The sequence below is a fragment of the Bacillus sp. FSL K6-1560 genome, assembly GCF_038592935.1.
GTDB lineage: Bacteria > Bacillota > Bacilli > Bacillales > Bacillaceae > Bacillus > Bacillus subtilis.
In genome coordinates this window covers 2,047,838-2,102,523 of the sequence record NZ_CP151946.1, presented here as the reverse complement: position 1 = coordinate 2,102,523, position 54,686 = coordinate 2,047,838, and the positions used below count along the sequence as shown (strand labels likewise).

At 40.6% G+C, this 54,686-nt stretch carries 70 protein-coding genes and 5 pseudogenes (2 of these 75 running past the window's edge); 18 read left to right on the top strand and 57 right to left on the bottom strand.

The window, feature by feature from the left end:
• The 6 genes from NYE22_RS11760 to cdaS all read right to left on the bottom strand — a co-directional run.
• Positions 1–1,261, bottom strand: the 5' portion of a protein-coding gene (locus NYE22_RS11760) for a nitric oxide reductase activation protein NorD (protein WP_128473988.1). It extends 656 nt beyond the left edge of the window; the window shows 1,261 of its 1,917 coding nt (coding positions 1–1,261); it begins with the start codon at positions 1,259–1,261; the stop codon falls past the left edge of the window.
• 10 nt (positions 1,262–1,271) lie between these two features.
• On the bottom strand, positions 1,272–2,186 hold the full coding sequence (locus NYE22_RS11755; RefSeq protein WP_010886530.1) for a MoxR family ATPase: 915 nt from the start codon (positions 2,184–2,186) through the stop codon (positions 1,272–1,274).
• A 63-nt stretch (positions 2,187–2,249) separates the two neighbouring features.
• Positions 2,250–2,840 carry a superoxide dismutase family protein gene (locus NYE22_RS11750; protein WP_342412712.1) on the bottom strand — a complete coding sequence of 197 codons (591 nt, stop codon included), beginning with the start codon at positions 2,838–2,840 and terminating at the stop codon, positions 2,250–2,252.
• Between the two features lie 92 nt (positions 2,841–2,932).
• Positions 2,933–4,177: a D-gamma-glutamyl-meso-diaminopimelic acid endopeptidase CwlS gene (cwlS, locus tag NYE22_RS11745; protein ID WP_161986064.1), complete on the bottom strand. Its 1,245-nt coding sequence runs from the start codon at positions 4,175–4,177 to the stop codon at positions 2,933–2,935.
• 382 nt (positions 4,178–4,559) lie between these two features.
• Positions 4,560–5,777, bottom strand: coding sequence for a macrolide family glycosyltransferase (locus NYE22_RS11740; protein WP_004399256.1), 1,218 nt, complete (start codon positions 5,775–5,777; stop codon positions 4,560–4,562).
• Between the two features lie 235 nt (positions 5,778–6,012).
• Positions 6,013–6,636, bottom strand: coding sequence for a cyclic di-AMP synthase CdaS (gene cdaS, locus NYE22_RS11735; RefSeq protein WP_015251893.1), 624 nt, complete (start codon positions 6,634–6,636; stop codon positions 6,013–6,015).
• A 265-nt stretch (positions 6,637–6,901) separates the two neighbouring features.
• Between cdaS and NYE22_RS11730 the strand changes: the two genes are divergently transcribed.
• On the top strand, positions 6,902–8,260 hold the full coding sequence (locus NYE22_RS11730) for an MATE family efflux transporter (protein WP_021481475.1): 1,359 nt from the start codon (positions 6,902–6,904) through the stop codon (positions 8,258–8,260).
• A 15-nt stretch (positions 8,261–8,275) separates the two neighbouring features.
• Complete coding sequence (rsbRC, locus tag NYE22_RS11725; protein ID WP_070547459.1) at positions 8,276–9,124, top strand: RsbT co-antagonist RsbRC; 849 nt, start codon at positions 8,276–8,278, stop codon at positions 9,122–9,124.
• A gap of 25 nt (positions 9,125–9,149) precedes the next feature.
• Here rsbRC and bshB2 read toward each other — a convergent pair whose 3' ends face one another.
• The 4 genes from bshB2 to rarD all read right to left on the bottom strand — a co-directional run bounded on the left by bshB2 (position 9,150) and on the right by rarD (position 11,431).
• Entirely contained in the window at positions 9,150–9,815 is a 666-nt protein-coding gene (bshB2, locus tag NYE22_RS11720; RefSeq protein ID WP_161986065.1) for a bacillithiol biosynthesis deacetylase BshB2, read from the bottom strand.
• Between the two features lie 18 nt (positions 9,816–9,833).
• On the bottom strand, positions 9,834–10,184 hold the full coding sequence (locus NYE22_RS11715; protein WP_003231213.1) for a YojF family protein: 351 nt from the start codon (positions 10,182–10,184) through the stop codon (positions 9,834–9,836).
• Entirely contained in the window at positions 10,181–10,459 is a 279-nt protein-coding gene (locus NYE22_RS11710) for a hypothetical protein (protein ID WP_134991226.1), read from the bottom strand. Before NYE22_RS11710 ends, NYE22_RS11715 begins: the two co-directional genes overlap by 4 nt.
• Before the next feature lie 75 nt (positions 10,460–10,534).
• Entirely contained in the window at positions 10,535–11,431 is an 897-nt protein-coding gene (gene rarD, locus NYE22_RS11705; RefSeq protein ID WP_014480033.1) for an EamA family transporter RarD, read from the bottom strand.
• Positions 11,432–11,529: 98 nt separating this feature from the next.
• On the opposite strand from rarD, the gene gerT reads away from it, so the two are divergent.
• Positions 11,530–11,991: a spore germination protein GerT gene (gerT, locus tag NYE22_RS11700; protein WP_021481480.1), complete on the top strand. Its 462-nt coding sequence runs from the start codon at positions 11,530–11,532 to the stop codon at positions 11,989–11,991.
• Between the two features lie 33 nt (positions 11,992–12,024).
• Here gerT and NYE22_RS11695 read toward each other — a convergent pair whose 3' ends face one another.
• Both NYE22_RS11695 and NYE22_RS11690 read right to left on the bottom strand, forming a co-directional pair.
• On the bottom strand, positions 12,025–12,261 hold the full coding sequence (locus tag NYE22_RS11695; protein ID WP_014480034.1) for a hypothetical protein: 237 nt from the start codon (positions 12,259–12,261) through the stop codon (positions 12,025–12,027).
• Positions 12,262–12,345: 84 nt separating this feature from the next.
• Positions 12,346–13,606 (bottom strand): annotated as a pseudogene (locus NYE22_RS11690) (gluconate:H+ symporter).
• Between the two features lie 363 nt (positions 13,607–13,969).
• On the opposite strand from NYE22_RS11690, the gene NYE22_RS11685 reads away from it, so the two are divergent.
• Positions 13,970–14,359, top strand: coding sequence for a tautomerase family protein (locus tag NYE22_RS11685; protein ID WP_021481482.1), 390 nt, complete (start codon positions 13,970–13,972; stop codon positions 14,357–14,359).
• Positions 14,360–14,766: 407 nt separating this feature from the next.
• Here the strand turns inward: NYE22_RS11685 and yodB are convergent, their stop codons facing one another.
• Entirely contained in the window at positions 14,767–15,105 is a 339-nt protein-coding gene (gene yodB / locus NYE22_RS11680; RefSeq protein WP_004399427.1) for a transcriptional regulator YodB, read from the bottom strand.
• A 129-nt stretch (positions 15,106–15,234) separates the two neighbouring features.
• Here yodB and NYE22_RS11675 point away from each other — a divergent pair, with 129 nt between their 5' ends.
• Positions 15,235–15,843, top strand: coding sequence for a nitroreductase family protein (locus tag NYE22_RS11675; protein WP_014477092.1), 609 nt, complete (start codon positions 15,235–15,237; stop codon positions 15,841–15,843).
• A 42-nt stretch (positions 15,844–15,885) separates the two neighbouring features.
• Here NYE22_RS11675 and NYE22_RS11670 read toward each other — a convergent pair whose 3' ends face one another.
• Together NYE22_RS11670 and NYE22_RS11665 are read right to left on the bottom strand one after the other, a co-directional pair.
• On the bottom strand, positions 15,886–16,488 hold the full coding sequence (locus NYE22_RS11670; protein ID WP_003231194.1) for an alpha/beta hydrolase: 603 nt from the start codon (positions 16,486–16,488) through the stop codon (positions 15,886–15,888).
• A gap of 15 nt (positions 16,489–16,503) precedes the next feature.
• Positions 16,504–17,415 (bottom strand): ring-cleaving dioxygenase, encoded by a 912-nt coding sequence (locus tag NYE22_RS11665; protein WP_095252367.1) that lies wholly within the window; start codon positions 17,413–17,415, stop codon positions 16,504–16,506.
• 183 nt (positions 17,416–17,598) lie between these two features.
• Between NYE22_RS11665 and NYE22_RS11660 the strand changes: the two genes are divergently transcribed.
• Together NYE22_RS11660 and NYE22_RS11655 are read left to right on the top strand one after the other, a co-directional pair.
• A complete protein-coding gene (locus NYE22_RS11660) occupies positions 17,599–17,799 on the top strand; it encodes a DUF3311 domain-containing protein (RefSeq protein WP_095252368.1) in 201 nt (66 codons plus the stop codon).
• Complete coding sequence (locus NYE22_RS11655; RefSeq protein ID WP_095252369.1) at positions 17,799–19,289, top strand: sodium:solute symporter; 1,491 nt, start codon at positions 17,799–17,801, stop codon at positions 19,287–19,289. Before NYE22_RS11660 ends, NYE22_RS11655 begins: the two co-directional genes overlap by 1 nt.
• Positions 19,290–19,322: 33 nt before the next feature.
• Here NYE22_RS11655 and ctpA read toward each other — a convergent pair whose 3' ends face one another.
• On the bottom strand, positions 19,323–20,723 hold the full coding sequence (ctpA, locus tag NYE22_RS11650) for a carboxy-terminal processing protease CtpA (protein WP_014480043.1): 1,401 nt from the start codon (positions 20,721–20,723) through the stop codon (positions 19,323–19,325).
• A 152-nt stretch (positions 20,724–20,875) separates the two neighbouring features.
• On the opposite strand from ctpA, the gene NYE22_RS11645 reads away from it, so the two are divergent.
• The gene (locus NYE22_RS11645; RefSeq protein ID WP_032725993.1) at positions 20,876–21,577 is read left to right on the top strand and encodes a class I SAM-dependent methyltransferase; all 702 of its coding nucleotides are present in this window, start codon (positions 20,876–20,878) and stop codon (positions 21,575–21,577) included.
• A gap of 87 nt (positions 21,578–21,664) precedes the next feature.
• Positions 21,665–21,916: a hypothetical protein gene (locus NYE22_RS11640; protein WP_014477099.1), complete on the top strand. Its 252-nt coding sequence runs from the start codon at positions 21,665–21,667 to the stop codon at positions 21,914–21,916.
• A 70-nt stretch (positions 21,917–21,986) separates the two neighbouring features.
• On the opposite strand, the gene ldcB is transcribed toward NYE22_RS11640, so the two are convergent.
• Positions 21,987–22,808, bottom strand: coding sequence for an LD-carboxypeptidase LdcB (gene ldcB / locus NYE22_RS11635; RefSeq protein WP_014480046.1), 822 nt, complete (start codon positions 22,806–22,808; stop codon positions 21,987–21,989).
• A gap of 82 nt (positions 22,809–22,890) precedes the next feature.
• Positions 22,891–23,592: a purine-nucleoside phosphorylase gene (gene deoD / locus NYE22_RS11630; RefSeq protein ID WP_003241589.1), complete on the bottom strand. Its 702-nt coding sequence runs from the start codon at positions 23,590–23,592 to the stop codon at positions 22,891–22,893.
• A gap of 201 nt (positions 23,593–23,793) precedes the next feature.
• Between deoD and NYE22_RS11625 the strand changes: the two genes are divergently transcribed.
• Positions 23,794–23,919 carry a hypothetical protein gene (locus NYE22_RS11625; protein ID WP_003231174.1) on the top strand — a complete coding sequence of 42 codons (126 nt, stop codon included), beginning with the start codon at positions 23,794–23,796 and terminating at the stop codon, positions 23,917–23,919.
• A 39-nt stretch (positions 23,920–23,958) separates the two neighbouring features.
• Here the strand turns inward: NYE22_RS11625 and yodL are convergent, their stop codons facing one another.
• The 3 genes from yodL to NYE22_RS11610 all read right to left on the bottom strand — a co-directional run bounded on the left by yodL (position 23,959) and on the right by NYE22_RS11610 (position 25,198).
• Positions 23,959–24,273 carry a shape determination protein YodL gene (gene yodL / locus NYE22_RS11620; protein WP_004399431.1) on the bottom strand — a complete coding sequence of 105 codons (315 nt, stop codon included), beginning with the start codon at positions 24,271–24,273 and terminating at the stop codon, positions 23,959–23,961.
• 60 nt (positions 24,274–24,333) lie between these two features.
• The gene (pgpB, locus tag NYE22_RS11615) at positions 24,334–24,945 is read right to left on the bottom strand and encodes a phosphatidylglycerophosphatase PgpB (RefSeq protein WP_004399336.1); all 612 of its coding nucleotides are present in this window, start codon (positions 24,943–24,945) and stop codon (positions 24,334–24,336) included.
• Between the two features lie 76 nt (positions 24,946–25,021).
• Positions 25,022–25,198, bottom strand: coding sequence for a YozD family protein (locus NYE22_RS11610; RefSeq protein WP_003231166.1), 177 nt, complete (start codon positions 25,196–25,198; stop codon positions 25,022–25,024).
• 118 nt (positions 25,199–25,316) lie between these two features.
• On the opposite strand from NYE22_RS11610, the gene NYE22_RS11605 reads away from it, so the two are divergent.
• Complete coding sequence (locus NYE22_RS11605; RefSeq protein WP_003231164.1) at positions 25,317–25,460, top strand: hypothetical protein; 144 nt, start codon at positions 25,317–25,319, stop codon at positions 25,458–25,460.
• Here the strand turns inward: NYE22_RS11605 and NYE22_RS11600 are convergent.
• The 14 genes from NYE22_RS11600 to cgeC all read right to left on the bottom strand — a co-directional run bounded on the left by NYE22_RS11600 (position 25,457) and on the right by cgeC (position 35,888).
• Positions 25,457–26,137: a hypothetical protein gene (locus NYE22_RS11600; RefSeq protein ID WP_014480050.1), complete on the bottom strand. Its 681-nt coding sequence runs from the start codon at positions 26,135–26,137 to the stop codon at positions 25,457–25,459. The two genes, NYE22_RS11605 and NYE22_RS11600, sit on opposite strands and share 4 nt — an antisense overlap.
• A 147-nt stretch (positions 26,138–26,284) precedes the next feature.
• On the bottom strand, positions 26,285–26,509 hold the full coding sequence (locus NYE22_RS11595; protein WP_003231160.1) for a YozE family protein: 225 nt from the start codon (positions 26,507–26,509) through the stop codon (positions 26,285–26,287).
• 86 nt (positions 26,510–26,595) lie between these two features.
• Positions 26,596–26,874, bottom strand: coding sequence for a YokU family protein (locus NYE22_RS11590; RefSeq protein WP_004399539.1), 279 nt, complete (start codon positions 26,872–26,874; stop codon positions 26,596–26,598).
• Positions 26,871–28,286: a lysine 2,3-aminomutase gene (gene ablA / locus NYE22_RS11585; RefSeq protein ID WP_004399420.1), complete on the bottom strand. Its 1,416-nt coding sequence runs from the start codon at positions 28,284–28,286 to the stop codon at positions 26,871–26,873. The genes NYE22_RS11590 and ablA overlap by 4 nt, the downstream gene beginning before the upstream one ends.
• A 28-nt stretch (positions 28,287–28,314) precedes the next feature.
• On the bottom strand, positions 28,315–29,142 hold the full coding sequence (gene ablB, locus NYE22_RS11580; protein ID WP_342412701.1) for a putative beta-lysine N-acetyltransferase: 828 nt from the start codon (positions 29,140–29,142) through the stop codon (positions 28,315–28,317).
• Positions 29,120–30,430, bottom strand: a complete 1,311-nt coding sequence (locus NYE22_RS11575) for a peptidase (protein ID WP_010886532.1) — start codon at positions 30,428–30,430, stop codon at positions 29,120–29,122. Before NYE22_RS11575 ends, ablB begins: the two co-directional genes overlap by 23 nt.
• Positions 30,431–30,438: 8 nt before the next feature.
• Positions 30,439–31,092: a 3-oxoacid CoA-transferase subunit B gene (locus NYE22_RS11570; protein ID WP_004399417.1), complete on the bottom strand. Its 654-nt coding sequence runs from the start codon at positions 31,090–31,092 to the stop codon at positions 30,439–30,441.
• Positions 31,077–31,766 (bottom strand): CoA transferase subunit A, encoded by a 690-nt coding sequence (locus tag NYE22_RS11565; RefSeq protein ID WP_032725995.1) that lies wholly within the window; start codon positions 31,764–31,766, stop codon positions 31,077–31,079. Before NYE22_RS11565 ends, NYE22_RS11570 begins: the two co-directional genes overlap by 16 nt.
• Positions 31,767–31,772: 6 nt before the next feature.
• Positions 31,773–33,107: an aspartate aminotransferase family protein gene (locus NYE22_RS11560; protein ID WP_161986067.1), complete on the bottom strand. Its 1,335-nt coding sequence runs from the start codon at positions 33,105–33,107 to the stop codon at positions 31,773–31,775.
• The gene (locus NYE22_RS11555) at positions 33,088–33,243 is read right to left on the bottom strand and encodes a hypothetical protein (protein WP_003230835.1); all 156 of its coding nucleotides are present in this window, start codon (positions 33,241–33,243) and stop codon (positions 33,088–33,090) included. The genes NYE22_RS11560 and NYE22_RS11555 overlap by 20 nt, the downstream gene beginning before the upstream one ends.
• Positions 33,237–33,350 carry a YhzE/YjcZ family sporulation protein YoyG gene (gene yoyG / locus NYE22_RS11550; RefSeq protein ID WP_003218179.1) on the bottom strand — a complete coding sequence of 38 codons (114 nt, stop codon included), beginning with the start codon at positions 33,348–33,350 and terminating at the stop codon, positions 33,237–33,239. Before yoyG ends, NYE22_RS11555 begins: the two co-directional genes overlap by 7 nt.
• Before the next feature lie 79 nt (positions 33,351–33,429).
• On the bottom strand, positions 33,430–34,209 hold the full coding sequence (gene cgeE, locus NYE22_RS11545; protein WP_342412700.1) for a spore maturation N-acetyltransferase CgeE: 780 nt from the start codon (positions 34,207–34,209) through the stop codon (positions 33,430–33,432).
• 28 nt (positions 34,210–34,237) lie between these two features.
• Positions 34,238–35,518, bottom strand: coding sequence for a spore maturation glycosyltransferase CgeD (gene cgeD, locus NYE22_RS11540; protein WP_342412699.1), 1,281 nt, complete (start codon positions 35,516–35,518; stop codon positions 34,238–34,240).
• A 64-nt stretch (positions 35,519–35,582) separates the two neighbouring features.
• The gene (gene cgeC / locus NYE22_RS11535) at positions 35,583–35,888 is read right to left on the bottom strand and encodes a spore maturation protein CgeC (RefSeq protein WP_101502371.1); all 306 of its coding nucleotides are present in this window, start codon (positions 35,886–35,888) and stop codon (positions 35,583–35,585) included.
• 204 nt (positions 35,889–36,092) lie between these two features.
• Between cgeC and cgeA the strand changes: the two genes are divergently transcribed.
• Positions 36,093–36,494, top strand: a complete 402-nt coding sequence (gene cgeA, locus NYE22_RS11530; protein WP_032726000.1) for a spore crust protein CgeA — start codon at positions 36,093–36,095, stop codon at positions 36,492–36,494.
• A 6-nt stretch (positions 36,495–36,500) separates the two neighbouring features.
• Entirely contained in the window at positions 36,501–37,454 is a 954-nt protein-coding gene (gene cgeB / locus NYE22_RS11525; RefSeq protein WP_342412697.1) for a spore maturation protein CgeB, read from the top strand.
• Between the two features lie 70 nt (positions 37,455–37,524).
• Here the strand turns inward: cgeB and NYE22_RS11520 are convergent, their stop codons facing one another.
• Positions 37,525–38,673, bottom strand: a complete 1,149-nt coding sequence (locus NYE22_RS11520; protein WP_041849939.1) for a phytase — start codon at positions 38,671–38,673, stop codon at positions 37,525–37,527.
• A 370-nt stretch (positions 38,674–39,043) separates the two neighbouring features.
• On the opposite strand from NYE22_RS11520, the gene NYE22_RS11515 reads away from it, so the two are divergent.
• Positions 39,044–39,469 (top strand): SDR family NAD(P)-dependent oxidoreductase, encoded by a 426-nt coding sequence (locus tag NYE22_RS11515; protein WP_120028184.1) that lies wholly within the window; start codon positions 39,044–39,046, stop codon positions 39,467–39,469.
• A gap of 34 nt (positions 39,470–39,503) precedes the next feature.
• On the opposite strand, the gene sprB is transcribed toward NYE22_RS11515, so the two are convergent.
• Both sprB and NYE22_RS11505 read right to left on the bottom strand, forming a co-directional pair.
• Complete coding sequence (sprB, locus tag NYE22_RS11510) at positions 39,504–39,680, bottom strand: recombination directionality factor SprB (protein WP_004399451.1); 177 nt, start codon at positions 39,678–39,680, stop codon at positions 39,504–39,506.
• Positions 39,681–39,682: 2 nt separating this feature from the next.
• Complete coding sequence (locus NYE22_RS11505; protein WP_120028185.1) at positions 39,683–40,270, bottom strand: hypothetical protein; 588 nt, start codon at positions 40,268–40,270, stop codon at positions 39,683–39,685.
• Between the two features lie 657 nt (positions 40,271–40,927).
• Here NYE22_RS11505 and NYE22_RS11500 point away from each other — a divergent pair.
• Complete coding sequence (locus NYE22_RS11500; RefSeq protein ID WP_342412691.1) at positions 40,928–42,004, top strand: hypothetical protein; 1,077 nt, start codon at positions 40,928–40,930, stop codon at positions 42,002–42,004.
• A gap of 103 nt (positions 42,005–42,107) precedes the next feature.
• On the opposite strand, the gene NYE22_RS11495 is transcribed toward NYE22_RS11500, so the two are convergent.
• Positions 42,108–42,650, bottom strand: a complete 543-nt coding sequence (locus NYE22_RS11495) for a hypothetical protein (RefSeq protein ID WP_342412690.1) — start codon at positions 42,648–42,650, stop codon at positions 42,108–42,110.
• A gap of 153 nt (positions 42,651–42,803) precedes the next feature.
• Entirely contained in the window at positions 42,804–43,631 is an 828-nt protein-coding gene (locus NYE22_RS11490) for a metallophosphoesterase (protein ID WP_342412687.1), read from the bottom strand.
• 121 nt (positions 43,632–43,752) lie between these two features.
• Here NYE22_RS11490 and sspC point away from each other — a divergent pair, with 121 nt between their 5' ends.
• Entirely contained in the window at positions 43,753–43,971 is a 219-nt protein-coding gene (sspC, locus tag NYE22_RS11485; RefSeq protein ID WP_009967454.1) for an acid-soluble spore protein SspC, read from the top strand.
• Between the two features lie 107 nt (positions 43,972–44,078).
• Here sspC and NYE22_RS11480 read toward each other — a convergent pair whose 3' ends face one another.
• From NYE22_RS11480 to NYE22_RS11460, 5 genes are all read right to left on the bottom strand, one after another.
• Positions 44,079–44,285, bottom strand: coding sequence for a hypothetical protein (locus NYE22_RS11480; protein ID WP_342412685.1), 207 nt, complete (start codon positions 44,283–44,285; stop codon positions 44,079–44,081).
• A gap of 223 nt (positions 44,286–44,508) precedes the next feature.
• Complete coding sequence (locus NYE22_RS11475) at positions 44,509–44,817, bottom strand: hypothetical protein (protein WP_306644808.1); 309 nt, start codon at positions 44,815–44,817, stop codon at positions 44,509–44,511.
• Positions 44,814–45,017: a hypothetical protein gene (locus NYE22_RS11470; RefSeq protein ID WP_306644809.1), complete on the bottom strand. Its 204-nt coding sequence runs from the start codon at positions 45,015–45,017 to the stop codon at positions 44,814–44,816. Before NYE22_RS11470 ends, NYE22_RS11475 begins: the two co-directional genes overlap by 4 nt.
• A gap of 203 nt (positions 45,018–45,220) precedes the next feature.
• Positions 45,221–45,574, bottom strand: a complete 354-nt coding sequence (locus NYE22_RS11465; protein ID WP_342412682.1) for a hypothetical protein — start codon at positions 45,572–45,574, stop codon at positions 45,221–45,223.
• Between the two features lie 486 nt (positions 45,575–46,060).
• Positions 46,061–46,900: a thymidylate synthase gene (locus NYE22_RS11460; RefSeq protein WP_342412681.1), complete on the bottom strand. Its 840-nt coding sequence runs from the start codon at positions 46,898–46,900 to the stop codon at positions 46,061–46,063.
• 75 nt (positions 46,901–46,975) lie between these two features.
• Between NYE22_RS11460 and NYE22_RS11455 the strand changes: the two genes are divergently transcribed.
• Positions 46,976–47,581 (top strand): DUF1643 domain-containing protein, encoded by a 606-nt coding sequence (locus NYE22_RS11455; RefSeq protein ID WP_003231129.1) that lies wholly within the window; start codon positions 46,976–46,978, stop codon positions 47,579–47,581.
• An 8-nt stretch (positions 47,582–47,589) separates the two neighbouring features.
• On the opposite strand, the gene NYE22_RS11450 is transcribed toward NYE22_RS11455, so the two are convergent.
• From NYE22_RS11450 to NYE22_RS11440, 3 genes are all read right to left on the bottom strand, one after another.
• Positions 47,590–47,931, bottom strand: a complete 342-nt coding sequence (locus NYE22_RS11450) for a hypothetical protein (RefSeq protein WP_080010577.1) — start codon at positions 47,929–47,931, stop codon at positions 47,590–47,592.
• Between the two features lie 146 nt (positions 47,932–48,077).
• Entirely contained in the window at positions 48,078–48,368 is a 291-nt protein-coding gene (locus NYE22_RS11445) for a hypothetical protein (protein ID WP_342412678.1), read from the bottom strand.
• Positions 48,369–48,536, bottom strand: coding sequence for a hypothetical protein (locus NYE22_RS11440; protein ID WP_342412677.1), 168 nt, complete (start codon positions 48,534–48,536; stop codon positions 48,369–48,371).
• 138 nt (positions 48,537–48,674) lie between these two features.
• Here NYE22_RS11440 and NYE22_RS11435 point away from each other — a divergent pair, with 138 nt between their 5' ends.
• On the top strand, positions 48,675–48,920 hold the full coding sequence (locus NYE22_RS11435) for a hypothetical protein (RefSeq protein ID WP_181219391.1): 246 nt from the start codon (positions 48,675–48,677) through the stop codon (positions 48,918–48,920).
• A 38-nt stretch (positions 48,921–48,958) separates the two neighbouring features.
• Here NYE22_RS11435 and NYE22_RS11430 read toward each other — a convergent pair whose 3' ends face one another.
• From NYE22_RS11430 to NYE22_RS11390, 9 genes and pseudogenes are all read right to left on the bottom strand, one after another.
• On the bottom strand, positions 48,959–49,408 hold the full coding sequence (locus tag NYE22_RS11430) for a GyrI-like domain-containing protein (protein WP_041352001.1): 450 nt from the start codon (positions 49,406–49,408) through the stop codon (positions 48,959–48,961).
• A 74-nt stretch (positions 49,409–49,482) separates the two neighbouring features.
• Positions 49,483–49,911 carry a dUTP diphosphatase gene (locus NYE22_RS11425; RefSeq protein WP_041352003.1) on the bottom strand — a complete coding sequence of 143 codons (429 nt, stop codon included), beginning with the start codon at positions 49,909–49,911 and terminating at the stop codon, positions 49,483–49,485.
• Between the two features lie 71 nt (positions 49,912–49,982).
• Positions 49,983–50,345, bottom strand: coding sequence for a hypothetical protein (locus NYE22_RS11420; RefSeq protein ID WP_151262254.1), 363 nt, complete (start codon positions 50,343–50,345; stop codon positions 49,983–49,985).
• 42 nt (positions 50,346–50,387) lie between these two features.
• Positions 50,388–50,630 carry a thioredoxin domain-containing protein gene (locus tag NYE22_RS11415; RefSeq protein WP_342412671.1) on the bottom strand — a complete coding sequence of 81 codons (243 nt, stop codon included), beginning with the start codon at positions 50,628–50,630 and terminating at the stop codon, positions 50,388–50,390.
• A pseudogene (locus tag NYE22_RS11410) lies at positions 50,627–51,034 on the bottom strand (ribonucleotide-diphosphate reductase subunit beta); the annotation flags it as partial. The gene NYE22_RS11415 and the pseudogene NYE22_RS11410, both read right to left, overlap by 4 nt.
• 176 nt (positions 51,035–51,210) lie before the next feature.
• Positions 51,211–51,732, bottom strand: coding sequence for an HNH endonuclease signature motif containing protein (locus NYE22_RS11405; RefSeq protein ID WP_041052703.1), 522 nt, complete (start codon positions 51,730–51,732; stop codon positions 51,211–51,213).
• A gap of 107 nt (positions 51,733–51,839) precedes the next feature.
• Positions 51,840–52,424, bottom strand: a pseudogene (locus NYE22_RS11400) (ribonucleotide-diphosphate reductase subunit beta); the annotation flags it as partial.
• Between the two features lie 266 nt (positions 52,425–52,690).
• Positions 52,691–54,070 (bottom strand): annotated as a pseudogene (locus NYE22_RS11395) (ribonucleoside-diphosphate reductase subunit alpha); the annotation flags it as partial.
• A 252-nt stretch (positions 54,071–54,322) separates the two neighbouring features.
• A pseudogene (locus NYE22_RS11390) lies at positions 54,323–54,686 on the bottom strand (ribonucleotide reductase N-terminal alpha domain-containing protein); its annotated part runs 356 nt beyond the window's last position; the annotation flags it as partial.

Here is a 54,686-nt window from a genome sequence, read left to right as displayed (position 1 = left end):
GAAGAAGCTTATTGTTCAGTCTCCCAGCATGAAGGTCTGTTCTCGGCAATGTTTTTTTATGCTCAAGCGTTTTTTGAATCATTTGTTTCAAACGCTTTTGATACGATTCAATCGTTTTTGCCTGCTGTTTATAAGAATGCTCTTCTTCACTGGTTGCCGGCTGCGGTTCTTTATAAATTGGAAATGCATATTTATTTTCTTTGCCGTCAGCCATACCCGCTCCGTTCGGCTGGTCTTTTTGGGACTCCAGCGCTTCCAGCTTGGAATAGTCTTTCCGTTTCGTTTGTCTGGCTGATCCTTGAACAGAGCCAAGGGCCTGATCTCCATCGTCGCCTTCCCTTGAAGCATCTTTTCCTAAATCTGATTTTGCGCCGTGTTCAATATCAAATTGAAGGAAGCTTTTAGACGGTGCTTCTGTTTCCCTGTGCCATGTCGGCATTTCTTCTTCATGGATATCCTCATCACCGTCTGACTGTTTTGGAAGCGTGACGTCATCACTCAGCTTCGGTGCTTTTTTCTCTTCTTCAAATAACGGCTGTTCTGCAGCTTTTGCGTAGTCAAGCTCAGGCAAGAAGAAGTAGGTGTTCAACATGTCTTTATCGAGCACCTCTTCAAGCCCATCCATGAGGTCCTCAACAATTTTCAGAACCTGCCGTGTCGAATCTGCTTCATACACACGCAAGAGCTGTTGCTCAATAAACGGGCGCATCAAATCGATATCTTCACGCATGGACGGAAGGGTCTCAAGCGGCGATTCCGCTGTGAGCTTGACATAGATCGCGCAAAAGAGCGCATCGGTAAAAATGCTTCGTTCCAAATTTAAGGTCAGCTGGGTTGAGAAATGTTTTCTGTACATGTCTTTTCGCTTCGCAAATACATGTTTCGTACCCGGGCGCTCACGTTTGATGCATTCTTCGATCCTAATGTCTTCAAGCAGCATAAAGAGCTGCTTGGCAAAACTTTTAAACGTAAGATGGCGATGGATATCATTCAAAAAGTTCGCAAACTCATGCAGCGAGCTATATCTTGTTCCGACTGAACGCAGGTAGACGTCGCTTTTCAGACCCGCTTCCATGTCTTCAGCTGCCCTGTCTTTCCAAAAGTGGCTCATATAGATTTTCTTTTCGAATGGATTGTAATAGGACTGAACGCCATACTCCACTTCTACCGCTTCACTCTTGGTGAGTGTTTTGGCCAAATCTGTCAGCATCATAAATAAAAATGAATCAATCGTGCTGTCGTTAAATTTGATAAATTTCATCGCAGCCCCCTCATTCAAACAGAGTTTCTGCAATATTTCGGACGGCCGCTTTTTCCCGATCATCATCAAGCTTTTCTACAATTCCCCGCTCAATGGCACGACGCGGCGGAATATAAGCAGCTAAATCACATGTATCGATTAAAGCTCTGATGGATGCCGCTTCTTCAGACACCTGTCCGTTATTGGCCTGAACGATCAAGTCAGAGGAAAGCGTGATAAATCTGTCAATCAATTTCTCGTCTTTCAAGGCTGACTGAGACATGAGCACTTGTTTCAGCAGCTCGCCTTTAATATAAGGCACATCAATGATGACAAAACGGTTTTTCAACGCTTCATTCAGAGGAACAGTTCCGACATAGCCTTCATTGATGGCTGCAATGACTCCGAAACCGCTTTTAGCCCGTATGACCTCGCCTGTAAACGGATTTGTCATCATTTTTCTGTAATCTAATACACCGTTTAAAATAGGCAGTGTTTCCGGCTTCGCCATATTGATTTCATCTATATAAAGAAAATGGCCTTCCTTCATTGCCTTTGTAACAGGTCCTGAAACAAACTCGATTGTCGCCTGACCAGATTGATTTTCAATCGTTTTATAACCGACCAATGCCTCAGCGTCCAAGTCGACTGAACAGTTGACGCTGTGCATCGGTTTATGAAAATAGCTGGACAATGTTTCTGCCAGCTTTGTTTTTCCTGAACCTGTAGGCCCTTTCAGCAGGACATTTTTCCCCATGGCTAATGCAATAATGGCGTCAAATAAAATGGCTTCATCCTCCGCCTCATAGCCTGATGTTCCTATAAGCGATTGAAACTCCGGGGAAATAGGCTGCTCTTTATATGATAAAAGCTTTTGTTGTATATCTTCCGGCAATGTTAAGTGCTGTAGTTGAGTTGTCATAGACAGATTCCCTTTCCTATTCATATTCCATTAACGAGTATACTAAAAAAGCCCCTGTATGCTCAATACAAAAGGGCTTGGATGATATTACTGCTTCTCGTTATTTCCCAAAAGGGCTCCGCAGACAATACGCGCACCGGAATTGCCGCTTGGGTTTGTCAGATAATCGTCCGCTTGTTCATGAATAATAAATGCACTTCCGTCCTCGTCGAGAATATTTAGTTTACTTCCTTTTTTCAGTGAAGTGTCAGGCGCATTCATTATGACATCTACCTTTCCATCAGCACCGACTTCAAGGTTCGGCAGATCTCCGGCGTGATGCCCCATCGGATTATTGAAGCCGTGTTCTTTGTTCAGCGGATTAAAGGGACCGCCCGCTGATTCAAAATCCGGCCTGACACAAGAACCTTTCTCATAAATATGAAAACCGAGAGAAGCACCTGGACGCAGGCTGTTTGCGGAAATATGAATATCGAGGCCTTCATCGTCTGATTCTTTGATCTCTATAAAACCGACTGCTCTCCCTTCACGATTGACCAGCTGGACATGATGACCAAACGCTGACGTTTCAACCACTTTTTTTTCCGGCACCCGGTTAGGAGAGTCTGGAGGTTTTTTTTGTCCGCATCCGGCAACTCCCAGTGCCGTCAGCATCATCAACAGCAAGAGACGGTGCATACTGTCTCCCCCTTGTTTTTTCTAACAGTGTGGTCAATCATTGTCTGGTATAAACAAAAAAGCCTATAAAAGGCTTTTTGTCATACTCATTTTTAAAAATAACTTCTTGCGCCCAAGTACCGCTGTTTCCAATAAGAATTGCTGAGATTGGAAATGTCGACGCCCGATGAGCTTGCATGAATAAAGTCACCGCCGCCTAGATAAATCCCCATGTGAGATGGGCCGGATTTATAAGTGGTAAAGAAGACAAAGTCTCCGACTGACGGCTGGCTGACCTTCTGCATGACATTCCAATATCCTGCCGTACTCAATCTTGATATAGATGATACGTTATTAATAAGGTAATAAATGAAGCCGCTGCAATCAAAACCGGCAGGCGTGTTTCCGCCCCATCGGTAAGGCACTCCGACATATTTTTTCGCTTCCGTTATCATTCTGTCAATCTTCGAGCCTATTTGAATGTTTGACCCTGAGTTATCTTTTGGCTTTGTTGGCTTTGTCGGATTTGAAGGATTAGATTTTGATGCTCCCGAAATAGTCAGAACCTGCCCGATTTGCAACACATCCGATGATAAATTGTTTTTATCACGGATGCTTTGGACAGTGACTCCGAGCCGATTTGCAATTTTCCACAGCGAATCGCCTGCTTTTACCTTGTACGTCGTTGTTTTTGAGGGATTGGAGTTTGACGGCTTTTTGGAACCGCTGTTTCCGTTCTTAGGTGAACTGCTTCCTTTTATTTTGAGCACCTGTTTAGGATAAAGTGTATCTGATGTTAAGCCATTTAAGGTTTTTAATTCGGCTACAGTCATATTTAAGCTGTTTGCGATTTTCCACAGTGAGTCACCAAGCTTGACCGTATATGTACTTTTTGAAGAACCTGAAGAATTGGAACCGCTGTTTTTCTTTGATCCATTTGATCCGCTTGAACTGCTTGTCCCTTTGATCTTAAGCTTTTGCCCCGGACGAATCAGGTCGCTGCTCAGGCTGTTTAAGCTTTTAAGTTCAGAAACACTCATTTTATGATTTTTAGCAATCATCCATAGGGAATCACCATATGCAACTGTGTATGTTGATGTTTTGCTTGAATTAGATGGGGATGTCGTGCTTTTTTTGCTGCTTTCAGGAACCTTAAGACTTTGTCCGACATAAAGCACCGTTGATTTCAATTTGTTTTCGGATTTCAGAGCTGATATTGTCGTATCATACTGGCGGGAAAGTTTCCAAAGAGAGTCACCGCTTTTTACTTTTATCGTTTTTGCTTCCGCGAGTGCTGCGGCCATCGACGACCCAACAACTGCAGAAACAGCCAAACCGGCTACAATCTTCTTTTTCATTCATTCAACCTCCTAAACTGTTTTTTTTTTGCAAAAACAGCTAGTATTTTGTTTCCAAAAATGGCACACAACTGTTTTATCGTCAATTTTTCAGTAAGTTAAACCCTTTTCAAACATTTGGCAGCATTTTCAGCATCGTTCGACCTTTAAACCTTCAAATAAACATCTAACATTTTACATAAGCACGATATGTTTTTCGAAAGTCTAAGGAACTATTTAAGTGAGGGTAAAAATGATGGTTTTCTATTGATGAACGAAGCAGTTTCTCCTCCTTTCTTGTCTATTTTTCTAATCAATTCTCTATCGGCGTGTCAAATCCCTTCCTCTGCATTCTTATGAAATGGCAAAAAGCCTGTTCTTTCGATAAGAACAGGCTTTTACACTATGCGTTTGCTGATTGAGTTTTTTGTTTTACAGCTTCAAGAATGCTATCGGCCGCTTTTTTAGAGCCGCCTGCCGCTTTCAGTGATTGTCCAATTTCTTTTGCCTTTTCAGCATACGAACGATTATTCATTACTTCTTGTATCGTCTCTTTCAGTAGGCTTTCAGACAATTCTTCCTTTTTAATTACTTTTCCTGCGCCGACTTTTTCTACCTGATCTGCGACAACAAATTGGTCGCCTCCCATCGGAATGACAACGAGCGGGGTTTCAAAATACAAACCTTCACTTGTGCTGTTCATTCCGCCGTGTGTCACAAATAAGCTGGCTCTTTTCAATATCTCAAGCTGAGGGACATACGGGCGTACAATGAAATTCTCCGGAATGTCGTTTAACTCACTTGTTTTAATATGCTTGCCGATGGAAAGCACAACTTTACCGTCAAAGTCCTTACACACTTCAAGGCATTGATTAAAAAACTGCTTTTGATTATTAAAAATGGTTCCCATTGAAATAAACAGCACGTTTTCATTGTCAATCTGATCAAATGGGAAATCATTGTTTCCGGCTCTTTCTGTAATGGAAGGACCGACAAATACATATCGCTCGCCAAATTGCTCAGCCAGTGGCTGAAATCCCCTTGATGTAAAGACAATTGTCAAGTCACCATCAGCTAAAAAAACATCAAATGGCTTCTTGATCTCTGCTTGAAAATCAGCATTTAAAGTTTCTGCAAGCTGCTGGTATGATTCATAATGAGGCGAATCTTCAAGTGATCCTTTCATGTACGCTCCCATCATTTCCTTCGCAAATTCCTCATTCATCGCAAAGGTTGTACACAATGAAAATCTTGGCAGCTTCAGCATGTTAGCAATGACTTTACCCGCGAGAAGATGGTGATCATATATGACATAATCATACGATTCATGTTTGACTTCCTCATAAATATGAGTCGCGATATCCTTACAGGCTTTCAAAAAAGCGCAGAGCATTTCTGTGAAATCTCTTTCTTCATCGCCGGTTGCGTTTTTCCCGAAGTAATCTCCTCTGAAATCATGATACTCACGAAACTCTATATCAAGAGCTGTGATTTTTTCTTTATATTCCTTCACTGCGTAGTACGTAATGTTTTCTCCCCGGGATTTCAGCTCCTTCATCACACCGATAGAGGGATTAATATGCCCTTCACCGGGGAAACCGATCATTAATACATTAGCCATGCGGCAGCACCCTTCCTTTGAGAATTTATGTAATATTTTATACGGTACTATAAATGCATAAACAGGTAAAGTATTTCACTTAATTAATATTCATCATATATAACTTTTCTACCAGTTTATATTCCCTGTCTTCAAGACAAAAAGCATTCAGCTTGAAGCGAATGCTTTAATAAAGATGCGAATTCAGTCATTTTGTCTCATGATAGGATTCTTAATCAGGCCCTTTTTATTATTTTTACGTTCTTGGTGAAATTAACGGATATAATACACCGTCTTTGGCAAACGACATCTTCCCTGTTTCCTCTGAAACCACGAGCACCAGTGCATCCGTATAGCCCGACATACCGAGAGCCGCCCGGTGCCGGGTTCCCAAATGGATATCCACTTCCTTCGTCGTCAGCGGGAGCACATTGGCTGCTGACACGAGTTTGTTTTCCCTCACTAACAAAGCGCCGTCATGAAGAGGGTTTCCGGGGAAAAAGATGCTTTCAATTAATGAAGAGCTGATCTCGGCGTGTAGGGAGGTGCCTTTTTGAATAAAATGTTCAACCGGGTCCGCTCTTTCAATCACAATTAAAGCTCCATGCTTATGTTCCGATAAGGCTTTAATCGCCTTGGCCAGCTCAATAAATGCCGGCGTAAATTCCTCAATGTATGATTGCAAATAAAAGGAGGATGCAATCCCCTGCATGTCCTGAAATATGTGCCCCAAATCATCTAATTCACAAAGAAGACACTGGTCTTTTTCGTGAAGCGTTTTCAAGATTAGAGATGCATCACCTAATATTTGCTCTAGGTACACCTGTATTTTCCCCTTGAACGCATTTTCTGATATCTGCTCATAGCGCATAATCTTCATCTCCTGTTCAAATTTCCAACTTTTCACGAATGCTTATCTTATTGATGCACATTCTATTGGTAAAGGAGGGATGTAAAGAATGGAAATCGAAAGAATCATTCAGTATATTTGCACCTTTTTAGGCGTGATTTCGCTTTCTTTTATTTATGCCCAAATGTTTAGAAAAACGAAACCGACAAAAAAAGAATAGGCCCGGCGTTCATTGCTTTTTATACATAAAATGTTATAATTTCTCTCGTTATGAAAAAGAAACGGAGATCAATGTATGAAAGAAACTCAAAATGCCCGGGAAAAAATCAAACAGCTCTTGCACATTTTAATACCGATATTCATTACCCAGGCGGGGCTTTCTCTTATGACTTTTCTAGATACGGTGATGTCAGGGAAAGTCAGCCCCGCTGATTTAGCGGGTGTCGCGATTGGCTCAAGCCTTTGGACCCCTGTTTACACAGGACTTGCAGGTATATTAATGGCGGTCACCCCGATTGTCGCTCAGCTATTAGGGGCAGAGAAAAAACAGAAGATCCCCTTTACTGTTTTACAGGCTGTATACGTGGCCGCGCTACTTAGCATCGCCGTTTTATTGATTGGATATGCTGCAGTTGACCTTATTCTTGGCCGATTGAACCTTGATATTCACGTGCATCAGATTGCTAAACACTTTTTAGGCTTTTTATCACTGGGAATTTTCCCTTTATTTGTTTACACCGTGTTGAGATCATTCATCGACTCATTAGGAAAAACGAGAGTCACCATGATGATTACACTCAGTTCTCTTCCGATCAATTTTGTATTGAATTATGTATTTATCTTCGGGAAGTTCGGAATGCCGGCACTTGGGGGTGTCGGCGCGGGGCTGGCATCCGCGTTAACTTATTGGTGTATCTGCATCATCAGTTTTTTCATTATTCATAAAAACGCACCGTTTTCTGAATACGGGATTTTCCTTACCATGTATAAGTTCTCTTGGAAAGCATGCAAAAATTTGCTCAAAATCGGGCTGCCTATTGGGTTCGCCGTGTTTTTTGAAACGAGCATTTTCGCAGCTGTCACGCTTCTAATGAGCCATTTTCATACAGTGACCATCGCGTCCCACCAGGCAGCCATGAATTTTGCGTCTCTTTTATATATGCTGCCGCTCAGCGTGTCCATGGCTCTAACAATTGTTGTCGGGTTTGAAGCGGGTGCAGCCCGTTTTAAGGATGCACGCTCATATAGCTTAATCGGCATCATGATGGCGATCGGCTTTTCTTTGTTCACTGCCGCCTGTATCCTTTTATTCAGAGAGCAAATTGCGGGCATGTACACTTCTGACCCCGATGTGCTCCGGCTGACACAGCACTTTTTAATTTATGCGCTATTTTTTCAGCTTTCCGATGCTGTTGCCGCACCGATCCAGGGAGCACTCAGAGGGTACAAAGATGTGAACTATACGCTTGCGGCCGCTTTTGTCTCTTACTGGGTCATTGGCCTTCCGGTCGGTTATATGGTCGGTACGTTTACAAGCCTCGGTGCATTCGGCTATTGGATTGGATTAATAGCAGGACTCGCCGCCGGAGCAGTTGGGCTGTTTTTCAGGCTGGCAAAACTGCAAAAACGTTATTCGCAAAAACAACACATTTAAAAGAGGTGATCAATCATGGCAAAAAACAAAAAATTATTCGAGTATCTTTCCCAGCATGCGGAAACCATCAGTTCAACGTGGTATGAAACAATCGAGGAGACTGACCCCAATTCCATTTATGCCTCAACAGACCCTGTTGTCATTCACAATTTAAAGAGCCAGAATCTTGCCTTTAACTATAAAATAAACCGTATTTTTATAGATGATGAGGACGTATACTTGCCTATACTGAAAGAATGGGCTTTTGAAGTCACACAGGATCAAGAGCATTTAAAAACTCCTATCCACTATATTATTCGGGAGTTTGTCAGAGTGAGAGATTTATATGTTTCCTATGTGAAAGAATTTGTCCATCTCAATCAGGATACTGTGAAAAACGAAGAAGCCGAAGACCTGTATCACGCCCTTATAAAAGCGTTTGATCTTGTGATTCATATTTTTATAGAAGAAATGTACAAAAACACAAGCCTTCAGCTTCAGGCCCAAAAAGATATGATTACTGAATTGAGCGCTCCGGTCATCGTGCTGTTTCACAGCGTCGGACTGCTGCCTTTAATCGGAGATATTGATACAGTCCGCGCCAAGCTGATTATGGAAAACACACTGCATCAATGTGCGAAAAAAAAGGTGACACAACTGTATATTGATTTGTCAGGAGTAGCTGTGATTGATACGATGGTTGCCCATCAGCTGTTCAGTCTGATTGAGGCGCTTCGTTTAATCGGTGTTTCTTCAACTTTGTCTGGAATCCGTCCGGAAATCGCGCAAACAGCGGTTCAGCTAGGTTTGTCTTTCGAAGGTATTTCCTTGAGATCCACTCTCGCTTCAGCAATTGCATCGGACTTAAAATTAAAAAAGGTATAAGGCTTAAGGCCTTATACCTTTTTGATTAATCATTCCATTGATACGTCCAATATATTTCTTCTTCAAACCATGTTGCCATAACAGGTTCATTATTTTTCAATTTCTCTTCAAGCTCTCTGAGCATGCCTTCTGTTTGTGTGCGGTGAGCTCTTAACGCATTCATTTTAATATCAGCTACTTCTTTGATATCAAGTACGACATCAGCTTCGCCGAGAACCTCTTCTCTGTTGCGGGTAATGGCCATGCAGAGCGTGCGCGGACGTTCTTCTTTCTTTTTGCGATATAATGCACGGATAACCGCTTCCCCGCATGCATCATGGTCAGGGTGCACACCGTGTCCGGGATAAAATGTGACAATTAAACTTGGTTTTACATCATCTATGATCTCTTCCATGATATCAGCTAAATACTCATCGTCTTCAAATTCGAGCGTTTTGTCACGGAGTCCAAGCATACGAAGGTCATTGATATCCATTTCTTTGCAAGCATTGATGAGCTCTTGTTTTCTTAGCAGCGGCAACGTTTCCCGGTTCGCGAAAAATGGATCGCCCATATTTCTGCCCATTTCACCTAAAGTAGCGCAGGCATACGTAACGGGAATGTCTTTTTTTCTGTTTAAGGCAATGAGGCCTGCCACTCCATATGATTCATCATCAGGGTGAGGCAGGATTACTAGTACATGTTCTTTCATTATTATTCACCCTTTTCTTTAAACTGTGAACGGTTTTTCGCTGATTTGCAGAGAAATAGCCAGTTTACCGCCCGGCAGGTGTCCCGCCATTAATAAACGGTTTTCTTCATCTACCGTGTATTCAGTCAAGCCTTCAGCATAAATCCAGCCTTCTTCTGTTTTCAAGCCAACGCGGTAAGGCCCGTTGCCTTTGATTTTTGCCTGATGATAAGTGACTTTTGCATTGCGGATATACGCAACAACCGTCATGTTCTTTTCATTTAAATGCGCTGAATAAGAACCTGTGGTGGTTTCTAAATGGATATATACAGGGCGGTCCGCATATCGTTCTAAAGATGCTTGCACATCTTCTTTTATGATCGCTTTCATGATTGCTCCCCTCTTTCTTCTTTTAAATACTCTGCACGTTCTGTATGTAATTTGACCAGCTGATATTTCACAGCCGGTTCGAGCTGTGAATTCACAATGCGCTGAATCGCGGCAAAATATTTTTCCAGCATCGGTTTTCGGAGTCTTGGATGTGTTCGTTTATCCAAGAGCTCAAGATCAATCGCCTCTGCTACCGCTTCTGCGTCATCATGTGCGAGAGATCGGTTATTCCAAAGTGAAGCATAGGCTTTCACTATCTCTTTAACATTGTCCATCGTCTTGCTCCTTTATGTCTTACATACATGAAATGATTATACATAATATATGCATCAGCTGAAAAGCCAAAGGCCTCAATGGCTTTTTGACGCCCGTTTCCACTTCACTTGTGAAAACGTAAACAAGATCAGCGCAGCCCATATACAGCTGAATGTAAAAGCCTTCGAGCTTGAAAATGGCTCATGGTAAACAAACAGCCCGATCAGAAGGGTAATGGTCGGCGCAATATATTGTAAGATACCGACTTGATACAGTGGCAGCCGTTTCGCTCCTTCCGCAAACAATAAGAGCGGCAAAGCCGTAAACACACCGGCCAAAAAGAGAAGCAGCCACGTCCCTCCGCTTTCTGCACCCGCTGGCTGAACATGTCCGCTGAACAGCAAATACCCTAATGCAATCGGCATAATCATGAATGTTTCCAGCGTTAAACCGATGGCGCTCGGCAGGCTTGTTCTTTTTTTGCTTAACCCGTACAGCCCAAAGCTGAATGCGAGGAGAAGCGCAACATAAGGAATGGAGCCGTATTGGAACGCCGAGATGATGACACCGGCTGCCGCAATCGAAACGGCCACTAATTGCAGGCGATTCAGTTTTTCCTTTAAAAATAAAATCCCAAGGAGCACTGATACAAGCGGATTAATGTAATAGCCAAGACTAGCCTCAAGCAAAAAGCCATGGTTTACAGCCCATATGTATACAAACCAGTTGATCGAAATCAGGATAGAAGCAAGAAATAAAGAAAGGATCCCTCCGTTCTTTTTCAGAGAGCGCAGCTCCTGCCATCCTATTTTCCATTGCCGCAAGAAAAAAAGTACGATACACATAAAAACAAAAGACCATATAATACGATGAGCCAAAATATCAAGAGCCGGCAGCTGTTCGAGAAGCTTCCAATAGAGCGGAAACAGGCCCCACATGATAAAGGAAACGGCTGTGTAAATAACGCCTTTTTTTGTTTCTGAATATTGCATTTATATCCCTGCCTTTCTTTAGACCATCTTATATTATATCACGTGAAAGATCTGGCGGGCATATACTATTTTGTCCGTGAAGAAAGGATGTGAAGACAATGTTTGAGTGGAACAAGTACTTTCCTTTCCACAATCAATTTTCTAAAGAAGCATTAAAAAAAGCTGATCCGAAAGAAGTTGAAACGTATGTCAATCGTGTGATGGAAAGTGTGTTCGGCAGTGATTATGCGGCTCAATTTCCTTTCCGCGATCCTCTCCCCCAAAAAGAACAGCCCGCCAAACCTGATGTCAAACCTGATATTGATATATTCGAAACTGCAGACCATGTGTTTGTAAAGGTGCCAATCAGCGAAGAATGGCTGGAACAAGTGAGAATCAAACACACATCTCACGAATTATGGTTGGAAAACTTCCCAAGAGCAGATCATCCGAAAAAAGTAAATCTTCCTTGTTTAGTCAAACGCAAAGGAACAAAAGCCGTCTATAAGGATGGCCTTCTGGAAGTCATGTTTCAAAAGCAGCAAGACTACAATATGTCCGAGGTAGAAATCATCCGATAAAAAACGGCCTGCAATCGATGCAGGCCGTTTTTATTAATAGAAGCCGGGATATCCCCCGTATGGCACGCCGGCACCAAAACCGTACGGACCGCCTCCGTATCCATAAGGGCCAGGAGGATAGGCATAGGGACGAGAATAGTTAAACAGCGCACTCCCGAGAAAACCGCCTAATAAACCGCCAACTAGAGGAGCGCCAAACAAAAAAGGACTACGCGCCGGATATCCGGCTGGACCTGGGATTCCGCGATAATACGAATGATGAGGGTACATGATTTTTTCCTCCTTTATGTCTGCCTATACGTAAAGTATTCAGCAAGGAAGAAAAACGATTGGGCTACGGACTGTCTATGATTGTTACATCACAAGCCCTGCCAATAACACACAGCCGAGTCCTGTAACCGAAAGAACTGTTGTAAGCAGCGTCCAGGTTTGAAATGTTTCTTTCATGCTCAAGCCGAAAAATTCCTTTACCATCCAAAATCCTGCATCATTTACATGACACGCAATGACACTGCCGGCTCCTGTTGCAAGCACCATTAACGCGGGGTTTACACTGCCAGCCTCCATAAGCGGAGCTGCCATTCCCGCTGTGGTAAGCGCAGCCACGGTAGCAGAGCCTAGACACAGACGCAGAACCGCGGCGATGGTCCATGCAACGAATAGCGGCGACATGTTTGTTTGGCGGAAAAAATCAGCGACATAATCGCCGACCCCGCCGTCAATCAGATCTGCTGATTTCCTGCATAGGTATTTTACGGGCATATCCCATCGTATAGAGTGCAAGCAACAGCGAAATGAGCATTGCCGTTCCCGGAGTGCCGATAAATTCTATAATGTCTTTTCCTTTTGAATGTTCATTCAATAATAAAGAAAAAACTGTTGCCATTGCCATAAAGATAACCGGGAATAAAGACGTGACAGCACTGATCGCAAAGCCCGGTGTTTCATCCAGCTGAAATTCTTTCCTCGGTCCTAACCCCGATAAGTTTCCATGCTTTTGATACGCACCAGGAAACCGTTTCATCGCAAATTTATTAAATAAAGGCCCGGCAATCACAGTTGTCGGAACAGCGATGATGATTCCAAAAAGCAGCACCTGGCCAATATGGGCACCGTATGCAACTGAGATAGCAGTTGGAGCAGGATGCGGGGGCAAAAATCCGTGAGTAACATTTAAGGCGGCGGCCATCGGGATTCCCAGATACAGAAAAGGCATTTTTAATTCTTTAGCAATCGCGTAAACAATCGGTATCAACAGAACAAGACCCACTTCAAAAAACAGCGCAATACCGATGATAAAAGAGGCAACTACAACCGCCGCCTGTATTCGTTTCCTCCCGAATTTGTCAATCAGCGTAATGGCAATCCGGTAGCCGCCCCCAGCATCAGAGACAAGCCTCCCAAGCATCGCGCCAAGTCCAAACACTAAAGCTAAATGCCCCAGCTGCCCGCCAATTCCAGTCTCAATTGAAAGAACAATTTTATTGATATCCATTCCAAGTCCGATGGCTACTAAAAATGAAACGACAATCAGTGAGACAAAGGTATTTAATTTTACTTTAATAATGAGAAATAACAGAATCAGCACTCCGACAGCTACAATTAAAATCGGCATGGAACCCCCTCCAAAAGTGTTTTATATGATTCTCGCGACATTGTTTCGGCGCTTTTCATGCCTAAATTAATAGAAAACGCTTTTATTTTAAATAACAACGTCTTGGTTATATGATTGTTATCTTTTGATCAACTAATATGTTCATACTAATCTCCTAATCAATGACTGTCAATCGTTTTTATGAGCTTGTCTCGATTATCTACCGCCTAACCTATGATTCATTAGTTATATGTTGATTAACTTTTGGTTATATGTTATGTTTTTTAAAGTTGACTGCCAATCATTATATCTCTCCATTGTCTGAAAGCAAACGAGACAATATGAGAACAGACGGATAACAACTTCACAAGAGGAGGAGTACACATGCCATTATTGCGTTTTGATGTAATTGAAGGCCGTGACGAAAAATCGCTGCAATTGTTATTAGATACTGCTCACCAAGCGATGGTTGAAGCGTTTGGTGTTCCGGAAAGAGACCGTTATCAAATTGTCCATCAGCATCCCGCAAACGAGCTTATAATCCAAGATACGGGATTAGGGTTTCAGAGAACCAAGGATATGGTCATCATTAGCATGACAAGCAAAGCAAGAACCGAAAGCCAAAAGGAAAAATTGTATGCTCTGCTTGCTGAAAGGCTAGAAGAAAAATGCGGAATTTCCCCTGAAGACCTAATGGTATCTATTACTGAGAATGGTGACGCAGACTGGAGTTTTGGTCTCGGTGAGGCGCAATTTTTGAATGGAAAACTATAAGATTTCGTCTCCCCACAAAAAAAAGAAGAGAGAGCTCCAAAGAAGCTCTCTCTTTTTTCATAAATGCGGAAGTCATCAGTATAGAAGCATCCAGCAATACGAAAAACCTGGATCTCCTTTTATATCCGGTTTAAATGCCAATTGGAAGCTGACTGGGTTTTGGCCGAAAATATAAAATTTTGCTGATTTGCATAATAAGATACATCATAATCCCCATTTACAATAGGTTGGATGTTATAGCTTATTGATCATTTCCTATTTTTATATATCCCCTTCATATGCACATGACAATTTTGCCAATCCGGAAATGTCAGTCTGACAAATATAAAAAGTCATGTAAACGGGTGTGAACCGTACTTACATGACTCACCATGGAAACAAGTGCGCTTTTTCAGACGCCGCTTTCCTTATTTCTCTTCTTCACACACTGTGTCACCAGGCTCGCAAAATTGATCGGCCCATGCCTGCATCTCTTGAAATACAGCTTGAAGCGCTGTTCCTTTTTCAGTCAGCGTGTAGATGACTTTGACCGGCGTTTCAGGGAGAACCTGCCGTTCGACAATCTCGTTTTGTTCAAGCTCCTTCAAGCGCTCTGCCAACATTTTTTGGCTGATCATCGGTATTGTTTCCGTTATCTCTTTAAACCGTTTCGGCCCATCCATTAGCACATGGATGATCAGACCGTTCCATCGTTTTCCCAGCAATGAGAATGCGGATTCCATTTTAGGGCACATCGTATTTCCCACAAGCCTTCATCCCTTCATCTATTGATTGACATGTATTCAATGATCCATTACAATAATCTTTCAAGTTACATTTAGTAAGCTTCTAACTTTTCTATTATCATACCACGTTTATCCGAAGGAGGAAACACTATGACGAATACTCTGGATGTTTTAAAAGCACGTGCATCTGTAAAGGAATATGATACAAATGCCCCGATCTCTAAGGAGGAGCTGACTGAGCTATTAGACCTTGCCGCTAAAGCGCCTTCCGCTTGGAACCTTCAGCATTGGCATTTTACAGTATTCCACAGCGATGAATCAAAAGCTGAGCTTCTTCCTGTAGCGTATAATCAAAAACAAATCGTTGAGTCTTCTGCTGTTGTTGCCATTTTAGGCGATTTAAAGGCAAATGAAAACGGTGAAGAAGTTTATGCTGAATTAGCAAGCCAGGGCTATATTACGGATGAAATCAAACAAACATTGCTCGGCCAAATCAACGGTGCTTACCAAAGCGAGCAATTCGCACGTGATTCCGCTTTCTTAAATGCTTCTTTAGCTGCTATGCAGCTTATGATTGCCGCAAAAGCAAAAGGTTATGACACTTGCGCAATTGGCGGATTTAACAAAGAGCAGTTCCAAAAGCAATTCGATATCAGTGAGCGCTATGTTCCGGTTATGCTTATTTCAATCGGCAAAGCAGTGAAGCCTGCCCATCAAAGCAACCGCCTGCCGCTTTCAAAAGTATCAACTTGGCTGTAAGGATATGAAAAACCTTAGTCCGAAATACGGACTAAGGTTTTTTTATACAATCGCCTCTTTGTACCATTCACGAGCCTGTTCAGCTTCATGCTGAGTCAGCTGATGGCCCCCGTCCTGCCAGTAAACGGAGGCAGATGCCCCGCTGTCACGCAAATAGCGGTAAAGCTCTTCTGATTCTTCCTTCGTGCAAAGAGGATCGTATTTCCCGGCACCGATAAAAACAGGGAGCCCCGCCATATCAGGCAGCTCGATACCCCGAATCGGAACCATTGGATGATGCAGAATAGCCCCTTTTAACACATCTTTATAATGAAAAAGCAGGCTTGCCGCAATGTTTGCGCCGTTTGAATAACCGACTGCAATCACTCGGCCGCGATTAAACTGATGCGTTTCTGCAGCCTCGTCGATAAAATCTTTCAATTCTCTTGTCCGCACCACAAGATCCTTTTCATCAAAAACTCCTTCACTCAGACGTTTGAAAAATCGCGGCATTCCATTTTCAAGCACCGATCCTCTGACACCAAGCAAATGGGCATCAGGGTCTATAAACCGCCCCAATGAAAGCAGATCGTGTTCATTACCGCCCGTGCCATGCAACAGCAAAAGTACGTTGTCAGATGTTCCTTTTTCATAAATATGCTTCATTATAAATTCCCCCTTTTAAAGTTCAGGTAAAACGTCTGTAATTTGTTGTCTATGTTTCTCCAGCCATTCAGGCAGTTTTAAGGAAGTTCCTAGCTCAGCAAACGTTTCATCTGTCATAAAGCCCGGTTCATCTGTGGCAATTTCAAATAAGATACCGCCTTTCTCCCTGAAATAAACTGATGTAAAGTATTCCCTGTCGAGAATTTCTGACGAAGGCAGATGGTTTTCAGCAATAATCGGCAGCCATTTCGCCTGTTCCTTTTTCTTAGTCCGAAACGCTACATGGTGTACCGTACCATATCCTCCGACTCCTCTTTTTTCAGGATGTAAATGGACATCAATGACACCGCCGGCGGCCGCTGAGGATGCCAGTCTGACAATCTGGTCTTCTTCGGCCACTTTGGTGTATCCAAAGCTTTCCGTTAACAATTGTATGGTCGCCTGCGGGTCGTAGGAATATAGCAGCACACCTTTCATTCCCGTAATTGCTTCATTTGTTGTGATCCCGTCAGGCGTCCACTCGCTTTTGCCGCTTTTCGCATCCTCCATGATCGCCAGCGGAAGGTCTTCTGTATCATCAAAAATAAGACCTTTTTCACCAAACAACGTTTTTTCCTCTAGGCTCAGCCCGCTTTTCTCAAGACGCTCCTTCCAAAAAGACAGGGAGCCTGAGGGAACTGAAAAGTACACCCGGCCCGCTTGGCCTTTTCCTACCGTTCCCTGTCCGCTTCCTTGGAACGGAAAAAAGGTCATTATTGTACCGGGATCTCCGTTTTGATTCCCAAAGTAAAAATGATACGTCCCGGGATCATCAAAGTTTACTGTTTTTTTAACAAGTCTGAGCCCAAGCACTTCTGTATAAAATCGCAAGTTTTCTTGCGGATCTCTGGCGAATGCTGTGACATGGTGCAATCCTTCTGTTTTCATTTTCTCACTCCTATTTATCTCGATTTCAAGATATTTATTATTTTAAACCTTTATTGAAAAGGATGCAAACCATGTGTTTTGTTTAAATAATTGAAAAAATCATTTTTTTCTAATAATTATCTTGTGATCTTTTCTAACAACTGCTATTATAGTGAGCATTATCATGTTTCAGGAGGAAAGTAAATGGTTAAAAAAGCACTTATTGTTATTCTCATTCTTTTGCCATTCGTTCAGCTCGCGCTTTTGCCGCTTGTGAATCGAATAGAACCGATTATGTTCAGCCTGCCGTTTTTCCACTTTTGGCTGCTGCTGTGGATTATTGTTACGCCGTTATGCTCGTTTGGCATTTATCAGATGCAAAAAAAAGATGGAGGACTTGAATAATGCAAGGGAATCTGACTGCACTTCTCATTACTTCTATTATTGTTTTAACCGTTGTCTGTATCGGCTTTCTCGCCGGAAGAGACAAATCCTCGCGCACTTCTGTGGAAGAATGGTCTGTCGGCGGCAGACGCTTCGGCGGTCTTCTCGTCTGGTTTTTAGTAGGCGCTGACCTTTATACGGCCTATACTTTCTTAGGGTTGACCAGTACTGCTTTTACAGGCGGAAGTGTTGCATTTTTCGCCATTCCTTATTCTGTGTTGGCCTACTTTATCGCCTACTTCTTCTTGCCAAAACTTTGGAAAGTTGCGAAAATTCATAAATTAACAACACTCGCGGATTATGCCCGGGAACGTTTTAACAGTAAGCTTTTGGCAAGCCTCGTTGCCATCGTTGGGGTACTCATGCTTATTCCGTACATATGCCTTCAGCTGAGCGGCATTCAAGACACGCTTCAGGTTGCCGGCACTGGCTATATTAACGTAAAATTCGTTGTGATCATTTCATTTATTCTTGTTGCTCTTTACACATTCTTCAGCGGGATTAAAGGGCCCACATATACAGCCATCATTAAGGACATTTTAGTATGGGTCATTATGCTGTTTATGGTGGTGTCCCTCCCTCTCATTCATTTTAACGGCTGGACGCCAATGATTGACACGTTAGTGAAGGAAGCGCCGCAAATGCTGACGATACCGTCAGAAGGGCCAAAAGGCATTCCTTGGTTTATCACAGCATCTATTGTTTCCGCTCTGGCACTTTTTATGTGGGCACATGCCGCTACAGGTGTTTTCACGGCGAAAAGCGCTGATGCAGTAAGAAAAAACAGCATGTTTTTACCTCTTTACAATATTGTGTTAATTTTGGTCATTTTTCTTGGCTTTATCGCCTTTCTTGTTCTGCCGGAAGATACAAATCCAAGACTCGCGCTGCTGCATTTGATTCAAACATCTTACGGCGGCGTGGCACAAGGTTTTGCATATGCCACTATCGCTCTTGCTTCATTAATACCTTGTTCCATTATGGCAATCGGCGCATCGAATTTATTCGCCAACAACCTATACCGGGATTTGATTCATCCGAATGTGTCGCAAAGCAAGCTTACTCTTGTCACACGTTCAATGGTCTTTGTTGTCATCGGTCTCGCGCTGCTGTTTGGAATGCTGTTCCCGACTGCCTTAGTGACACTCCAGCTATTAGGTGTATCCGGCATGGTGCAAATCTTCCCGGCGATTGCTGTCAGTCTATTCTGGAAGCGTCAAACGAAAGAAGCGACAGTTATCGGATTATTAGTCGGCCTTGCGGTTACGTTTATTGTGTATACCACTCAATCCGCACATGGCATTTATGAAGGATTCTGGGGATTGGCCGCCAACATGATCGCTGTGGTGATCCTGAATCCGCTGTTCGTTAAAAACGCGGGATCCAATCCTGTCATTGAAGGTTTATTTGGCAAAAAACAAGACGCTAATCCAAATCAAAAGGGTGCATAAAAAAACCATACGCGGCAGCCGCGTATGGTTTTTTTACATTTCTTTTTTCAGTGTTTCAATTGCCTTTTCCATTTGCGTATCATTATCAGACAGCTTCTTTTGAAGTTCTATCATTAATTTCGTTGTTGTATCGCCAGTCAGTATGCCTGTTTCTTTCAGCTCCTCTTTTTTCTGGAACTGTTTGACGACAGATACAAAATCCTGGTCATACGTACTGTTAACGTTTACCTTGTAACCAAGTGCTTTGAGCATTTTCTGAGCCACTTTGACGTTTGTGCCTGTATCACCTGATTTGTACGTTTTATCTGCGTCCAAATACGGCAGCTTCGCGTAATCAGGCAGCTCAGCTTTCACTTGAGGCTTGATGCCTTTTTTGTGAATCCATTCGCCGTCAGCAGTCAGCCATTTGGCAACTGTCAGTTTGACAGTAGAGCCATCATCATATTCTTTTGCCGTTTGCACTGTACCTTTTCCGAATGTCGTCTCGCCGATTAACGGTACGTTTGACGATTCATGAAGGGCAGCGGCCATAATTTCGGCTGCGCTTGCTGTACCGTCATTTACTAAAACGACGGTCGGCTTGGTCACTTTCCGTTCTTTTTCGGCCTTCATGACTTCTTTTGAACCGTTTTTGTATTCAACCTGCATGATGTTTTTCCCTTTATCAATGAACAGGTTGCTCATCGTAATCGCCTGTTCCATTAAGCCGCCCGGGTTGCCTCTCAAGTCTAAAATATAGCCTTTGGCGCCTTTTTTCTCTAAACCGTCAATCGCATCTGTCAGTTCTTTAGCTGTTGTTTCAGAGAAAGAAGTGATTTGAATTTCTCCAATGTTGTTGTCTTTCATCTCTGAATAGACAGTCTCTACAGGAATGGTATCGCGCTTAATGGAAAGATCGATATTCCCCACTCCCGCTCTGTTCAGTTCAAGCTTCACCTTTGTGCCCTTTTTGCCTCGGATTAAAGCGACGGCTTCATTTACATTCATGCCTTTTACGCTTTTTCCATTTACCTTAATGATTTGGTCCCTCGGTTTGATACCGGCTTTTTCAGCAGGTGAACCTTTAATTGGGGATACAATAAGGATTTCTCCGTCTTTCTCCTCTACTTGGGCTCCGATTCCTTCAAAAGATGCTGAAATCGTCTCGTCGAATGATTTCGCTTGCTCTTGATCCATATATGTAGAATACGGATCATCCAGTGATTGAATCATTCCTTTAATTGCTCCGTCTACTAATTTGTCATCATCTGTTTTTTGGTAATAATCACTTTTGATTTGCTCATACGCTTTATTTAATTTGTCGAACTTGCTGTCTCCTGTGCTTGTTGATTTTTGGCCCAGGATACTGGAATTGCCCGTAATAAATAAAGTAAGCGCCGAAGCGACAACTGCAGTGATCAGCACAATAAAAAACAGTTTTAATTGCCGTTTCAATTAAACACCACCTTTTTCTTCTTACATTATTATCATGGACGAATTCTTATTCGTCAACTCGGAGCAGAAATGAAAGAGAAACGCCCTTCTTTTCCTTTTCATAAACCTATGTCTTTATACGACATATGATAAGGAAAAAGGAGGATTCGATATTGAGCCGATATTTAGAAATGCTGTCCTTATTCGGTGTCGCAGGGGCGCACCCAGGCGGGCTGGCTTTTTCAAAAGCGGTCTTGCAAAAGGCTGCACCCTCTCCGAATCAGCCGATTCTTGATGCCGGATGCGGAACAGGGCAAACGGCGGCTTATTTAGGACATTTGCTGTATCCTGTAACAGTCGTTGATAAAGATCCTATTATGCTTGAGAAAGCGAAAAAAAGATTTGCGAATGAAGGGCTTGTCATCCCTGCATACCAGGCGGAGCTGGAACATCTCCCGTTTTCTTCTGAGTCCTTTTCCTGTGTCCTGTCAGAATCGGTCCTCAGTTTTTCACGCCTGACATCCTCTCTTCAAGAAATTTCAAGAGTTTTAAAACCCGGCGGGATGCTGATCGGTATCGAAGCTGCTTTAAAAAAACCGATGCCCCCTGCAGAAAAGAAGCAAATGATGGATTTTTACGGATTTACTTGCTTACATGAAGAAAGCGAATGGCATAAACTCCTAAGATCCTATGGCTTTCAAAAAACAGAAGCGATGACACTTCTTCCGGAAGACATGGAATTTGAACCAACCACAGAAATGGATTTATCGCAAACGATTGATCCCATCTATTACGATACGCTTCAAACTCATTATCAGCTCATGCAGTTATATAGTGAGTACATGGGTCATTGTATTTTTATCGCGTACAAGTAAAACGGCGTATCGCCCCCTGTTTTCGTCCAACCTTTTTTTCCTATCTATCATATGCTGATAGAAAGTCAGGATAGGAGGGGAACAATATTGGAGAGATATTATCATCTTTGCAAAAACCATCAAGGTAAAGTCGTCAGAATTACAGAGAGAGGCGGGAGAGTTCACGTCGGCAGAATTACCCGTGTAACAAGAGACAGAGTTTTTATAGCTCCGACCGGCGGAGGGCCAAGAGGTTTCGGTTACGGATATTGGGGCGGTTATTGGGGATACGGAGCAGCTTACGGGATTTCCCTCGGTTTAATTACAGGGGTCGCTCTTGCTGGTTTATTCTTCTGGTAAGCATAGAACAAATGCTAGATTCACCAGACACAATGAAGCCCGCTTATCTAGTGTAAGCGGGCTTTTCATTTTAAATTTTCTTCACTTTTTCAAAGTACTCTTCTAGCGTTAAATCATTATCTTGGATGACCTTTGCGGCTTTTTTGCCTACATAGCGCAGATGCCATGGCTCATATTCATATTTCGTGATATCTTCTTTATTTTTCGGATAGCGAATGATAAAGCCATATTTATAAGCATTGTCCTGCACCCATTTCCCGTCTGCCGTGCTTCCGAACGCTTCATTTAGCTCAAAGCCATTGCTCCGGCTCGAAATGTCCATCGCAAGGCCTGTTTGATGCTCGCTTTCACCCGGGTAAGCGACCGCTTCCTTTGCCTTCTTTTCCCCTTTTAGGCTTACTTCATTGTCAAAAATGACTTTCTGTCTGTCATACGAACGGTACCCTGAGACAGCTGCCAGTTCATAGCCTTCCTTTTTGGCAGCATCGAACATTGTTTTTAATGCGTCGGCCGCTTCTTTTCTGATGTAACGTTTTTGAATCTTTTCTTCAAAAGAAAACTCTACATCAGGTATGACAAGATCGCTAGGTTCATAGTTTCCGGGCAGTGCATATTGTTTATTGACAAGCGCGAGTATATTTTCTGGATTTTGAATGGTTTCCAGACCATCGACTTTTTTAATATCATTGAAATACTGGCTTTCCAATGAAAACTCACTGTTTTGAGTGTTTGATTTTTTGCTGTCAGCTGTTTTTTGTTCTGTTTGCTTTGTTTCTGCTGTGGTTTTCGTATCCTTTTGAGCATCACCGTTCGACATGCTGCAGCCGGCTCCGACTATTGCCGTTACACTCAGAGCGGCAGCCAGTGAGAACCATTTACCGGACTTTTTCATATTACATTACCTTCCTTTTATCAATCGTTTCCGCATTCATAAAGAAGAGGCTGCCGGCACCCAGCACGCCTCTTGATATATTTTATTGTGATACGGAATGTAAAGCCACTTCTATCATATCATGAAATGTCGTTTGACGCTCTTCCGCTGTCGTTTCTTCTCCTGTTAATACGTGATCACTCACGGTGAGAATTGACAGGGCTTTTCTTCCGTGCTTCGCTGCTAATGTATACAATGCAGTTGTTTCCATTTCAACGCCAAGCACACCGTATTTTGCAAGTTTTTCAATTTGCGAATCGTCGTTGTAGAACTGGTCAGCTGTAAATACGCTTCCTACAGTCACCGGCACACCTTTATCCTTTGCGGCATCATAGGCATTTTTTAAAAGCTCGAAATCTGCGCAAGGCGCAAAATCAATGCTTCCAAAAGCGACTCTGTTCATTTGTGAATCAGTTGAGGAGGTCATCGCCAAAATGACGTCTCGCACTTTGACATCTTTACGAATAGCGCCGCAAGAACCGACTCTTATTAGATTTTGCACATCGTAGCTTTGAATTAATTCATTCACATAAATTGAAATAGACGGAACACCCATTCCCGTGCCTTGTACTGAGATTTTTTTACCTTTATATGTACCCGTAAATCCATACATGCCTCTGACTTCATTGTAGCATTCTACATTTTCAAGATACGTTTCTGCAATAAATTTTGCTCTGAGAGGATCTCCCGGCAAAAGCACTGTATCCGCAATTTGTCCTTTTTCAGCACCTATATGTACACTCATCTCATATCCTCCTGTAAATCTAAATTATCATCCAGCCCGTCAATTTTACAACGAATGTCATGATGAAACAAACTTCAGCATTGATTATAAAGGAATATGTCGAAAAAAGAAATGTTCGAGGATCTGTTAGGCACTTCCTCAGAAAAACGGATAATCGGGGTGTTAATTTGAAAACCTAACCGCAGGAAGGAGGGGTGGGACATGGGTAAAAAACATCGCAACCGGATCACAGGCCAAAAAAAGAACAATCATATACCTGAAAAAGATATCATTGCAGCTGAAGAAGCACACGGGAAAGAATATTCCGCTGCCAAACGCAAGCCTTAAAACTGTAGAAAACTGCGGGTTTCCGCAGTTTTCTTTTCATTATGTCGTTTGTACAATCAGACGATTGATTTTCCTCCAGCCGGCGGGAAGCAGTTGATAATATGTTTTCCCTTTTCTGCCTTCATCAATCAGGATCACGTCCCCTGTGGCCATAAATCTTGCATCATAATCACTCGGAACAGTGTCGAATACATTAAACAAAGAGAATGCTCTTTTCAGCACGTCTTGATGATCGCTCCCGTTCAGTTCAGTTCGATAGACGGCTCTGTAGCCCTTTTTTTCGCCAAACCGGGGTGTCTGAAATATTGTCACGTCATAGGAACAAGACTTCTTTTTAAACACGGATAACATCATCAAGATCCCCTCCCTTTTATTTCTTTAACATATTGGCGTTTTTGCTGTGTTTTCCTCTCTCTATTTTTGTCGAAACCGCTTAATCTTTTCGTCAAAACCTTTTACTAGGAAAAACAGAAGCAAGCCGAGGCTAAAGCCGCCTAACACATCTGTCACAAAATGAACCCCCAGATAGACTCTGCTTATGCCGACCAAAACAGCAATTACACCGGCTATGATATATACCATTTTTTTATGCTTGGACAAAAACGGGAGGTGTTTCACTAAAAAGTAAGCAATAACAGGATAGACACAAGCAGCATTCATGGAATGGCCGCTCGGAAAACTGAAGGATGATTCATGAACCAGCGGTGCAAAATCAGGCCTCACTCTTTCGATCCATTCTTTTAAGACTTTGTTTAACAGCCGATCTGTGCCGAATACTAAGAGCATCAACAGGCCGTCCCATGTTTTTCTGTAGAAAAACATGCCTGCTCCAATGATGACAATTAGAGGGAGCAGAAAAGAAGAAGCACCAAGATGCGTGATCCCCGTCATGACTTCATTAAGCCATGGCTGACGGATCAAAACAGCTGCCTTGCTTATTGCTTCATCTGCAGATTGAACAGCATTTGTATGAATGGCCGCAGCTAGAATGAGAAAGAAAAGAAACAAACTAACGGGCTTGTACAATTTAACCACCTCAATTTTCACAGAAGTCATAGAACATGAATAATAAAACCGGAGCTGACAACTCCGGTTTTAAGCCTCATTCATCTTCATCCAGCTCTTCATCTATCATACATTTTTCTATCAAATAATCAAAGGTGATATCAGCGATTTCAAACAGCTCATCCTCACTCGGTATGTAGCCCCGTCTTGCAAGCTCTCTGTAAAAAAATTCAGCGATTTCTTCCGTATCAATCACAAGATCTATTTCTTTCATCTCCGTACCGCCTCCTTTTTTATGTTTTATGAAAAAACAGGCTGAATTATACCCGGTGTTCTAAACAATTCTTTCAGTCATATATTGAATAAAAAACGAGCCATGGGAGGCTGACGCTATGATTGCTAAAATGATGGAAGCACTGGACGGAGAAAGATTTGATATCATAATGGAAAAAACGCTCAAAGGAATGACGCGTGTGATGATTTGGGGCTGTCTGCCATATTTTTTATATGTCTTGATCCGTATGTTCACAAACTAACTGAAATGCTCTTTTAAACTTTCCAAAACAAACATCATCATGTCTTTATATTCTTCATCATGAAACATTTCGTACAGAATTTTGTAGTCATTATAAATATCCAGAAGCTCATCAACAATTGACACAGCAAGGATGTGAAGGGTATCTTGATCTTCATCATCGCCTTCAAACTGAAGAAGAGCAGACGATGCGATATCTTCGCCGATCTCATGGCCAGTTTCTCCGACATAATGGACAAACAACAGCTGATGCACAAACTGGTCCATTTCATATTTTCTAAGCACCAGCGTGAGATCCTCTTCCTCCGTTTCAAGCCACTCTCCATCCTTTAAACGGGTCAGCTCATAAATGATATCTTCCCAGCCATCTTCCAAATATCTCCAAATTTCTGTTCTATGGCCGATAATGCGAAAGAGTTCTTTTCCATAGTCTTTTACATAAACAACGTCCCCAATAAGGAATTCATACTCAATATCAAGCTTTTCCATGTCGACAATAACACCCTCATAATCTTTATAAAGCTGAATAGATGATTCAAAGTATAAAACTTCGTTATGATTGACTTCATAAAGATAGTGTTTATCAATTTGGTGTACTTTTGTGATGGTGCCGACTGTTCCATACATAATGACGACTACGATATCCCCTACTTGGAATTTCGGTTTATTTTGCTTCATGGTGTCTCCCCCTCGCCGCAACATTTCTCATACGCTATCGTATGCCAGGTGAAGCCAATTCGCATGGGCATGAAAACCAAAGGAAATATCCAATTATGGTATGGGGGACATAAAAAAATCCGCAGTGATCTGCGGATGAAACAGCTATTATCTGCCGTGCACTTCAGACTCGTATTGATCCCAAGCTTCATCAAACGTCGCCATCGTGTGAAGGTAATCAGCATTCAGCTCCAAATATGAACTGATTTCATGATAATCGGTTGATGTTTTTGGAAAGCTGTGATCCTCATACGCCTGATTGGCAAATTCACTGATGCTGTCCTTCGGCTTAGGGTGTCTGTATTTCAATAAATAGTGATAAAAGGATTTCATGGGTTTCCCCTCCTGGTGTCTGTCTTTTGTTGTTCTATTATACAGTTCAAGTGTAAAATTACAACAAAAGAATACTGAAACATGACTCAGGAGAAGTCAAAATAGTTGCGTTTCAAAATTCTTTCTGTCTCCATGAGCTGCTGATATGTCAGGCTTTCAGGCAGTTTTTTTGTTTGAATTAAAAGCAGCTGATCCTCAATCTCCTTAACCGTGTTTTCCTCTTGATAGGTCATACCGCAGGAAGAACATACCATGGCAGGGGTGTCTGTCAGTTCTATAGCCCTCGTTCCATCAGGGAGCTCCCAGTACACCGTGTTCCTGCCGGGCACCGCTTCAAGCTCGCCGCACCATTCGCATGTTTTCATGAAGAATCCCCTCCGCATTCAGTCTCTTTCTGTTTTTTCTGCTGCGCCAAAAATTTCTTTTCTTTGAGCTGATCTCTTTTCTCACGCCGATCTTTTAATGTTTCATGCTCCGGATTTGCGATGTATGCCTCTCTCCTTTTGATTCTGTCTACATTTTCAGGTGTAAACGAAACTTCTTTGTCAGCAAAAATGGCACTCAGCCCGATCGGCTCCTTTTTGTCAGCGGTTTCAGGGAAAACGGACTCAAAATAGGCGTCTGCCTGATTGGGGATATAATTCTCTGGTTCCGGATATGACGTAATCACACCTTCAAAATTTCTTAAGATCACTTTGTCAGGACTTTGTGACAGGACATAGTTTGGCTGCAGGGCGATTTTACCGCCGCCGCCTGGTGCGTCAACGACAAAGGTAGGAACCGCATAGCCTGAGGTATGACCTCTCAGCCCTTCAATGATCTCCAAACCTTTGGAAACAGGAGCTCTGAAATGCCCAATTCCTTCTGACAGATCACATTGGTAAATATAATAAGGACGGACTCTGATTTTTACCAAGTCATGCATGAGCTTTTTCATAATTGGAACCGAATCATTAATACCTGCTAATACGACAGCCTGATTTCCGACCGGCACTCCCGCGTTCACCAGCTTTTCACATGCCTCAACGGATTCTTCTGTCATTTCGATGCTTGTGTTAAAATGGGTGTTCAGCCAGACCGGATGATATTTTTTCAATATCTCGCACAGATGATCGGTAATGCGCTGCGGAAAGACGACGGGCGCTCTTGTTCCGATTCTGATGACTTCCAGATGCGGAATGCTGCGCAGCTCTTTTAAAATATATTCTAAAATTTGGTCGTTGATGAGCAGCCCATCACCGCCTGAAATTAAACAATCGCGGATTTCAGGTGTTTCCCGGATATAAGCAATTGCAGCATCAAGCTGTTTTTTGGGGACTCCCATTCCGATTTGACCGGAAAAGCGCCTTCTTGTGCAGTAGCGGCAGTACATGGAACATTGATTCGTGACAAGAAACAGCACACGGTCGGGATAGCGGTGTGTCAGACCGGGTACCGGTGAATCTTCATCCTCATGAAGCGGGTCTTCCAGATCGTATTTTGTTTTGTGCATTTCTTCAGAAAGCGGCACAGACTGCATGCGTACCGGGCATCTCGGATTGTCGGGGTCCATTAAAGAAGCATAGTAAGGTGTAATATTTAAGGGGATCGTTTTGGTAGAAATTCTGACGCCTTCCTCTTCATCCTCGGTCAGATTGATGACTTTCTTTAAATCATCTAACGTTCTTACAGTGTGTGTCAGCTGCCAAAGCCAATCGTTCCATTTCTCTTCCGGAACGTCCTTCCATAACTCGATCTCCTTCCAATGCCGTTTCGGTTTATACCATTTGTTTTTCAAACGAACTCCTCCTCGCGCATATTTTGACTTACAGTTGCTTGCACCAAATATTCATGTTTTCAAGGCCTTCGGCTATAAAGCAATTATTGATCAGCCTTCCGCCATACTGATAACCTGAATGGTACAACACAGCATTCATCCCAAAAGACGAAGCACGGGCGAGAGAAAACACATGAAAGATATCCTTTCCAGCCATTTCTTTTTCTAACGCCTCGATTAAAAAGCTTGTTAACGAATGGCCGCGATATTCCGGCAGCACAGCGCAATCGGTTATTTCTGCATGCCCAAGCTCTGGATTGATTTCTGCGCTTGCTGCGCTGATCAGGCGGTCATGATCAAGCATGATATAATACACCGTATTTGCATTCATCGTCTTTTCAATATAAGCGGGATCAAATACCGGGGTTGGGTACGTGCGGAATACTTTTTTATACAGCATCGATAGCTGGTACATGTCGTTTGTTTCTGCTTTTCTCATCGTAAAAACGGGTGTACTGTCGTTGCGAAGACGGGGCGCTGTGCGATATATGGCTTCGATGATCTCCTGTTCCTCTGTATAAGAATCTGTTTGTCTTCGGCTTTCTGACAGATAACGTACCATGACACAAGCCGAATGGCCGAGATAATAGCCCTTTAGATAGCCCTCCGGCGCAAATAATTGTTTGACAAGCATTGGCTCATCATGCTGCTTCGCATAGACGATGATTTTTTCTGCATTCTCTTCTTTTGCCGCTGCCACGATATCCGGCAGAACCTTCTCAATGGCTCCGTCATAACGGACCACTCTGATTCGTTTATTAAAACCGTCATGGTCCAAAACTGCTGTGACACCGCTACTCTTTATTGACTTGAGCATCCGCATCCTCCCCATCTGTATGAAGCCCGCACCAATCCATGACAAAAAGTGCAATAATTTTAGCAGATTCTATCATGGCTTCAACCTCAATGTATTCATTGGCCTGATGAGCCGTTTTTGTTTCCCCCGGCCCGAAAACGATTACTGGTGTATCTCCTGCATGGTACAAAAGCCCTCCATCCGTTCCCCACGGGGAAGCCTCAATAATCGGCTCTGTCTGTTTCATTTTTTGATAGGCTGATTGCAGCACAGAAATTAAAGGGTGATCATCAGGTAAATCATTCGGCAGCCATTGAGCGCCAAACCATTCGACTTGTACGGGATGGCGTTTAAACCATTCGTCATGGTATTCTAAATCCTTCAGCCAGTTTTCCAATTCAAGTTTTACAGCTTCTGGTTTCTCATGGGGAGCAATTCCGCATCTCCCCTCTATGACGACACGGTCTGCAACTGAAGATGGCCAGGCACCGCCTGAGATGGTGCCGATATTCACCGGTACCGGTATTGGGATATTGTCATACAGCGGATCTGAAATTCTCGCATTGCGGACTTTCTCCAGCTCTTGTATCGCTGTGATAACGTGCATGCTTTTTTCAATCGCGCTTACCCCTTCATAGCGTGTGCCCCCATGTGCGGATAATCCCTTCACAGTGATCCGAAACCACATCGATCCCTGCTGCTTAATAAATAGTTTCATATTCGTCGGTTCAGGAATCAGCGCCCCGTCAGCACGATAGCCTCTCATGATGGCGGACAGTGTACCGGCGCCGCCGCACTCTTCATCTACAACACTCTGAAACAATACATCTCCCTTCAGTTTGACATCGCAGGCGTGCAGGGCTTCTAAAGCAAAAAGAAGGGCTGTATTGCCTCCCTTCATATCCGTTGAGCCGCGGCCGTATATTTTACCGTTTTCTTCGACAGCTTGATACGGTTCATACTTCCAATCCTTTACGCTTCCTTCAGGCACAACATCGATATGACCGTTCAAAATCAGGGACCTGCCTCCGCCGGCTCCCGTTTTTTTAGCCACGATATTCGGGCTCTCATGAAAATCGGATCGGTTAGATTTAAAGTAGGGATGCTGTTTTAATTGCTTTATGCTTGGCTCCCATACATCAATGTCCATATGAAATTGCCGCAGCTTTTCAAGCACAACAGCTTGGGCGTTAAACTCTGACCCCAATGTGCTTTTTTCCCCAATCAGCCTTTTGAGAAGACGAATGGCTTTGGCCGAATGCTGATCAAGCCACTCGATTACTTTTCTTTCAATGTCTTGCATCCTCATTCCCCCTCTTAAGAAAAAGGCATATCTATTTTGATTTCAGCTTCTGTCAGCCTCGTCACCTCATCGATTGTCGAGCCATTCATCAGCTCTTTTAAAATGAAGTGATGGCTATCGACCTCAAGAACCGCTTTTTCGGTAATAATCAAATCTACACAGCCTGCAGCAGTTAATGGCAGCGTACATCTTTCTGTTAATTTAGGCCTTCCCTTTTGATCTGTATGACTCATGACGACAACCACTTTTTTCGCTTTTTGGGCAAGCTCCATCGCCCCGCCCATACCAGGCACCTTTTTTCCCGGAACAAGCCAATTTGCCAAATCTCCTGATTGGCTCACCTGCAGGGCGCCTAAAATCGTAATGTCAATTTTGCCTTTTCTGATCATCGCAAAAGACATGGTCGTATCAAAATAAGACGCCCCTTTTACAGCGCGGACAGGATATCCCGCGGCGTTGCATAAATGCGCATCCTCTTCTCCCTTTTCGGGACTTTCTCCAATGCCAAGGACACCGTTTTCCGCTTGAAACATGACCTGCATGTCAGGCTTCAAAAAGTTCGGTACCAAGGATGGGATACCGATACCGAGATTCACAATCATGCCCTGCTTAATTTCAGTAGCAGCGCGTTTTGCAATCTGTTCTCTTTCTGCTACTCCCAAGCCCATTTCCACTTCACTCCCTCGCTTCGTACAACCCCCTCAACAAAAACCCCCGGTGTGACAATCATTTCTTCAGAAATCTCCCCCATCGGAACGATACGCTCAGCTTCGGCAAAGGTTCTCCTGGCGGCCATTGCCATAAGCGGATTCATATTGCGCGCGGTTTTGTCATACGTTAGATTGCCGAATTCATCTGCAATGTAAGCATTGATAAAAGCAAAATCAGCCGTCAGCGCCTCTTCAATCAAGTATCGTTTTCCCGCCACTGTTACGATGTCCTTTTTTTCGCAAACCATTGGATTATCAATGCCCACATCGGTTAAAATACCGCCAAGTCCCGCTCCGCCAGCGCGAATCCGTTCCGCAAGCGTTCCCTGAGGTGAAAATTGAACCTCTAACGTCCCCTCTGTCATCTGTTTTCCGGCTACAGGATTGGAACCGATATGCGAGGCGATCAGGGTTTTGACCCGTTGATTAACAATAAGCGGGCCGATCCCGATATCCGGGAAACCGGCGTCATTGCAAATCACAGTTAAATCCGTTACACCGCTGTCCAATATCGCTTCAATCAATGAAGGAGGCGACCCGACTCCCCCAAAACCGCCAAACATCAGAACCGATCCATCCCGAACATCTGCAATTGCTGTGTCAATGCTGATTGCTTTTTGAAATGGCGCCATTTAATGTCAATCCTTTTTTAAGTTTTTTTCGACCGCTGCAACTGTTTCTGAAAAAATAGAGATAAGCTCTTCCATTTCACCATCTGAAATGGTAAAAGGAGGAGCAATAATGACAGCATCTCCTTCTCCACTGTCTATTCCAGCTTTGGAAGGATAAACAATCAGCCCGCGTTTTTTCGCCTCGCTGACAATAAGCTGGGTTACCGCCTGCTCTGGCGGAAACACTTTCTTCGTTTTTTGGTCTGCCACAAATTCAACGCCTAATAGCAGTCCTTTTCCGCGCACATCACCTATAATGCCGCTTTGAGATGCCGCCTCATCAAGCTTTTTCTTCAGCACAGCGCCCTTTTTTTCTGATTGTTTGATCAAGCCGTGCTTTAACACATATCGCAAAACTTCAAGAGCAGCTTTGGCTGAATAGGGATGTGCACTATATGTGTGACCGCTCATAATCACACCTGACCCTTGTTTTATCGTTTCAATAATAGAATCAGATACGACGGCAGCGGCAATAGGTGCATACCCCGCACCGAGTCCCTTCCCCAGTACAGCAATATCAGGTACGGTGTCCCAATGCTCTGTCGCGAGCATCCTTCCTGTTCTCCCAAGCCCCGTCATCACTTCATCTGCAATAAAAAGCACATCGTGTGTGCGGCATACCTCACTTAATCTCTCATAATATCCCGGAGGCGGAGTAATCGCTGCTCCTGCAGCACCAATAATAGGCTCAGCCACAAAGCCGGCGATGAATTGGCTTCCGATTCTTTTGATCATAGTGTCCAGTTCATCAGCTGCAGTCTGAACAAAGTCTTCTTCCGTCTCATAATTCAGCCGATAAATATGTGGAGCTGAGATAGCTGGATACCGCTCAATGAGATGGGTGAACCGGTATCTCCTTTCATAAAAACCAGACAATGAAAGCGCTCCCAAAGTTATTCCGTGGTAACTGCTCCATCGAGACAAAAAGATGGATTTTTGTGTTTGCTTTTTTTCCTGCCAATACTGAATGGCGATTTTCATAGCTGTTTCTATCGCTTCTGATCCGCTGTTGACAAAAAAAGACCAATTCACATCTCCGGGCAGCTCCTGTGCCAAGAGAGCGGCTAATTGCTCGGCGGGCTCACTCGTAAACTGTGAGCGGTAAGCAAAAGACACCTGATCAAGCTGTTCTTTCAGCTTCTCAGTCACATCACGAACTCCGTGGCCGATATTACATGTCACCGCACCTGACGAGCCGTCGAGATATTTTTTTCCGGTCTGATCATAAACATATGAACCCTTCGCATAACTGACAACCGGATAGGCCGAGCTAAGCTCTGGCTTAATCAAATAACTGCTCATGCTCCCACCTCAAAACCCCTTTTACCATATTGTATGAGTGTCCAAATGGCGGCATGACGTTCCCCGCAAAAACTTTTTCACATAAAAAGAGCCTTCCTAATAGGGAAGGCTCTTTTGAAATTTCAGCATCTAGCAAATAAAAGCGGCTCCAACAATAATTAATAAAATGAACAAGACAACAATTAACACAAATGTATTTGTCCCGCAGCCAAATCCGTAACCGTACCCAGAGTATCCATACATGCTGTTTTCATCCTTTCTTATCACGATATACGGCATTTTATGCGGGCCAAGTCCCAAATGGTTTGTGCAAACGCCTATTTCATGTAAGGAAATAATGAAATACAGTATGCACCCGCTCATATTTTTTAAACGTCAGCTTTTCGTAAAACTGAGTTGCACCGTCAGTGCTTGCAGCCACTAAGTAGGCTGCTTCCATTCCTAGTGATTTGGCGATGGACAGCATTTCTTTCACTAAGATACTGCCGTAGCCCTTCCTTTGAAACTGATCTAAAATTGCCACTTCTTCGATTTTAGCCGTTTTCTCTTGATGATCGATAAACAGCTCGCCGCACCCAATGGGAACTTTCTGTGCCTGGTCGCTGTAACAAACAACAAGAATGATTATACCTGCTTCATAGAAAGGATATTTTCTTTTTAATTTTTGTTCAGCGATTGCTTCTCCAATATAAATGGAATCGTAAATTTTCATAATAGAAGATCCGTCGCAAAGACTTTTTGCCGTCCCCCATGCGGTTAAAGGATGTCTCATCTGCCCCTTCCAGTCACTAAGCTTCATGTCATATAGTAGCTCATCCTCGACGACAAAACCGCTTTTTACAAGCGACTGCTTCAAACCGAGCGGAAAAACATGCTGCGGCGACGCTTTTAAATGGAGATAATTCGCATCAAGCAGCTTTGGTACGAAGGGTAAAAAGTTAAGTAACCGCTCCAATGGAAACGTATCATGGAGCTGAACAAAGTTATGAGAAAAAATTTGCGGAAGCTGCGGATCTCTGTATACGCTGTAATGATCAAACGATGCCGATTCAGACGTTAACAATATATATTGATGTTCCGTTTTTGAATAATGTCCTGTCATGAACGTCTCCTTTTTATGACCTATACCTTTACTCTGTTGCAATATTCAATTTCTTTATAATCTCATCGTACACCGGATAAAACGGCTTTCCAATTGGAAATTGCTGAATATTTCGGAAAGAAGCGGAGATTGGCTTCTGATGTAAAAAAAACTTCCTTGTTACTTGTTCACTAATCGGGTGAAAGACGCCGTTTAGAAACAAAAACGGCTCGCGTTCGATGAAAAACAGACGTCGGCCAGGCGGATTTTTGATCGATTCAGATCGTTTCCACGTAATCGGCGGCCCTTCCGGAAGCGTCTCCATCTCTTCTTTTCCAATTGTCACTATGTCTTTTCTTTGAAATTGATAAAATTGAAACGCATACTGGTCCACAATTCGCCTTTTTTTTCCGGCTTCGATATAAAATATTGCAGGATGGTCAGCTTCCTTTACTAAAATATAATTCGGAATGTTTAAAATTTTTCCAATCCTATATTGGAATAAATATGGGTCTGGAACAGCGACAGTCCGATTTAGATACAAAAAACCCCACTTTTCTCCAACAGGGTGCCTTACACCCTGATCAAAAAAATACACATTTTGATCTGAACCTTTTACAAAAGAGCCGTCAATCAAATCGGCGGGCAGAAACCGATATGCATTTTGAAATGAATTTGGGGTTTTATAGGTTGTGTCTAATACTTCATTTATCGGCAGAAATGGGGTAAAGTTGTTGAGTCTCGCCCAAAAAATTGCGTCGCCATGATTCCAATGCTTCATATCATCATCCCAGTAGCCTCCAAATTTATGGTGGATGAGATTAAGTAACGAACGGCGATGCATAACGGAGCAATGATCAACTTGAAAAGCGGCCTGATCAAGCACTGCATTGGCATTTCTGTAGAAATGTGAGATTTCCTCTCCCCTTTCGTTTACATGTACAACTTTTTGTTTTGAATAGACCGCCTGCGCTTCAGGCTTATGTGAAAACTCTTGCACCATACGGCTCAGCCGCTCAGGATGATAAACAGTGTCGTCAGTAAGATAGGAAATGTAATCGCCGTCTGTAAATGGGAGCGCACTGTTAATTAATGTGGCATAACGGGCTGTTTTTAATCGATCTGCAGGATACACGAAACTGTTATGATATTGAATGCGCCGGTCATGAAGATACTTGTGAATTACCGCATTTGTTTCTGCATTCGAATGATCATCCATGATAAAAAGCTCCCAAAGATCATGCGTTTGCTGTATCACGCTTTCGATCGCTTTTTGCAAATAATGGGGTTTGTTGTAACTTGTTAAAATAATAGACACTTTCTCTCCCATCTATACCGCCTCCCGCCGTCAAACATAAAAACGGCTCCGCAGCAAGCAGAGCCTCTGTCATCTTTTAAAAAGCACCCCAGCTTACAACACTTGAGAGTGAAACATGAGATCTCATGTTATTTAACGGGTTTTGGAAAATAACCAAATCAGTCAGAACTTCTTTTACGATGACATTTTGAAGTGTATCTCCGTTGATCAAATTGACTTTTGAAACCGGTACGCCCAGCTCTTTTGCAAAAACAAGCTGGCGTCTGAGGTCAGATGGATTTCCTTCAGAAGACGATTGACGTATCAGCAGAATCAGCAAAAGTAAAATAAAATGCAGTTCATCTTGGTTTTCTTCTCGATCCACTTGTTTCTCTAAATCCAAATCATCCCTCTCCCTTATCCTTATCTCTGTTTCACAATATGTGCGACTCCGATTTATGGTATAGGCTATGTCCACTCCATTAAAAAATCAGCATTTTCCTTAAATAAATGAAAATTAGATCAGGTACGGCGTTCGACTCATACCAAATAACAGCCGGAAGAATATGATTAACGTGAGTTCACTATCGAATAGGAGGTGTGTGTAATGAGCTCTGAAAATGCACAGTTAAAAAAGGATTTAATTAAAGCCGTTTTAAGCCCTTTATTTCCAACTGCAACAGAAGGAGGAGAAAACATGGATAGTAACCTTAAAGACTTGCTTGAAGCTGCCATCGATCAAAGAGTAGATGAAAGTGAGATGGTTACGGCAGAATCTCTTTTAGACCCTTCCCTTCCGGCAAGATGGATTTTTGCCAGAGTTACGCCAGGCACGACAATCAGCATTGTAACCGATTCGGGAGACATGATCGGGCCGGTTGTCTTCGTTGCTTTCGATCAGGTTCACGGGATCGTATTTGTAACACAGGAAAGCTCCGTCACTCCAGCAGGCCAAGCTACAACATTAATTGATGTAGACAAAGTAGAAAGCGTTACGTTCTTTTCATAACATCCGATGAAAGTGTTGTATATCCAGTCGGGATACGGAGGAATATATTGTTATTTTGATCGCTGGGCTGAAGAATGTTTTCGGAACACTCATACAGAGTATATGTCTGCAGATACACTTGAAGCAGAAACTTTGGTGAAGATCGAAACGTTTCAGCCGGACTTCGCACTCTTGATGGTTGGAGACCGCGTTCCTCACGACTGGCTGACCTGGTTAAAGGGTAAGGGTATCCCCGTATATGTTTGGCTGACCGAAGACCCATTTTATATGGATATCAGCCTACAGGTAATCAAGCTCGCTGACGCCATATTAACGATTGAACAAAATGCCGTTCTCTATTATCAAGGGCTCGGCTACCAGCACGTCTATTATGTTCCGATACCAGTTAATCATCGGCTGTTTAAAAAAATGGGCACCGAACATTCCTATCATTCAAATCTGTTAATCATCGGCTACCCTTACCCTAATCGGGTTCAGCTTATGAAAGAAGCGGTCCATCTGCAATTCACGGTTCGGGTAATCGGCAAGGAATGGAGAAAATATCTGCCTAAAAAAGTGCTCAAACAGCCGCATATTGATGTCGTCAGCACATGGGTTCCACCCGAACAGGCCGTTCATTATTATAATGGGGCAGACATCGTAATTAATGCGCATCGTCCCTATCATTTTGCTTTCAACCAAAATACTATGCGCATCAAAAATGCCAGTTTTAATAACCGAACGTTTGATATTGCTGCATGCGAAGCATTTCAATTAACAGATTTACCCGCGGCGCATCCTTTTTCATCCTTTATTTCTTATCACGGCATGAACGACTTTAAGGAAAAAGCCGCTTTCTATATCAACCATCCTGAAGAACGGCAAAAAGCTGCAGCAGCCAATTATAAAGAGACCGTACCCGCATTTACGTTTGATGAGCTTCCTGCAAAACTAAAAGCGATTCATCTGGCGCTTTCTTGAAAAATCGTTCATTGCTATGAACGATTTTTTTATTCATAGAAAAAAGCAGCTGCACAAGCTGCTTTCTATTCTAGCCGTCAGAACGGTCTTTCAGCTTCCTCGGATTTACCTGTTTATGAAGATCAGGCATTCCGCCGAGATGCTGTGCAATTTGTTCCCACGATACAATTTTGAAATTTTGATTGACGGTTTGTCCGTTATCGATATTTTCGCCATCCTGCGCCACAAAAATCCCGTACGGATATTTTGGGCCAAGTCCGAAACCGAGAACATCAATACCATCCGTGTCACTAGTACCGTCTATTTTCTCGCCATCTGTAATCTCAAAGTTGGCTACATAGCGATTTTTCCCCTGCCGTTCATACATTGCATAGCTGTTATTTCCTTGACTTGAAGCCATGAGATATCCTTTGCCATTTGGTGCATAATAGATTGTCAGTCCTTCAATATCAGCTGTCAAATGATCTCCTGTCGCACGGTCAACAACCTGTCCCTTTGACCCTCCGCCGGGCTCAGCGTTAAATTTCCAGATGGCCTCATCTTCCTCTGCTATGTATAGGTTCCCATACTCATCATCCGCAACAAGGCCTTCGGTCTGAGAATTCAACTTAAATTCACGCACCTTTTTCCCTGTTACATAACCCTTTCCACCATCAACAATTTCATACTGCTCAAATTCCCCTTGTTTGCCTGTCACTAATGCGTAAAATGCTCCTGTTTTCTGGCTGTGATACAGGCCGAATCCATAAACCTCAGAAATATTGGTGGAAATAGGATGTTTCGGATCTGTAATGCTTTTCAATTTTCCTTTATCCCCGTCTATTGCATATACTTCAATTGTATTTTTTCCTTCGGACCGGTTGGATGCAGCAGCAATATCAATTTTTTCGCCGTTCAATGGAAAATCATAGCGCAGATCGACATTATTGAGCTTGCCAAACTCATAAGAATGAAGCTGTTTTCCGTCTAAATCATACACAACGAGCCCTGACTTCTTATTTGTTGTAATCAACTTGCTTTTTTCCGGGTGTTTTTCATGAACCCAAATGGCCGGGTCATCTGCTGCGTCATCGCCAGATGCGACCGGATCTGTCTCCGTGTGTGCAGTCACTTTGAAATGATGTTCCTCATTCACATAATGAGCCGACACCGAGGTTGCTGTCAGGCTAAGCAATAAACCCGCGGCAGTGCTTAGCAGCATTGTTTTTGAAACCTTCATTTGGTATCCTCCTCTTTTATCACTATCACTATTATTGTAAAATATATACATGTGATTACCGTGAGGAAAATGAACCTTTTTTTATAGGGTTTCTGACTCATAAACAACTTATTCCCCAAAGAGGTACGTGAGATGACTTTGCCAGCTTTGCTTTTGCGGAGCGAAATAAAAATATGTTGAATATTTAGTACATTGTTTTTTTAGTTTTGTTATTCCCTAGTTACGTCCGTTTTTCCATTTTCCATTAAAAAAGAACACTTTGTGACATGATCATTCCCCTAAATTTTGTTTTATTGGTTGCTTTCATTAATTCGATTACAAAGTTGAACATATGATGCATGGTAGAGAAACGAGAGTTGGAGGATAAGCCATGCCTAAACAGCAAACAGCAGAACTAAAACCATTTTTCCATAACAAAACAGTTTTAGTCACTGGCGGAACGGGTTCAATCGGGAGTCAAATTGTCAAACGCCTTTTGCTGCTTACACCTAAACAGGTGATTGTATTCAGCAAAGACGACAGTAAACAGTATGTCATGAGCCAAAAGTATGCGGAGGATAAGCGGCTATTATTTGTACTCGGAGATGTACGCGATCACAGAAGGGTGAATCAGGTGATGAAAGGCGTCGATATCGTCTTTCACGCGGCTGCGCTGAAACAGGTTCCGACATGTGAGGACCATCCATTTGAAGCGATTCAGACCAATCTCATCGGCGGACAAAATGTGGTGGAAGCTGCCCTTTCACACCGAGTGCAGCATGTCATTAATATCAGTACAGATAAAGCTGTATATTAAGATACTTACTACATATCTAACGAAAAAAAGAAGCTTACTCTGCCTTCCTTTCCAGAGCAGCTTCTAATAAATGTTGAGCAAATTGTTTATAAAACTCATCTAAGTCATTACTTGCTTCATCCTGAGTTATATATCGAATACTGTAATTTTCTTTCTGGACTACCTTTATTGTTTTTTTCTTTAATTCCTCATAACGTTGGTAAGGTTCCAAGGCTACACCCCCGTTTTCACAGGAGTATTATATGTATGTAATGGTTTGTCTCTTGACTGTTCTTTCTTAATTAGTTCCCCGCAAAGCTTGTTTAAATAATATGTATAATTCACTTTCTTTTTCATCGAGCGCACTTCAGTACCGATTTCTTCACAAATCGCAATCGGGATACTGGCTTTGTTTACTTTATTCTTATATGTATGTTTCAACTGTTTTTCAGCTATGTTCTTATATGTAAGGAAATCATTAATATGTACGAAATAAACTTTGTTTTCCGGCTCTCTAAATTGAAACAGAAATCCTGGAATGATGTTTGGGTATTGTGTTGCTTCCTTTAAACATTTAATCTGCTGCGACTTTATGATCTTCTCGCTAAAGGAAATAGACTTGTCCTTTGTTGATTTAAGCTCAAAAGGAAATAAGTATCCTTTAAAGTGAAGGAAACAGTCATATTTGTTTTTTGATACTGTAGCTCCCTTTTTCAAAAACATTGGATTAACATCTTTAATCCGGTAGAAGAACAGCTTCTGATCTGCTGCTGATTTTTCAATGTTCGCTTCAAAAACTTTTCCTTGATTGTTTGCTCCCAATCAATCACTCTCCTAATCTATGTTGTAGGCAAAATCTGGATATGTTAAAATTGATCTTGTATTATTCCGTTGAATGTTGGAAAGGTGGTCAAAATGAACCTATATTTAATTCCAGCGCTCGTTATTTCACTTTGTCTTAATATTGTTTTATACATTCAATTAGCAAAGAATAAAACTGCTGAATCCAATAAAATAGGATGGAAAGAAAGGATTGGACTTAACAACCCCTTAACAGCTTTGATTTGGGCTTTTCTTTGCATTTCAATAGTGTTAAGTCTCTTTGGCTTATTAGTTGGACTTTTCAATTCATAAATCCCTTAAAACATCCACTAATTTTATTTTTATTCTAAATAAAAGACCGATTTTATCTTAAATTTTTTTTGAAACACTCCTCCCAAACTCCTTCTGAAATAGAGCCATGATGGCAAAAGCTTTTAATAAACTCAGTTCCACTCTCAGTTAGTTAAATAAAAATCTCTATATGGTGAACAAATCAAACACAAAATCCATAATGTTACAATAGATAGTTCACCTTTTGTAAAACACTAATCAATTAACTAATTCCCCCATTTTGTTAAGGCTTATATCCAAAAAGATATTGATGTACAATAATAAAAAAACATAAGGAAAGCACTTAATCAATTGTGGAGGCGAATTATGGTTAACTATTTAACAACTATAAATCACGATTTACAAGGTGTCACAAAATTATTATTAGAAGGACAAACATCCCCTAATTTTAAAGCAGTCTCAACATTTTCTCTTTTTCGTGATATATGTTTATTTCTCTACGAAACTAACAAGGTCTTAAAAGAAGACGGGATAATTAATACCGATTTACCGAATATGGGAATGATTAAAGAGATTCGTCATAAAGTTAAGACTAATCAAGGTAATAAAAATAGAGAGATTTTCAATAATATCTTAAATCGACATAAAAGCTTTTTTGGCAACGATATAGACAATCTAGGTTTTTTCCTAGATAATGATGTTTTGGCTTCTAGCACGTTTTTTACAACCTTCATATTTGCTGGTACACCCTTGGAAAATCGACTTGATAAAGAATCTACCTTAAAATACCTATCTGTTGTTGGCTCGTTGACAAATGAAATTATCAGTATTATTAATCAACCGACCAACTTACCCTCAAATCCCTTAATGCTTTCAACTGAAGAAGAATATATCCTTAAAGATATTTGGGATAAACGTTTTTTTAAAGAAGACATCACATACAATATATTTTTAACTCGTCTTCTTCTTGCCCAAACTGAACTTACTACATGTGTTTGGATGAAAAATCACTTGAATCACAATTCAAAAAAGTTCAACCTTGATAAATACATATTGTTACGTTTAACATCCATAAAGCTATATGAAACAATGCGAAATATATTAGATTTACGCAATAGATTATCGCATCATTGGAGAACCTTCAATTTAAATACATTGGATAATTTAATTAATGAATATGAAAACACACATCGAGCTGAGATCAAAACTCTACGAGATATGCTTCACTATAACAATAAGGGAACTAATTTCTATGATTATATAGAGAAGAAAATTTATAAAGACCCCCAATATCCTGATAGACAAATCCACACTATTTTTAATAGTTATATCCATACTATTAGGAACTCAATTTCAATGAGCATTGACATTCAGTCATATGAAAGTATGAATGATTTTGAGAAAATAAAACGTCGTATTAAAAGTCTTTTGAAAATTAATTAAATGTGCCTTGTATAAATCAAACAGCTAAAAAGAATAGATAGGGCATGTTTTATTATACCCATCTATTCTTTTGTATTTTTTACTATTTCCCTCCCCTTATTTCCTACTTTCTTGGAAAGCCGAATTTCTCCATATTGTCTAAAACTCTTTGATGATATTCTGGGTCATCTTCTAATGAGTCATAGACAATTTTTGTTTTTATTGGATTTGTCCAAGATAAATCCAAAGTATCTTGACTGCTCACAAAAATAAGTTTTCTAACGTTATATGTCTCTATCAAATTTCTAATTAAATCTTCCCGAAGTCTTTCATTCTCAATTGATTTTAATGGGTACACAACAGCCACATGAATTAGCGGATCATGTTTACCCCAAGTTCTTTTGTTAACTGTATCTACAAACACAGTGTTGTTTAATGTTCTATATGGAGTTCCAGTTTTAAGTGCCTTTGTACTCCGCAAAAAATATGAGACATTATCCATTCCACTTGATCTAAAAAGAATATTAGCACCTTCCAAACTCTCATCCAGAGTATTTAGAACAAGCTTATGCTTTTCAAGCATATGAGTACCTGTCACAATTGCCATACGCTCTTCAGATTTCAAAAATTCCACTATTTTTTCTTTGGCCTGTACTTTACCATTCATATTATTTACCTCCATTTTTTGTATTAATTCTTTTATTATGTTTTAACATTATTAAATGATCAATGTTAATCTTTATTGAGAATGCAATTGTCCTTAATTCACCACATCCTCTTTTTTTAAAGTGCTCTAAATAAAATTAGAATTTTAATTAAATTAAATCTCGAATGTTTTAAGTTCAAATGTTTTATATGAATCTACTTCTTCACCTGGTATTACATTAACACTCGGATAATTATCATAGTCATATGGGTATCCGATACAATTCATGTGAAAGCTCGTTCCATCTTTGTCAAACTCAGCTTGTAAATGATCATGGCCACAAATCCAATGTTTAGCGTTAATAAACGGTACATCAACCATATAGCATGTGTTAGGTTCAAACGGGGAATAAGGATTGTGAACAGGTGGAACATGAGACACAAATACATCAACTTGGATGGTTTTTAATTTTTCATACCAATCCATTGATTCTTTCCACATCGCTCTTACTCCATCTACTTTGTTGTAACCATTAATACAAATGTAATTTGAGTCATTAGAAACTCCTTTAAAGAAATCCCATCCTTCAAGTCCTCTTGGAAGGTACCACATTACATCTCCTGCAAAGACTTTACCTTTGTATGTTTCAGTTGTCTTAATTAATGGCGTTACATTTTTCATGTCAGCAGCTTTTTTAATTAGATCATTCAACCTGCCTAACGAGTCTGAGTATTTTCTTTTTTGGCTCTTACTAAGTAAATAAAGATCATGATTACCATATGTAAAGTAAACCTTCTCGTATTGCTTTGCTACCTCATCTAAAACCCATAAAGTTTGTTGATTCCATTCGGTAAAATCACCGGCAATGACTAATACCTCCCCATTACCGTTTGAGATTAATCTATTTACAATTTCTCTTGTTCGCTTCTCCCACTTAATTTGATTTACATTCCAAGGTATCCAATGATTTATATGGAGATCTGATACATAGTCAATTTTCATTTTGTCCTCCCACCTTTCTTAATGAAAAAATTTATTTCTTTGGCGTGTATAAATTAAAACAATCTCTCCATAATATGATTCAAACAAGCTTGTTTTCATTACACTTTAGGAGATGAATAAGATGGCTCAACAAAGTAGATCAAGATCAAACAACAATAACGATTTACTAATTCCTCAAGCAGCTTCAGCTATTGAACAAATGAAACTTGAAATAGCTTCGGAGTTTGGTGTTCAATTAGGTGCTGAAACTACTTCACGCGCAAACGGTTCAGTTGGTGGAGAAATCACTAAACGTTTAGTTCGCTTAGCACAACAAAACATGGGCGGTCAATTTCATTAATTTATGAGGAGGATTATTCCCCTCTCTTTTTATACTTCTTCTCTAAACCTGTACTAATGGTACTGTATTCATCCAGAAACTCTCATAAAAATACCTCGATTATCAATCTAAAGCCTGCAATAATCTTCTTTCAGCCATTTATAAATTTTTTCTCCGACCTCTGTGTCATTCCATCCCCATTCTTCTGCTAATAAATGAATATCTCTCGGCAGGTGTTTATGTATATGAATTACAGATGTCGGGTCTGGTTTTTTGTCATAATAATCATAATAGCAATCGTGAATCTGATCATATACTTCTTGGTTTATCCACACATAATGACAAACCGCACACCCTGGAATTCCCTTTGGACAAGGTATTTTAACCCTATACCTGCCATTGATTTTCTATATAGCTCGTTACTCCTCTCCATAAAATACAGATTTCATTTAGAATATATCCAGCGCTCCATCACAATAAGGACATTTGCCACTACTCTTTTCGCATGTACATATATATATTTCACCTCCTATTACAATACAAGGCATAATACACATCTTACACACAATTTTCTTCTAAGCATTTAATATCTTTTTCAACTACGGAAAGGATTGCTTCGACGTGCTCTACTCTTCTATTTGCCGACATACATTTTTTCGCCGCGTTCGCTATTTCGATAACTAATCCATTAGGCGTAATTACACTCTGATAGCCATTTTGTGAAGTAGTAGCGTAGAGCTTTCTCGATACCTTCTTCGCCACTTCTAAGGCTTCGTCATGCTTTTCTTTAAAATAATCTCGCCTTTTTTGCAATTTCACATACTCGTCGGTTTTTCCCGCTTCTACAATGCTTAAAGGAATATTCATTTACATAACTCCTTTAATTTTTCGATTTCCTCGTTTGCAAAGTAACGCCACTCTGGCAAAGTTTCATCCATTAGCGTTATGTTTAAAGCAAGTGATTGCACAAACAACCCAGCTAACTTCTTCCGATCTTCTTTCAGCTGCTCATTCTCGCCAATTAAATCAGCAACAGTACAACGTAGTTCCTTAACTTCCTCGCTCATTTGCCCACCCCAAGAAAATTACTAAAAAACGAACACATATTCGTATTTATGTGGTACAATATACCTGAATTACATAAAGGAGGTTTGATCTATGACTCGTATCATAAAAAATGCTGCTACAGTATTCGCATTCCTTGCTGTACTAACATTCTTCTGGAAAGTCATACCTACTCTTGGTGGACGCTAATTATTAGCGTCCCTTTTCAAATCTCATTCAATTCTTGTTTCAGCTCAAAGAACTCATCATGAAGACCTTTAAATTTATTCTTATTTATGTATGCTTTTTCGTTAACCGGCTCAAAAAGGTCTAAATACTTTCTTTTATTTCTTCTAATAATTCGTAAAGCAATTGTGCAGCTAACCCATTCTTCATCATCCAATTGGGTTAAGACTTCGCTTAGTTCGAATAAGAATTCAAGCTTCTCTTTGTTTTGCTGAGTTTCAAGTCTTAAAATATCCCTCTGCTTTTCAAGTAAAGTTGTTTCAATTTGATATTTCTTTTCCTCCAAGGCTCTTATCTGTTCGTTTGTGCTATGTATTTTGTCTCCTACCTCCAATGAATCACCTCCTTAAAGAATAAAATATCATTTTTAAAAAATGTATATTTTTTGTTTTTGTATATTGGATAAAAAAACTGTCATTTCTTCATCTTCTATTATTATTTTATACATATTATTTGTATTTGTCTATAGTTATTTTATTTTCATTCTTAAATCCATTTACTTAGCCCTGACAAATCCCTCTGTTCATACGAAGATGTTTTAATAACCCGTTTAAAATATAAATTATTTTGACTTTTCTGTGATTTTATTCTATCCTTACCTTACACTATATATAGGAGGCTTTATTTATGAAAAAATCATTTTTATTCTTGTTCTCCTTTTTGTTGGTATCTTCAGTATCATTATCTGTCTCTACTGAAAATGCTCAAGCAGCAGACTTTTCAACCCAAAACAACAAATGTAATTGTATACTTAACTAAAATACATAAAGGTTGTTGAGAGAGTTTATTTCAACAACCTTTATTTATGAATACAAATTGGTTAAACCGCTACCTCAAATAAAAGCTTGTCGCCATGCTTATAGTTGATTAACTTGAAATCATCAATTGTAAAGTCATAAAAATCTTTAACTTCGGGATTGATCCATAATTCAGGTGCTTCAAACTGTTCTCTTTCGATTTGAATTTTCAAATTGTCTATATGACGTGTGTACACATGGCAATCCCCAATGTTAAAGATATATTCACCAAGCTCATAACCTGTGACTTGAGCAATCATGCGCTGCAACACATTATACTGAAATACATTGAATGGATTTCCCAACGCCATATCATTGCTCCGTGCTCTTACCTCCAGATGGAGTTTCCCTTGTTTAACGTACCATTGGGTCTCGTATACACATGGTGTTAAGGCCATTGAGTCTAATTCATCAGGATTCCAAAGCATTGTAATGTGTCTCCGTGAAGATGGGTTGTTCTTCAATTGATGCAGAAGATAATCAACCTGATCCACTTTTTCTCCATCTAGATTTCTGTTTTTCTTGCTCAACTGAAATCCATAAGCATTTCCGATGGTGCCGTCTTCTTGTATCCACTGATCCCAAATATGTACGCCCATCTTGTTTAATTCAGTAACATCGTTAGATTTTAGCTGCCAAATCCAGAGCAACTCTTTAATGGCTGTTTTCCAGGCAACCTTTTTTGTCGTTAAAATAGGAACCTCTGAGTTGTCAAACCTCATTTGCTTACTAATCACGCTTAGTGTATGAGCCGGTGTTCCATCAGAGTCCCATTTGGTTCTTACATTAAATTCTTCGTCTGAGATTCCATTATTTATAATGTCATTTATGATTGAGTTGTATTGTTTATCGAATTGAGTCATTTAAAATTAACTTCCTTTCATTTACACACTTTGGTAAGATATTCTTAGTTATAAATTGGAAAGGGATGGTCAGTTATGCCTGTTTATAAGTATAAGCCGGAGTTTGTTAGCGAAGTTATTGAGTGTAAAACTGAAAGATTAACAGATTCCATCGAAGCTAGGTACTGTTTATCGATAAAGTTAAACAACTCTTTAGACTCCTCTTTTGTTTATATAATGTTAAATCCAAGTATGGCAGGCAGGGATATTTCTGACCTAACCATAAACAAGCTTTGTAAATTCAGCCACACCCTTAACGAAGTAGGTACAATACATATTGCCAATCTGTATCCCTTTTATGAAACCAATTCTACAATGTTATCTTCTCTAATTAAAAACTTACAACACGAAAATACAAATTTATTTGATACAGTAATGGCAACTAATCGGCAGGTATTGAGCTCCCTTGTAAGAGACTCAAAAAAAGTCGTCTTGGCTTGGGGAGATTGCCCTGATTTATTTGATAGGCAATTCCATAAAAAACAATGTAATGACTTTATGTTGTTGCTTAAAGAAGCGAATCAGAATCAGGTTTATGTAATAAAAACTCATTTTGACAAGCTTCTAACTGTGAAAAACTCTCCAAGACATCCTTCAAGACCTATGCTAAAAGGGCTTGAGCCGTATAATGAGTGCAGCTAAACACAATTTCAAATTATATGAAAAATAATACTCAAAGCAAAGATAAGGTTCCCAAAGACATAAGCCAAATAAATATACCTACTATGGCTCACTGTTTCGCCCTCCAACACGTCTAAAACCTTAAACATGCTTAGGACTGTGTATATAACTGAAAATGCTGTCCAACAGAGTATAAGGATATTTTCATGCATAATTAAACCGTTATATGCCAAGGGGATGATTAAAGAACTCCCCTTAAGCAAAGTAAACAGGTAAATTAAATTCTTATTTCGTTTCGCATCTTCTGGAGTTGAATTATCAAGTACACTCTTTACTTTTATATACGTATTGCTTTCCCCTCGCATAATCAACCTGACCTCATTAATGTTTAATACAATTAGATAAGCTGATAGAAATAAAGTTACATATGTTATAGTAAACATCTCCTAATTTTATATTTGTGTTGGGTTGGCTATTACTCACCCACAAACTCTATACCGTTAATATTTGCTTTTATTCAAATAGCTCCCCCTTTAAAATCATTCACTTGATCAGCAATGTTTTCTTTAATTGTATGTGGCAACTGATCAATCCCTTTTATAATCCGTTTCTGACCAGTTTTCCTAATTTTTGTAGTCATCTCTTTAAAACACTCTAAAGCAATATCTGAGATTTCATCATATAGCCCCTGAATTTTCACTAATACACTTAAATATTCTTCGTCACCTTCTTCAAATAGCGACAACCCTTCTTCAAGTTTGTTGATCTTTTCAATACTCTTTATTATTTTATTTTTATCCTTAAACAATTAATCACCCACCCAGTTTTGGTCATGCATCTTCATGAAGTTAGCTGCTGCCTTCTTGTTTCTCAGGTCTTTCTCGTACTCAGTAACTTGTCTCATATGTTCAATAAATTCATCTTCAAGTCCTTGTAACTGAAGAAACCCAAAGCAAAGACCGTGCCTATAAAGCATGTCGTCATATTTTGCTTGTAAATCTCTTTCTTTGCTGTTAATAATCTCTTTCCTCCTTAAATATTAGATAAAAGTATTCTTTTATTCAGAAATATTCCCAACAAAAATCTTTTATGGTAAATTTAAAGGAGTGTTATTTTGCGTAAAATATTCAAAACCATTAGTTTATTAATTATATTGTTATTATTATTTTATTCTTTCTTCAGTTCTAACTCACAATTATTTGTGTGCGCTCAGTTAATCTTAATCGCATTCTTGATTGGATTTGGAATTAACTGTTTTGTAAAAAAAGATCGGTATAAAGGCACTCTATACTTCGTCATTGCACTATGTAACACAATTATCAATTTTGATCATATAAGGGAATTAATTCAGAGCATTTAACTTATACATATTAGGAGGTGGGAAATTTCCCACCTTCTTTATTGTATAGGAACTAATATTTCACATAAGTGATTATCAATCATTTGTGAAGTATATCTCTCTATAATTGGTTCTTCTCTTATAGTTAGACTATTTTTTTCTATTTCAGAGAAAATAATGCCCCAAAATTCACTTACTGCCTCTTTTGTATGGTCAAGCAAGAAAACAGCGTATTTCCCTCCAGGTAACTTACTAACTTGAGCTGGTTGCGGCACATTAAAATCTTTATTTATTACAACGCATACATCATAACGGCATTCCTCTTTAGGAGTAATACTTGGATTATCTTGTGGAATCCCTAAAATTACAGAGTTATGAAATACACCATTCACCTGTGCCCACTTTTTAAAAGATTCCATTAGTTCTTTGTTTTGCTTGCCACCATACTCTCCAACATTTCGGAAATATGCAATCCTTGATTCAGGTAATTCTTCAATAGTTATTTTCATACTTTAATCCCCCTTCCTAGAAAAAGGTAATATGATTAAAAATGTTTTTCAAGAAAATTTTTAACAAAATCTAATTACTTCGTTCCAGTTGATCCATGCCCACCTCGATCATCGTTGCCTAGATGGTCTACCTCGATCAAGTCAACTACCGGCATCTTCTTCATAATTCTAAATTGACAAATCCGATCTCCCTTTTTAATCTCAGTATCACGTAATGCATAAGCAGGAAAGAACCAGAAATCGTTGTCTCCCTTATATGACTCATCGATAACACCCATTGAATTTGTTTGAATAACGCCAAAGTTTTTATATGTACTGGAACGAGGAACGACATGTGTTTCGTAACCTTCAGGCAACTCCATGGCCACACCTAATGGGATAAGTTTAAATTCATCTTTTTTGATCGCTACATCTTCAGCTGCACGAAGATCGATCCAGTCTCCCTTCTCAATTTTGCTGATTCTTGTTTGTGTTTCATCTAAGTATTTGATTTTAATTTGCATTATTTAATAGCCCCTTTTGTTTTTGGTATGTAAGTTCTTGTATTGCATTCTTCAGTTAAGCAAACTGTTCATTATTGTTCGAACTTTGCCCTCAACTCTTCATATAGCTTACGATCGCGTTCTTCTTTCTCTTTGAGATACTTTTCTCTTTCAGCATCTTGTTTCTTTTTTAGCTCATTCTCGTACTCTTCCCACTCTGTTTCATCAATCACTCCTTTGACATGCAAGTCTTTTTTCAAGGGATGTAATATCTTCTTAGCTTCATGCGGGTATAATATTCTGGTCTCATAGCCATCATCCCAGTCAGATTGTTGACAAACCATAAACACGCCTCCATCTTTAGTTATAATCGTTGTTTGCTCACAAAATTGATTTGCCCAAACATAAGCAACTTCTTTTCCGATTAACCCTTCCTGATTTTCAATGAAATACATTTATTTGCTCCTTTAAATTTAAGTTTGTTTAAAATTACCCTTTTATCGTAATTCCTTTAGTAACTCATCAAGTTCATCAGGCTTAAAACCAATACTTCGGTTTACTTCCTCTCCTTGATTACTCAACAAAATGGTTACCGGTACTCCCATAACACCAAATCTAGCTGCCACTTCTGGTTCCTGTGTAACGTCAACTGTCTCAAATTGAATATTTGCTTGTTCTAAGTAATTGGACACCATTTTACATGGATTGCAATTAGGCTGCTCTAATTTAATTACTCTCATCGAATACATCCTCTCTCGTTAAAAATAAAATCTGAATCCTTTAATGGCTCCACTGTTGCTTTTTTGTATCCATTCCCTTTAGTTGAAAAGAAGTCATGGGATTTGGTCTTAGTGCTCAATCCATTAATAACAATTGGGTTAACATCTTCTTCCTCAAACAGATGATCGAATCCCAGATTGTTTAAAGCTTTATTAGCATTGTATCTGATGAATTTCTTAACATCTGGAGCTAAGCCAACTTGATCATAGACATCTTCTGTATACTCTAATTCATTTTCGTAAAGCTCCTGCAGTAAGTTTAAAGCCCATGCGTACAGTTCTTTTTGCTTCTCTTGCGTTTGCTTCTTATAAATTTCTTGAGCTAACAATCCGACATACACGCCGTGAATCGCTTCGTCTCTAATACCCTTAGTTCAACCGAGTTCGCTACTTTCGGTTCGTTGCTCTGTCGCAACCGCCTTACGTTACCGTAAGGAGCAGACTATATCATCATCCCTGTAGGATGCCTCCCGTTTCGATTTAAGGGGTTCTCACCCACGCCAATAGCTTGCGCCCTACTCGTTTTGCGGAATTTCGCCGCCTATGCGATAGTCGTTGAACGTTCTATGCGATCCCATAAAGTCTTCCATCTTCTTTTATGTCGAATTAGACTAACGTAACGAGGATGAAGGCTGTATTTTTCACCAGCTTCAACATTGTTCATTCCAGCAATCAAATCATAGATTAAATTTGTTGCCTCCATATTAGTGAGCTTTGACATTGAATTACTTTCTCCAGGTTGTCCTGACATTAATCCAATTTTCATTGCATGTAGAGTATTTTCTTTAGGTGTAACTATTTCTAAGTTCCGAACGTGGTTGTTTAGTTTATTTCCATCTATGTGGTTTACAAACATTCCTTTTGGTATATCATGAATAAAATATTTTGCGACTAACCTATGTACTAAATAGTTCTGTGTTCCTTTTTTCGGATGCGTGTATCCTATCATTTCATAGCCATGTGGAGTAATAAATGTCTTTCTTGGTTTCTTTAATTTTTTTGATATGATAACTCCCGTTTCCGTTATCCACCAAGGTGCTTCTTCGACTTCTTTCCTTATCATTTTCACCTCCTTTGGGTTCGCATAGCTTCGCTGCTGATTGTCCTAATAAGGATTTTCCAGCAATTAGAGAGGTTCACATTTGCCGTTGCCGACAAAAGGGACTATTAAATAATCAGGTTAATGATCTCTCCACTTTGCATTAACTTTCCTTGTCCATAAAAATAAAGTGGGTAATAAAATCCTGAGTAAAAAAGAAAACTCTCCAGAAACACAGATGCAACCATTGCTCTGAATAAGGAAATTTCATCGCTCTTCTCAACTGCTTTATAAATTGAAACAATTGTTCTAGCCTTCTTTTGAAGAAACCTATTGTTTTTCACCCATTCGAAGACTTCATTGATCTTCTCGGTTGGAGCCAAAGTTAGAAAGATGTTGCTGTACGACTTCGCATGGACAGCGTTCTCCATCATCGCCATAAAGTTCAGCACCGCTTTCCGCTGGTGGCCGTCTACGTGTTCAGCCACGATCGGCATCCCCGTATTCCCCTGCTCTGTATCAAGAAGCGTAAGTCCGGCCAGTACCTTCATATAAGTGTCCTGCTCATTTTTTCCGAGGTACTTCCATGTGAGGAGATCGCCGTTTAAAGCAATCTCTTCCGGAAGCCAGAACTGTTTCACGTTTTGGTTATAGAACATTTGGGTAAAATCGTCTTCATGCTTTGACCAGTTTGCTGCGTCATAAATTTTTGTCAAAAATATTCTCCTATCTTAAAAAATTTTAGATTTGACACTGTAAAACCACCCTCTTTGAAGCCCTTATATACGGGGTAACAAAGCCCCTAAAATTATAAGAGGATGGTTTTACTTATGAATAATAACGTTCAAAAAATTATCTTTATGTTCCTTGTTAATCTAGGGCTATCACTGTGTTTTGAAGGAAATTTAACAAATGCTATTTTAATGAATATCCTTCTTTTAATTTCTGAACTATTATATGAATACTATTTTTATAGAGTTAATCAGACAACACAAGATAGACATGAATCCTGACCAGTATCCTTAGTTCTCGCATAGTACAAGGTCTTAATTCCTCGATGATGAGCGTAGAGATCTATTCTATTCAGGTCTCTCGTTGTCATCGTATCTTTCAGGAACAAGGTAAATGAAATTCCTTGATCGACATGCTGCTGAATCGTTGCAATAAGATCAACTACCTTAAACATATCCATGTCGTATGCTTCTTTGTAGAAGAACCAATTCTTAGCCGATAAACCTGGCATTGGATAATATGTCTTACTGTTTCCGTATGTCCGTTCCTCAATTCTCTCCATAATTGGCATTACACCTGCTGTAGATGATTGAACATATGAGATGCTTCCCGTAGGCGCAATAGCTTGTCTATAGGAATGATAAAGACCATATTTCATTACATCCTCTTTAAGCTTCATCCAATCTTCAATGTTAGGAATATGTTGATCTCCAAATAGCTTTTTAACCTTTTCATACTGAGGGCTATAATCATTTGTTACGTACTTTTCGAAATACTCACCTGATTTGTAAGTTGAACCATCAAACTTATAGTATGTCTCCCCTGTTTCTCGTGCAATTTCCATTGAACGCTGCAGAGAGTAGAAGTTAACCATCATAAAGTATGTATTAACAAAATCCTTAGCTTCTTCACTTACATATGCAATATTATTTTGAGCTAGAAATCCGTGAAGGTTCATCTGCCCTAGACCAATTGATCTCATTAGTGTATTTGCTCTCGCAACTGCTGGAGCATTTACAATGTTTGTTTTCCTTGTGACAGTTGTCAGTGAGTCAATTGCTATTCTGACTGTTGAAGCAATTGATTGATTACTCATTACATTTACAATGTTCATTGAGCCAAGATTACAAGAGATGTCTAATCCAATTTCATCCTCTTTATCGTAATCCGTATAAACTGATACTTGTGATGATTGGAGGACTTCAGAACACAAATTTGAAAACTTCACTTTTGAAATATGTTCATTTGGATGCACTTTATTTACATTGTCAGCAAACATGACATATGGATAACCAGATTCGCTTCTTAGAATGGCCAATTGCTCTAACAGCTTTCGAGCATTTCCCTTTGATTTTCTAATCCTAGGGTTTTCGACAAGCTCATCATACATTTTATTGATGTCTAACTCATCAAGATACTGTCCATATTCCTTGTATACTGAATGCGGATAGAACATGTAATAATCCTTGTCTTCCCTTGCCAATTCAATAAATTTATCTGGAACAACTACGCCAATAGACAGTGTTTTAACTCGGACATCTTCATCTGCTGAGATTTTTTTTGTATCTAGGAAGTCTATAATGTCTGGATGGAAAACACTTAGATAAACTGCTCCTGATCCTTGTCTTTGCAGATCATTCAAACGTGTTCGCTAAGCACGCCCCGCCATATGGCTGCTTCATGTTACCATGAAGGTTAGACTATATCTTCACCCTTTAAGGGCGCCTCCTGTTTCGACTGCCAATAGCTTGCAGCCTACGCCTTACGGCTAGTCGTTGCACGTTCAAGACTTAGTCTTGCTTCGCTCATGATTGTCCCTGTAGGAGTTCCCATGAATTAAAGAGGTTTTCGATCATCATTGCTGATGAAAGGGGCCAAATCAACCCATTTGATCGGCATATCTGAAGGCATTATCTAGAAGTTTCATAACACCTACGACACCTTTAGTCGCATTCTCTACGTCTTTAATCGCTTCACCTTTGGCTCTTAGTTTGTTTAGATTTAATGCTACTCCTCCACCTAGCTTAGAAAGCTGCATGGAGATATCAATAGCACGTGAAATATCATTCAAACTGTCGCCTACTTCAAGTAAGAAGCAGCTCACCATTTCACCTCTTCGCTTACGTCCAGCATTAAGGAAAGTAGGTGTTGCCGGCTGATACTCTTGTTTCATCATAGTATGTACTTCCTCAACAGCTTTCTCATAATCACCATCAGCGCAATATAAAGCCACAATTGAGACACGA

What these genes read in the sequence shown, in the direction of transcription:
- NYE22_RS11670 (WP_003231194.1), bottom strand. Translation starts at nt 16,488, where the DNA reads ATGAAGCATATTTATGAAAAAGGAACATCTGACAACGTACTTTTGCTG.
- NYE22_RS11560 (WP_161986067.1), bottom strand. Translation starts at nt 33,107, where the DNA reads ATGAGCAGTTATTTGATTAAGCCAGAGCTTAGCTCGGCCTATCCGGTT.
- cgeD (WP_342412699.1), bottom strand. Translation starts at nt 35,518, where the DNA reads ATGGGAGAGAAAGTGTCTATTATTTTAACAAGTTACAACAAACCCCAT.
- NYE22_RS11730 (WP_021481475.1), top strand. Translation starts at nt 6,902, where the DNA reads ATGAAAGAAACTCAAAATGCCCGGGAAAAAATCAAACAGCTCTTGCAC.
- bshB2 (WP_161986065.1), bottom strand. Translation starts at nt 9,815, where the DNA reads ATGAAAGAACATGTACTAGTAATCCTGCCTCACCCTGATGATGAATCA.
- NYE22_RS11625 (WP_003231174.1), top strand. Translation starts at nt 23,794, where the DNA reads ATGGGTAAAAAACATCGCAACCGGATCACAGGCCAAAAAAAGAACAAT.
- NYE22_RS11740 (WP_004399256.1), bottom strand. Translation starts at nt 5,777, where the DNA reads ATGGCTAATGTATTAATGATCGGTTTCCCCGGTGAAGGGCATATTAAT.
- NYE22_RS11455 (WP_003231129.1), top strand. Translation starts at nt 46,976, where the DNA reads ATGCCTGTTTATAAGTATAAGCCGGAGTTTGTTAGCGAAGTTATTGAG.
- NYE22_RS11715 (WP_003231213.1), bottom strand. Translation starts at nt 10,184, where the DNA reads ATGAAAGCGATCATAAAAGAAGATGTGCAAGCATCTTTAGAACGATAT.
- cgeE (WP_342412700.1), bottom strand. Translation starts at nt 34,209, where the DNA reads ATGACAGGACATTATTCAAAAACGGAACATCAATATATATTGTTAACG.
- gerT (WP_021481480.1), top strand. Translation starts at nt 11,530, where the DNA reads ATGTTTGAGTGGAACAAGTACTTTCCTTTCCACAATCAATTTTCTAAA.
- rsbRC (WP_070547459.1), top strand. Translation starts at nt 8,276, where the DNA reads ATGGCAAAAAACAAAAAATTATTCGAGTATCTTTCCCAGCATGCGGAA.
- NYE22_RS11610 (WP_003231166.1), bottom strand. Translation starts at nt 25,198, where the DNA reads ATGAAAGAAATAGATCTTGTGATTGATACGGAAGAAATCGCTGAATTT.
- NYE22_RS11500 (WP_342412691.1), top strand. Translation starts at nt 40,928, where the DNA reads ATGGTTAACTATTTAACAACTATAAATCACGATTTACAAGGTGTCACA.
- NYE22_RS11475 (WP_306644808.1), bottom strand. Translation starts at nt 44,817, where the DNA reads ATGAATATTCCTTTAAGCATTGTAGAAGCGGGAAAAACCGACGAGTAT.
- NYE22_RS11665 (WP_095252367.1), bottom strand. Translation starts at nt 17,415, where the DNA reads ATGAAAACAGAAGGATTGCACCATGTCACAGCATTCGCCAGAGATCCG.
- yoyG (WP_003218179.1), bottom strand. Translation starts at nt 33,350, where the DNA reads ATGTATGGATACTCTGGGTACGGTTACGGATTTGGCTGCGGGACAAAT.
- NYE22_RS11515 (WP_120028184.1), top strand. Translation starts at nt 39,044, where the DNA reads ATGCCTAAACAGCAAACAGCAGAACTAAAACCATTTTTCCATAACAAA.
- NYE22_RS11415 (WP_342412671.1), bottom strand. Translation starts at nt 50,630, where the DNA reads ATGAGAGTAATTAAATTAGAGCAGCCTAATTGCAATCCATGTAAAATG.
- NYE22_RS11655 (WP_095252369.1), top strand. Translation starts at nt 17,799, where the DNA reads ATGCAAGGGAATCTGACTGCACTTCTCATTACTTCTATTATTGTTTTA.
- NYE22_RS11600 (WP_014480050.1), bottom strand. Translation starts at nt 26,137, where the DNA reads ATGAAGCAAAATAAACCGAAATTCCAAGTAGGGGATATCGTAGTCGTC.
- NYE22_RS11685 (WP_021481482.1), top strand. Translation starts at nt 13,970, where the DNA reads ATGCCATTATTGCGTTTTGATGTAATTGAAGGCCGTGACGAAAAATCG.
- NYE22_RS11430 (WP_041352001.1), bottom strand. Translation starts at nt 49,408, where the DNA reads ATGAAAATAACTATTGAAGAATTACCTGAATCAAGGATTGCATATTTC.
- NYE22_RS11440 (WP_342412677.1), bottom strand. Translation starts at nt 48,536, where the DNA reads ATGCTTTATAGGCACGGTCTTTGCTTTGGGTTTCTTCAGTTACAAGGA.
- NYE22_RS11755 (WP_010886530.1), bottom strand. Translation starts at nt 2,186, where the DNA reads ATGAATAGGAAAGGGAATCTGTCTATGACAACTCAACTACAGCACTTA.
- NYE22_RS11575 (WP_010886532.1), bottom strand. Translation starts at nt 30,430, where the DNA reads ATGAGGATGCAAGACATTGAAAGAAAAGTAATCGAGTGGCTTGATCAG.
- ldcB (WP_014480046.1), bottom strand. Translation starts at nt 22,808, where the DNA reads ATGAAAAAGTCCGGTAAATGGTTCTCACTGGCTGCCGCTCTGAGTGTA.
- NYE22_RS11710 (WP_134991226.1), bottom strand. Translation starts at nt 10,459, where the DNA reads ATGGACAATGTTAAAGAGATAGTGAAAGCCTATGCTTCACTTTGGAAT.
- NYE22_RS11750 (WP_342412712.1), bottom strand. Translation starts at nt 2,840, where the DNA reads ATGCACCGTCTCTTGCTGTTGATGATGCTGACGGCACTGGGAGTTGCC.
- NYE22_RS11405 (WP_041052703.1), bottom strand. Translation starts at nt 51,732, where the DNA reads ATGATAAGGAAAGAAGTCGAAGAAGCACCTTGGTGGATAACGGAAACG.
- NYE22_RS11565 (WP_032725995.1), bottom strand. Translation starts at nt 31,766, where the DNA reads ATGGCGCCATTTCAAAAAGCAATCAGCATTGACACAGCAATTGCAGAT.
- deoD (WP_003241589.1), bottom strand. Translation starts at nt 23,592, where the DNA reads ATGAGTGTACATATAGGTGCTGAAAAAGGACAAATTGCGGATACAGTG.
- NYE22_RS11490 (WP_342412687.1), bottom strand. Translation starts at nt 43,631, where the DNA reads ATGAAAATTGACTATGTATCAGATCTCCATATAAATCATTGGATACCT.
- NYE22_RS11570 (WP_004399417.1), bottom strand. Translation starts at nt 31,092, where the DNA reads ATGGGCTTGGGAGTAGCAGAAAGAGAACAGATTGCAAAACGCGCTGCT.
- NYE22_RS11660 (WP_095252368.1), top strand. Translation starts at nt 17,599, where the DNA reads ATGGTTAAAAAAGCACTTATTGTTATTCTCATTCTTTTGCCATTCGTT.
- NYE22_RS11420 (WP_151262254.1), bottom strand. Translation starts at nt 50,345, where the DNA reads ATGTATTTCATTGAAAATCAGGAAGGGTTAATCGGAAAAGAAGTTGCT.
- NYE22_RS11520 (WP_041849939.1), bottom strand. Translation starts at nt 38,673, where the DNA reads ATGAAGGTTTCAAAAACAATGCTGCTAAGCACTGCCGCGGGTTTATTG.
- rarD (WP_014480033.1), bottom strand. Translation starts at nt 11,431, where the DNA reads ATGCAATATTCAGAAACAAAAAAAGGCGTTATTTACACAGCCGTTTCC.
- NYE22_RS11605 (WP_003231164.1), top strand. Translation starts at nt 25,317, where the DNA reads ATGATTGCTAAAATGATGGAAGCACTGGACGGAGAAAGATTTGATATC.
- NYE22_RS11595 (WP_003231160.1), bottom strand. Translation starts at nt 26,509, where the DNA reads ATGAAATCCTTTTATCACTATTTATTGAAATACAGACACCCTAAGCCG.
- sspC (WP_009967454.1), top strand. Translation starts at nt 43,753, where the DNA reads ATGGCTCAACAAAGTAGATCAAGATCAAACAACAATAACGATTTACTA.
- NYE22_RS11460 (WP_342412681.1), bottom strand. Translation starts at nt 46,900, where the DNA reads ATGACTCAATTCGATAAACAATACAACTCAATCATAAATGACATTATA.
- NYE22_RS11590 (WP_004399539.1), bottom strand. Translation starts at nt 26,874, where the DNA reads ATGAAAACATGCGAATGGTGCGGCGAGCTTGAAGCGGTGCCCGGCAGG.
- NYE22_RS11425 (WP_041352003.1), bottom strand. Translation starts at nt 49,911, where the DNA reads ATGCAAATTAAAATCAAATACTTAGATGAAACACAAACAAGAATCAGC.
- cgeB (WP_342412697.1), top strand. Translation starts at nt 36,501, where the DNA reads ATGAAAGTGTTGTATATCCAGTCGGGATACGGAGGAATATATTGTTAT.
- cdaS (WP_015251893.1), bottom strand. Translation starts at nt 6,636, where the DNA reads ATGAAGATTATGCGCTATGAGCAGATATCAGAAAATGCGTTCAAGGGG.
- NYE22_RS11695 (WP_014480034.1), bottom strand. Translation starts at nt 12,261, where the DNA reads ATGTACCCTCATCATTCGTATTATCGCGGAATCCCAGGTCCAGCCGGA.
- cgeA (WP_032726000.1), top strand. Translation starts at nt 36,093, where the DNA reads ATGAGCTCTGAAAATGCACAGTTAAAAAAGGATTTAATTAAAGCCGTT.
- cwlS (WP_161986064.1), bottom strand. Translation starts at nt 4,177, where the DNA reads ATGAAAAAGAAGATTGTAGCCGGTTTGGCTGTTTCTGCAGTTGTTGGG.
- NYE22_RS11675 (WP_014477092.1), top strand. Translation starts at nt 15,235, where the DNA reads ATGACGAATACTCTGGATGTTTTAAAAGCACGTGCATCTGTAAAGGAA.
- NYE22_RS11470 (WP_306644809.1), bottom strand. Translation starts at nt 45,017, where the DNA reads ATGAGCGAGGAAGTTAAGGAACTACGTTGTACTGTTGCTGATTTAATT.
- ablB (WP_342412701.1), bottom strand. Translation starts at nt 29,142, where the DNA reads ATGCTCAAGTCAATAAAGAGTAGCGGTGTCACAGCAGTTTTGGACCAT.
- yodL (WP_004399431.1), bottom strand. Translation starts at nt 24,273, where the DNA reads ATGATGTTATCCGTGTTTAAAAAGAAGTCTTGTTCCTATGACGTGACA.
- NYE22_RS11495 (WP_342412690.1), bottom strand. Translation starts at nt 42,650, where the DNA reads ATGAATGGTAAAGTACAGGCCAAAGAAAAAATAGTGGAATTTTTGAAA.